Raw genomic sequence first — 57671 nt, 5'->3', positions numbered from 1 at the left:
GCCAGGCGTGCCATTAACTCGCGCACACTCCACTCGGGATTGGCTGCGAGAAGTTCTCGTTGTGCGTTCTGCTCCATTGCCCGCGTAGGCTATCGCTCGTAGACCAGATGGAGGAATCGTGAGCAAGCCTATTAAGCGTGATTTTGGTGACCGGACTATCCCTGCCTGGGCAACCGGCCCTGGTGGCGAGGCATTTACCGATATCAAATATCAAGTTGCTGATGGCATTGCAAAGATCACGATCAACCGCCCAGAAGTGCGAAATGCATTTCGCCCGCAAACAATTATTGAACTCAAGAGCGCATTTGATTTAGCACGCGATCACTCCGAAGTTGGAGTCATCATTCTTACCGGTCAAGGCGATGAAGCTTTCTGTTCTGGTGGAGATATCAGCGTTCGCGGAGATGATGGTTATCTTGGAGATGATTCACTTTCCCAACAAGGAGTAGGTCGCCTCAATGTTTTAGATTTGCAAGTACAAATTCGTAGAACTCCAAAACCAGTCGTTGCCATGATTGCCGGTTGGGCAATTGGTGGTGGCCACGTTCTCCATGTTGTCTGTGATCTCTCAATCGCTGCCGATAATGCAAAGTTCGGTCAGACCGGACCGATGGTTGGCTCCTTCGATGGCGGTTATGGTTCAGGTCTCTTGGCTGCAAGTGTGGGACAGAAGAAAGCTCGCGAAATTTGGTTTCTTACTCGTCAATACGATGCCCAAGAAGCTCTCTCCATGGGGTTGGTTAACACCGTTGTTCCACTGAAAGAATTGGAAGCTGAGACAGTTTCCTGGTGCCGCGAGATGTTGCAGAACTCTCCGATGGCGCTTCGCCTGATTAAGGCATCGATGAATGCTGCCGATGATGGACTTGCCGGAGTTCAACAACTTGCAGGAGATGCAACGCTGCTCTTTTATTTATCACAAGAGGGACAAGAAGGCCGCGATGCCTATAAGGAGAAGCGCAAGCCTGACTTTGGAAAGTTCCCTAAGCGTCCGTAAATCTATGGATCAATCCCTGCTCGAAAGTATGCGCGTAGTTGCGCTGCCTATGAAGACAAACTTTCGTGGCATCAACCTTCGGGAAGTAGCACTCTTTAAAGGTGAATTTGGTTGGGGAGAGTTCTCACCATTTCTTGAATACAGTTATGAAGAATGTGCTCCTTGGTTAGCAAGTGCAATAGAGGCAGCAACAAAGCCTCGCCCCAAGCTCTATCGCACTTCAGTAAAGGTTAACGGCACTATTCCAGCGCTGAATGATCCTAAAGATATCAAAGGCATCGTAAATTCTTTTCCTGGAGTAAAAACCTTTAAGGTAAAAGTTGGCGATAACTTAAGTGAAGATATTGCTCGCCTTGCCAAAGTCAGAGCCTTACGCCCAGAGGCGAAGCTACGTATTGATGTCAACGGTAATTGGTCGGTAGGTGCAGCAATCACCAATCTTCGTGCAATCTATGAAAACCTCGGCGCACTGGAATATGTAGAGCAACCATGTGCCACAGTTGAAGAGTTACGAGAACTGAAAGAAAAATTGCAAGTCAACATTCCTATCGCCGGCGATGAAGTTCTGCGCAAAGCCCGAGATCCGTTTGAGATTGACCTTAGCGACGCGGTTGATATCTTGATGCTTAAAGTGCAACCACTTGGTGGCATAGCGCGAGCACATAAGTTGGCCAAACATCACAATCTTCCAGTAGTTGTATCAAGTGCGCTAGAGAGCGCAGTTGGTATCAATTACGGATTGATTTTGGCAGCATCTTTTCCAGAGCTGAACTTTGACTGTGGATTAGGTACTGGCTCTTTGCTAGCTGCAAATGTGGCCGAGTTACCAATCATTGATGGTCAGATTCAGATCAAAGAATTTGAGCCAGAATTCAGCGGCAATGAAGTGGCGCCAGAACGCTATGAATGGTGGAAGAATCGGGTCATGAAGACGGCCGAGCTCTTGTGATGAATTCTTCAACTCAATTAGCTCGTGTGATTGTTCGCCAAATTCTTGAAGCTGGCGTGAAAGATGTCGTCGTTTCACCAGGTTCACGCAACGCCCCACTTTCGATAGCCTTTTATCAAGCAAGCAAGAAGGGGCTGATTAATCTTCACGTGCGTATCGATGAGCGCACCGCAGCCTTCTTCGCACTCGGTATCGCAAAAGCATCAGGGCTACCGGTGCCAATCCTGTGCACCAGTGGAACAGCGGTAGCTAATTATCACCCTGCAGTTCTGGAAGCATCACACACAAATACTCCGCTGCTAGTGCTCACAGCTGATCGACCTGCAGCACTACGTAGAACCGGTGCCAATCAAACAACGGAGCAGGCTCGCATCTTTGGCAAGGCCGTTCGCTACTTTGCCGATGTATCAGGTTCTGCCTATCCCATGGAACTTCCTTTTAATTCACTTCATTCAGGTCCTGTGCACCTGAACATCCAATTCGAAGAACCACTTATTGGCGACAGTGATGATTCTTGGCTTGATGGGTTGCAAGTTACTACGCCAAAAGTTTTTAATCGCAAAAGCGCTGGAACTTTTCACACCAAGTCCACCCGCGGAATTCTTGTTATCGGACACGATCGCGGTGGCTTAAGTGCTGAATCAGTTCTTGCCTTTTCGAAAGAACTTGGCTGGCCAGTTATCTCCGAAGACCCCCTCACCTTCGTCGGAGCGATTTCACATGCCAGCGTCTTCTTGACCTCAAATACGATCTCTGAAGATCTCGCGCCAGACACAGTTGTCGTTATTGGTCGCACCACTCTTTCCCGCTCAATTAACGCACTCATCGCGCGGGCTAGAAAAGTCATTGTGATTGATCCACGTTTAGCTACCGTTGATTCTGATCGAAGTGCCTCACAGAAATTTACCCAGTTGCCAGCTCTACAAGTGCAAACACCGGATGCCGAATATGCCGAGAAGTGGAAGAAGTACTCACTTCGCGCGATGAAGCTAGTTGCTGATATTTCAACCTGGTCAGAGCAACTTGTTGCACGCGAAATTGGTGCAGCAATTCCTGTAGGTACTGCGCTCTTTATTTCTTCATCTCGCCCCATCCGCGACATTGAGGGATTTGCAGTTGCGCGGGCTGGCGTTGAAACCTTTGCTAACCGTGGCCTTGCCGGCATTGATGGCAATATCTCAACTGCCCTCGGAATCGCATCACAGCGTAAAGCGACTATTGCGGTTCTTGGCGATCTTGGTTTCCTTCACGATCTCACTGGGTTAATTCAACAAGAGAAGATCAACCTCAAGATTTTTGTCATCAACAATAATGGCGGTGGCATCTTCTCCACGCTAAGCCAGCGCGGAGTAGATGGTTTTGAAGATGTATTTGGAACACCACATGGTCTAGCTATCCCAGCAATTGCTACTGCTATGGGAGTCACTGCAAAAGAGATCGATAGCCACGCTCAGTTGATATCAGAGATTGCCGCACCTGTGCAGGGGCTCAGTGTTGTTGTTATCAATGTTCCAGCTAGAGAAACGAACGCGGATTTCTTGCAAGGGATTTACAAGAGCATTTCATCCATGTAGTGCAGAGCGCATCGGAATCATCTTCGCCGCACTTTCTTCCAGTTCTTTTTCGGGAGTAGATGCGGCAACAATTCCGCAGCCAGCAAAGATGCGAATACTGCGATCAGTAATCTGACCTGTGCGCAGTGCAATGCCAAGTTCCCCATCACCACTGGCATCAATCCAACCCACTGGACCTGCATAGCGTCCACGGTTCATACCTTCAATCTCATCAATAATGTCGAATGCAATATTTCTTGGCGTTCCACATACCGCGGCAGATGGATGCAGTGCTTGCAGGAGTGAGAAAGCGTCGATATGTTGTTTTGATTCAATCAACGCACCCGTAACATCGGTAGCAAGGTGCATGACATTTGCCAAGTGCAGAACATAGGGAGATTCCGGCACATTTGTGGAGGAACAAAACGGATCTAGTGCATTGGCCACTGACCGCACCGCGTACTCGTGCTCTTCTAAATCTTTTGATGAGCGCGCAAGGGAAGCCGCAAGTGCCAAATCTTTCTCATCTTCACCGGTCTTTGAAATAGTTCCAGCTAACACGCGTGATGTGACCATGCCGCGCGAAAGTCGCACAAGCAGTTCAGGAGTTGCCCCCACTAAGCCATCGACGGCAAATGTCCAGGTAGTTGGATATTCGGCGGCTAGAGTTTTAAGTATTGGACGCGGATCAATAGTTGAATCAGATGTTGCAATCAGATCTCGCGCTAGCACTACCTTTTCCACAGCAGTAGTGCTTACTCGAGCAACTGCATCTGCCACCCGCTTCATCCACTCAGTCGAAGACAGACTTCCTTCGCCGAAGGTAAATGTTGAGGTGCTCAGTAGTGGTGGTGATTCTGGCAGCGCAGGTTGTGGTTGATCACCAATCCAGGTAACCCAGGAATTTGTGCCTTTCTGCCCCACAACAACTTGTGGAATAACCAATACCGATTCTTCATTTCTATCAAATGAGAACGAGGTAAAGAGAACGGGACCAGTACCACTGCCGTGTACTGAATTAGAGATTGAGAATGTCTCTAGTTGTTGGTGCCACCAGGTGCGAGCTTTTGCAAAGCGATCTTTTCCACTGACAATAGTTGTGGCATGCACACCCCAACCAACGAGACCTTCACCATTTCGCACCCATGAAATAGGCGCAGTCGCAGGCAACAAATCGAGAAGCGGAAGATGTTCACCAATTCGAGCAGTGGTGACCGGAATTAACTGCGGCATCTATTTATTAAGTGTGCGAGAGATTCTGCGCCATACAAGCGGCAACGAAGTAGCAGTAATTGCAATCTTGAGCGCTTCACCGAGAATAAAAGGGGTAAAGCCGGCTGCGATTGTCTTTGACCAAGAGAGATCAAGTGTCTGCTGTAACCAAAGTAATCCAAGGGTGAAGATGATGGCATCGCCAAGAAGTAGCGCTGGGAATGAGGTTCTGAATTTCTGATCTGCTTTACGATCAGCTAGATAACCAAGCACAAGGGATGCCACCAACATTCCAACAAGGTATCCACCGGTTGCGCCAATCAGGCGATCAATTCCGTGATTGGCAGATGTGCCAGAAGGAGCAAATATTGGTGCACCAGCAACACCGGCAAGAAGATATGTGGCAAAAGTAAGAACTCCTAAGCGAGCGCCATAGGTAGTTCCAATAAGGAGCACAGCAAGAGTTTGTCCTGTGACAGGAACAGGAGAACCGGGAACTGGGATAGCAATCTGGGCAAGGAGTGCGATGAAAGCTACGCCAGCTGCCACAAAGAGCACTTGGGTAAGTGCTGAGCTACGAGGGAAAACAGTGGCGCGTAGTGATCCTGATTGAATCGACATCGGTAGAGCCTCTCATCTGTGATCAAGTACAAGTTGTGCACGAAGCCTACCTTCGGGGAGAATATGCTCATGTCACGCGCCAATATGGATAAGAACCCTGATGAAGTGGCAGCGATGTTCGATGGGGTTGCCAAGCGCTATGACCTAGTCAATGACCTGCTCAGCTTGGGCCAGACCAAAGCCTGGCGCCGGGCAACGACCAAAATCATCGCCCCAAAAGCAGGGATGAAGATTCTTGATTTAGCCGCCGGGACAGGTTCGAGTTCTGAGCCATTAGCCGCAGCAGGCGCCGATGTGATCCCAGCTGATTTCAGTGAGGGGATGTTGGCGGCGGGCCGCAAAGCTCGCCCGCACCTAGCCTTTACCAAGGCCGATGCCCTCAACCTTCCTTTTAAAGATGGCGAATTTGATCTTGTCACTATCTCTTTCGGCCTTCGAAATACCCAGAACACCCAGCTGGCCTTAGCCGAGATGCTGCGGGTGACAAAGCCCGGCGGGCAGTTGGTCGTATGCGAGTTCTCCAGCCCAACCTTTGCCCCCTTTCGCAAGATCTATACCAACTACCTGATGCGGGCACTTCCCTGGGTGGCTAGTCGAAGCTCATCCAATCCAGATGCCTATATCTACCTGGCAGAGTCGATTCGAGCATGGCCGAATCAAGGGGCGCTCGCTGCTCAGATTAGCCAGGCCGGCTGGAGTGGGGTCACCTGGAAAAACCTGACTGGCGGAGTTGTCGCAGTTCACAAGGCGTTCAAGGGCTAGGAGTTTGTCGCCTTCGCGTTAACGCTTAGTATTTCGCTCGTGAGCGCGAACCCATATATCCCAATTATCGTGATTTTCGCGATTGGCTTTGGCTTTGCCGCCTTTTCGGTCGCAATCGCCTCGGTCACGGGCCCGGCTCGCTATAACCGCGCCAAACAAGAGGCCTATGAATGTGGAATCGAGCCTTCTCCACAAGCGCTGCAAGGTGGACGTTTTCCGGTCAAGTACTTTCTTACCGCGATGCTCTTCATCATCTTTGATATTGAAATTGTTTTCCTTTATCCGTGGGCGGTCGCATTTGATCAACTTGGATTATTCGGATTAGTTGAAATGGCAATTTTTATTGGCACAGTTTTTGTTGCATATGCATATGTGTGGCGCCGTGGCGGATTGGAATGGGATTAAATCGTGGGACTAGAAGATAAATTACCAAGCGGAGTTTTACTCTCCACGGTTGAAGGTCTTGCCGGCTACATGCGCAAGAGCTCACTCTGGCCAGCAACATTTGGTCTTGCATGCTGCGCCATTGAAATGATGGCACTTGGTTCAGCGCCAAAGCATGATATTTCTCGTTTTGGTATGGAACGCTTTTCGGCTTCTCCTCGTCAAGCAGATCTCATGATTGTTGCTGGTCGCGTTTCGCAGAAGATGGCGCCAGTGCTGCGCCAGATTTATGATCAAATGACAGCGCCAAAGTGGGTTATTTCCATGGGTGCATGCGCATCCTCTGGTGGAATGTTTAACAACTATGCAATTGTGCAAGGTGTTGATCACGTTGTGCCTGTTGATATTTATCTTCCAGGATGCCCACCGCGTCCAGAACAGTTGATGGATGCAATCATCAAGCTGCACACACTTATTAGCGACACCAAGCTCGGTCCAAACCGGGAAGCGGTTATTAAAGAGGTAGAACTTGCAGCGATGAATGCCAAGCCAACCATTCAAATGAAGGGTTTGCTCGCCTAAATGACTCAAGAACAGAACGGTATGTTCGGCGCTGCCGGAACGGGAGATACCTCGGGATACGGCGGACTTGTTCGCACCGCGGCAGCAACCGGTTCAACTGAGCGCCCATACGGTGGATATTTTGACGATGTTGCTGATGATTTAGAGCGCGCATATCCTGATTTTGCCGATGCCATCACTCGCGTAGTTGTAGATCGTGGCGAGCTCACCTTGCATATTAAGAAGTCACGTTTAGTTGAGGTCGCATTTATCTTGCGCGATAAGTTGAAATTTGAAATGTGTATGGGAGTTTCGGGCGTGCACTACCTAGATCGCACAGGTGCGGAACTAGTTGCGCTCTATCCATTGCTCTCGCTGACAAAGAATCAACGTATTCGCCTGGAAGTTGCTACCTCAGAACTTGACCCACATATCCCATCACTTGTTGAAGTATGGGCTGGCAATAATTGGCATGAGCGCGAAACCTTTGACATGTTTGGAATCATCTTCGATGATCATCCTGGGCTTACTCGTATTTTGATGCCCGATGATTGGGATGGACATCCGCAACGTAAAGATTATCCATTGGGTGGAATCGCAGTTGAGTACAAGGGCGCAACAACGCCTGCTCCATCACAACGCAGGAGCTACCAGTGACTACAACATTTGATCCATACGCATCATCACGCGAAACCACCGAAGGTACAGTCTTTTCAGTCACCGGTGGTGATTGGGATTCACTCGTTTCCGAAATTGGTGAATCTAAAGAAGAACGCATCATCGTCAACATGGGTCCACAGCACCCATCTACTCACGGAGTGCTTCGCCTCGTTCTTGAACTTGAGGGTGAAACCATTACTGAAGTGCGTACCGGTATTGGCTATTTGCATACTGGAATTGAAAAGAACATTGAATACCGTAACTGGACCCAAGGGGTCACATTTGTGACTCGCATGGATTACCTATCTCCAATTTTCAATGAAACTGCTTACTGCCTGGCCGTTGAAAAACTTCTGGGCATCACTAATGACATTCCAGAGCGCGCTTCTGTGATTCGCGTTCTGATGATGGAACTCAACCGAATCTCCTCACACATGGTCGCACTTGGCACAGGTGCACTTGAGCTCGGTGCGATGGGACCTATGTTCTTTGCTTTCCGCGATCGCGAAATTGTGCTTGATACCTTTGAAGAGATCACTGGATTACGTATGAATATGGCCTATGTGCGCCCTGGGGGAGTATCGCAAGATCTGCCAGCCGGAATGGGTGTCAAGCTTCGCGAAGTAGTGAAGACACTTCGTAAGAACTTTGAAGATAATGCCAAGTTGCTTATCGGTAACACAATCTGGATGAAGCGCACAGAAGGTATTGGTTATCTCGATCTAGCTGGCTGTACAACACTTGGAATTACTGGACCAGTACTTCGCTCTGCTGGACTTCCATGGGATCTACGAAAGACACAGCCGTACTGTGGATATGAAAATTATGACTTTGATGTCATCACAGCAGATACCGCAGATGTCTATGGCCGTTTCTTAGTTCGGATGGCAGAGCTAGAACAATCACTTCGCATTATTGAACAAGCAATCGATAAGTTAGATGCACTCGAAGGTCAACCAGTAATGGTTGCCGATAAGAAGATTGCCTGGCCGGCGCAGTTGGCACTGGGCGCCGATGGTCTAGGAAACTCACTGGAGCACATCCGTGAAATTATGGGATCTTCTATGGAATCACTGATTCACCACTTCAAACTTGTGACAGAAGGATTCCGAGTTCCAGCAGGCCAGGCATATGTGGCAATTGAATCTCCACGTGGCGAACTTGGCGCACATGTTGTCTCCGACGGTGGCACTCGCCCATACCGCGTTCATTTCCGTGAACCTTCTTTTAATAACTTGCAAGCAACTTCTGCCATGAGTGAAGGCGGAATGATTTCCGACATTATCGGCGCAGTTGCTTCTATCGATCCTGTTATGGGAGGGGTGGACCGCTAATGGCTACCGATCAGATTTTGAATCAAGAAGTAATGCAATCAATCATTAAGCGCTATCCACGTAGCCGCTCAGCAATCATGCCGCTGCTTCACTATGTGCAATCGGTAACTGGTTATGTAACAAATGAAGGTATTGAATTGATTTCTGATCTGCTTGATATTGAAACCGCAGAAGTATCTGCAGTGGCGACTTTCTATACCCAGTACAAGCGCAAGCCGGTGGGGGAATATCACGTAGGAGTCTGCACCAATACCTTGTGCGCAGTCATGGGTGGAGATGCAATCTTTTCCGCTCTCAAAGAGCACCTTGGCATTGAAAATGATGGCGTGACAGATGATGGAAAAGTTTCACTTGAACATATCGAGTGCAACGCTGCTTGTGATTACGCACCTGTTGTGATGGCTAACTGGGAGTTCTACGATAACCAAACTGTTGAGTCTGCTAAATCTCTGGTCGATGCCGCGCGCTCTGGAAATCCTCCAGCACCCACACGTGGTCCAAACAAACTTGTTACCTACAAGCAAGCATCGGCAGTCCTTGCCGGACTCGATGACGGACTTGCGCGCGAAGGTGTTCAAGCTGGTGGCCCAACGCTCCTTGGGTTGAAACTTTCAAAGGAAGGTAAGTAATGTCAAAGTTAACTCCCGTCCTTTCGGCACATTGGGATGAAGCAGATTCATTTACCATCGAGGCTTACACACGTCACGGTGGATATACCGCTTCCAAAAAAGCACTTGCCATGGATCCTGATGCAGTCATTCAAATGGTGAAAGATTCTGGTCTTCGCGGTCGCGGTGGTGCGGGTTTTCCTACTGGCATGAAGTGGGGATTTATTCCACAAGGTGACGATAAAGATCACTACCTGGTAGTTAATGCTGATGAATCCGAGCCGGGAACTTGTAAAGATACGCCGTTACTTTTGGCTAACCCACATGTATTAATCGAAGGTTGCATCATTGCTTGTCATGCTATTCGGGCAAAGCGTGCATTTATCTATATCCGCGGTGAGGTAACACATGTAGTCCGTCGTGTGAATGCTGCGATTGCAGATGCTTACAGCGCCGGACATCTTGGAAATGGAATTGATATCACCCTTCATATTGGAGCAGGTGCTTATATTTGTGGCGAGGAAACCGCACTCCTTGATTCACTAGAAGGTTTCCGTGGGCAACCACGTTTGCGTCCACCATTTCCAGCAATTGCTGGTCTCTATGCCCGCCCGACTGTGGTCAATAACGTGGAATCAATCGCATCTGTTCCGGCAATTATTAGCAATGGCGCAGAGTGGTACCAATCAATGGGCACAGAGAAGTCAAAGGGTGCAACGCTTTACTCACTTTCAGGCCATGTGAATAACCCTGGCCAATTCGAAGCACCACTGGGAATTACTTTGCGTGAAATTCTTGAAATCGCTGGTGGCGTTCGCACCGGACATAAGCTCAAGTTCTGGACTCCTGGTGGATCTTCCACTCCACTGTTTACTGATGCCCACCTTGATACGCCACTGGATTACGAAGGTGTGGCAGCAGCAGGTTCCATGCTTGGAACTAAAGCACTGCAAATCTTTGATGAAACAACATGTGTAGTGCGCGCAGTACTTCGCTGGACTGAGTTCTATAAGCATGAGTCCTGTGGAAAGTGCACACCGTGTCGCGAAGGCACCTGGTGGTTGGTTCAGATCTTGCGCGATCTGGAAAATGGAACAGGTACAGAGGCAGACCTTGAGAAGTTACTTGATCTTTGCGACAACATTATGGGCCGCTCATTTTGCGCCCTCGGTGATGGCGCAACGAGCCCAATCACATCTTCGATTAAGTATTTCCGCGATGAATACATCGCACACCTGACTAACGGTGCCTGCCCATTTGATCCCGTGAAATCAACACTCTTTGTCGGGGCGGTGAACTAATGACTACGACTCAAGATTCTGCAGTTGCCGTAGAACTGATCACTGTTGTCATTGATGGTTTCGAAGTATCTGTTCCAAAGGGAACGCTCATTATTCGCGCCGCTGAAAAACTCGGAATTCAAATTCCACGATTCTGTGATCACCCACTTCTAGATCCAGTAGGGGCATGTCGTCAGTGTCTAGTTGATGTTGAAATCAATGGTCGTGCATTTCCAAAGCCGCAAGCTTCTTGCACAATTCCGGTAGAACCAAACATGATTGTAAAGACACAGCTGACTTCACCTGTTGCAGATAAAGCGCAGAAAGGTGTGATGGAGCTGCTGCTTGGTAACCATCCACTTGATTGCCCAGTCTGCGATAAAGGTGGCGAATGTCCATTGCAGAACCAGGCAATGAGCAATGGGCGCGCAGATGCCCGCCTAGATGGATATAAGCGCACCTTCGAAAAGCCAATCAGTATTTCTTCATCCGTACTACTCGATCGTGAGCGTTGCGTTCTCTGTGCTCGCTGCACCCGATTCTCGGAACAAATTGCATCAGATGCTTTTATTACTCTTAACGAGCGTGGCGCCCTACAGCAGGTCGGCATTTATGAAAATGATCCATTTAAATCTTACTTCTCAGGTAACACAGTTCAGATTTGCCCAGTGGGTGCGCTGACCGGTACTTCCTATCGTTTCCGTGCTCGTCCCTTTGATTTAGTTTCTACGCCATCAGCTTGTGAGCATTGTGCTTCAGGTTGTGACATGCGCACCGATGTTCGACGAGGCAAGACCCTTCGCCGTCTTGCTGGAGATGATGCATCAGTTAATGAAGAATGGAATTGCGATAAGGGACGTTGGGCATTTAAGTATGTGACCGCACTCGATCGTCTTACTCATCCACTTGTGCGAAATGCAGAAGGTGTACTTGTGCAAGCATCATGGCCGGAAGCACTGGCAGCAGCTGCAGCTGGACTTAAGGGAAAGCGGGCCGCGGTAATCACTGGCGGTCGCGTTACTACCGAAGATGCTTATGGCTACTCAAAGTTCGCCCGCATCGCACTTGGCACAAACGATATTGATTTCCGCGCACGCGTGACTTCAAATGAAGAAGGTGATTTCCTGGCCGCCCACGTAGTTGGCTCAACTGCCACCTATCGCGATATCGATATGGCAGATCATGTTGCACTGATCGCCTTCGAACCAGAAGAAGAGTCTCCGATTGTTTTCTTGCGTTTAAATAAGAATTTTAAGAAGCGTGGCCTGAAAGTTTCGGCAATCGCAACGAAAAAATCTATTGCCATGGATAAACTCAAGGCAGAGTTTGTAAAAGTCGCACCAGGTGCGGAAGGTTCTGCAGTTGCAACACTTTCACTTACTGCAAAGTCTGTGATTCTTGTTGGAGAGCGTGCCTCTGAAAGTGCTGGGCTCTTCTCAGCTGTGGCAGCACTTGCGGCAAAGACTGGTGCAAAGATTGCCTATATTCCACGTAGAGCAGGAGAACGTGGGGCACTGGAAGCAGGTGCGCTTGGTTCACTTCTTCCAGGTGGACGTCCAGTAAGTGATGCTGCTGCTCGAGTAGATATTGCAGCTGCATGGGGAGTTGCCACGCTACCAACGCAACCAGGTCGCACAACAGCAGAAATAATCTCTGGCCTTGCATCTAATCAGCTTGATGCACTTGTTGTGGGTGGCGTCGATGCGCATGACTTACTGAACTCGCGCCAAGCGCTGGATGCGCTGAAGAAATCATTTGTAGTCTCACTAGAAATTGCGCCAAGTTCAATTACAGATGTTGCCGACGTTGTATTACCGGTTGCTGCAATTACTGAAAAGAGTGGAAGTTTCCTTAACTGGGAAGGTCGAGCACGCGCATTTGATGCAGCGGTGGAAGATTCCCAGAACCGTAGTGATGTTCGAATTCTGTCCATGATTGCCGATGCCATGGGTGAATCCATCATGCTCGGCACCGTCACCGCAGCAGCTCGTGAATTTAACCAGCTAGGTAAGTGGGATGGCGCCCGCGTTGCCTTCACATCGGTCGCGCCCGTAGCTGCGAAAGCAATCGGTGCCAACGAAGCACTTCTTACTTCATGGCGCCGCCTGCTTGATATGGGAACTTTGCAAAAGGGTGAAGACAATCTTGCCGGCACACGTCGTCCAACAGTTGCTGTGATTTCAGCTAAGCGTGCGACATCACTCGGTGTTACATCAGGTGATCAGGTGCGAGTAGCAAATGCTCACGGCTCCATCACTATTCCGGCACTGGTTGAAGATATTCACGATGATGCAGTGTGGTTACCACGTAACTCATTTGCATCACAGACTTTAGTTTCACTCAATGCAGTGCACGGCGATGTAGTTACGGTGGTGAAGGCATGAGTACAGCAGAGCTTTTAGGAAAAGATCCAGGTTGGATTATCGCTGTTAAAGCACTCATCGTCTTTATTATCTGTGTGGTTGCAACGCTGATGGCGGTGTGGACTGAACGTCGCGTTCTCGCCAAAATGCAGCTGCGTACTGGCCCTAACCGCGTGGGAAAGTTTGGTCTTCTTCAATCACTTTCTGATGGCGTCAAGCTAGCCTTAAAGGAAGACATCATTCCGGCAGCTGCAGATAAAGTTGTTTTCATCCTCGCACCCATTATTGCTACCTCAATGTGCTTTATGGCCTTTGCTGTTATTCCAATGACTGGAGTGGTAAATCTCTTTGGGCACCAGACCGCGCTACAACTGACCGATCTGCCAGTGGGAGTTCTTTACATTCTGGCCGTGACATCAATCGGTGTCTATGGAGTTGTACTTGCAGGGTGGTCTTCTGGATCTACTTACCCACTACTTGGCGGATTGCGTTCAAGTGCTCAGGTGATTTCTTATGAAATCGCAATGGGGCTCTCACTTGTTGCAGTCTTTATCTATGCCGGCTCGATGTCTACATCGGCGATTGTTGATTCACAGCATCAAAACATTTGGAATGCAGTGGTGCTCTTCCCGTCATTTATTATTTACGTTATTTCTATGGTGGGCGAGACCAACCGCGCGCCATTTGACTTAGCTGAAGCAGAAGGCGAACTCGTTGGCGGATTCCACACCGAGTACTCATCACTGAAATTCGCACTCTTCTTCCTGGCTGAATATGTCAACATCATTGCAGTTTCAGCTCTTGCAACAACACTCTTCCTCGGTGGCTATCACGCACCTCCAGGACTTGGTTTCACAGAGCAATGGCTTGGTGGATGGTTCACGTTTGTTTGGTTCATCACCAAAGTTAATTTGTTCTTCTTTATCTTCATGTGGTTGCGCGCAACTCTTCCGCGCCTGCGCTATGACCAGTTTATGAAATTTGGCTGGAAGGTTCTCATTCCTGCCTCACTTGTTTGGATTCTCATCGTTGCAACTATTCGCGTTTTGCAGCAAGAAGGTGCAAGCAGAGTAGTGACCATCGCATTTGCAGGGGGAGTAGCTCTGCTCTTGATGGCGATTTCATCGCTGACAGATCGCAGTAAGAAAGTCTCGGGCGAGCCACTTGCCGAGGGCGAAGATCCGCAATTCCCAGTGCCATCTCTTCCACATCTTCGCTCCATTAGCGTTACAGGAGGCCAGAAATGACAGATTTTATTGAGCCACGCAAGAGCTCAGAGCTCGGTATCAATTCAGTTCCTTTTGTAGAAGTTGAGCAACCTGGTGCTGCGCCACTGCTAGAACAAGCAAAGGGATTCTGGGTCACCTTCTCAACCATGTTTAAGAAGAACCAGACTGTGCAATACCCAGATGTGAAAGCCCCAACAGCGCCACGTTTTCATGGTCGCCACCAACTTAATCGCCATCCTGATGGTTTAGAAAAATGTATTGGGTGCGAACTCTGTGCGTGGGCATGCCCAGCAGATGCCATCTTTGTTGAAGGTGGCGATAACACTCCAGGAAATCAACTCTCTCCAGGAGAGCGTCATGGCGCGGTCTATCAAATTAATTATCTTCGCTGCATTTTCTGTGGGCTTTGTGTTGAAGCATGCCCAACGCGTGCCCTAACTATGACTAATGAATACGAGCTTGCAGATGATAAGCGGGAAAAGTTAATCTTCGAAAAGGAAGATCTCCTTGCCCCGCTTCGTCAAGGAATGCTGGCACCACCACATCCAATGTATCCGGGGATGACAGATACTAATTATTACAACGGCGAAGTTACGCAAGCACACCCATCACAACAGGAACAGAACTAATGCTAGAGATTCAAACTCCTGAAACCATCATGTTCTGGGTGCTTGCTCCACTTTCAGTTATTGCGGCGCTCGGAATGCTCCTGGTAAAGAAAGCTGTGCACTCCGCGCTCTTACTTGCCTGGGTCATGATTACTCTTGCCATTTTCTATATTGCACAAGATGCACTCTTCCTCGGCATTGTTCAGATTGTGGTTTATACAGGGGCAGTCATGATGCTCTTCCTCTTTATTTTGATGCTCGTCGGTGTCGATGCCTCTGATTCATTGACCGAAACAATTTCTGGTCTTCGCCCGATAGCAATTACCGCAGCCGTTGGCTTTGGTGGTCTTTTTGTCTCTCTGATTGGCAGAGCGTCATTGGGCCGTGATGCCGTCGGCCTTACCGCTGCAAATGCCAATGGAAATGTGGAAGGCCTTGCCGCCAAGCTCTTTTCTACCTATGTCTTCCCTTTTGAAGTCGTCTCTGCGTTGTTAATTACGGCAGCCCTTGGCGCCATGGTTCTTGCTCATCACCAACGAAGTGTTGCTCGCCCTACCCAACGCGAACAATCAATTGCACGTTTTCGAACAGGCTCACTTGCAGGTGCGGCCGGACTTCCTAGCCCAGGTGTTTATGCCCGTCACAACGCAGTAGATGTGCCAGCGCTGCTTCCTGATGGAAGCGCCGCACCTACCTCAATTTCGGCAACGCTGAAAGCACGTGGGGATATCTTGGAATCTCGATCCTTTGAACTCGGCGAAGTTGATAACACGGTTGCGGAGGAGAAGTAATGAATCCGTATAACTATCTCTACTTAGCAGCCCTTCTTTTCACAATTGGCGCAGTCGGTGTTGTTGTCCGTCGTAATGCAATTGTTGTCTTTATGTGTGTCGAGCTGATGCTCAATGCGGCAAACCTCACCCTCGTTACTTTCTCACGCATTAATGGCACCCTCGATGGTCAGGTCGTTGCCTTCTTTACGATGGTCGTGGCTGCATGTGAAGTTGTGGTTGGACTCGCAATTATCGTGACGATTTATCGCTCACGTCGTTCTGCCTCTGTCGATGACGCTAGTTTGTTGAAGCGATAATGATGACTACTTCGACATCTCTCGGATATCTCATCGCCCTGCCACTTGCAGGAGCGGTAATTCTATTACTCACTGGACGTCGGGCCGATAAGTGGGGCCACCTGCTTGCCACCGCACTTTCGGCAAGTTCATTTGGTGTGGGTATTTATCAACTCACGCAGATGCTTGCACGTGAGCCAGAAGAGCGAGCATTTTCGCAGAAGCTCTTTTCTTGGATTAGCGTTGGAACATTTAACGTAGATGCCGGGCTCTTACTTGATCAACTCTCAATCTGCTTTGTACTCCTCATTACCGGTGTGGGCACCCTGATTCATATCTATTCAATCTCTTATATGTCTCATGACCGAGACCGACGTCGCTTCTTTGCTTATCTCAACCTCTTTATCGCCGCCATGCTCTTGCTGGTTCTCGGAGATTCCTACCTCAACCTCTATGTGGGCTGGGAGGGCGTAGGTCTTGCTTCCTACCTCTTGATCGGTTTCTGGAATCAGAAGCCGGCATATGCAACTGCATCAAAGAAGGCATTTGTCATGAACCGTATTGGCGATATGGGTCTCTCCTTTGCCATCATGATCGCCTTTGCAACTCTTGGAACTGTCTCCTTTAGTGGCGTTAAAGAAGCCTCAGAGACGGCATCGACTGCCGCACTCACTGGCATTGGACTTATGTTGTTAGTGGCAGCCGCTGGTAAGTCGGCGCAATTCCCATTGCAAGCGTGGCTTGGCGATGCGATGGCTGGTCCAACACCAGTATCTGCACTCATTCACGCAGCAACGATGGTGACAGCTGGTGTCTATCTCATTACTCGATCTAACTTTATTTTTGATGCCGCACCAACAGCGCAACTTCTAGTCGTTATTGTCGGAGCAGTTACTCTGATTTTTGGTGCCCTTGTTGGTACTGCAAAAGATGACATTAAGAAGGCACTGGCAGCGTCAACTATGTCCCAGATTGGTTACATGATCTTGGCGGCTGGCCTTGGACCTGCTGGATATGCATTTGCAATCATGCACTTACTGACACACGGTTTCTTTAAAGCTGGCATGTTCTTAGGTGCTGGTTCGGTCATGCATGGCATGAACGACCAAGTGAATATGCGTCGTTATGGAGCACTCCGTAAATTTATGCCGATTACCTTTGCCACCTTTGGACTTGGTTATCTGGCAATCATTGGCGTTCCACCATTTGCTGGTTTCTACTCCAAAGATGCAATTATTGAGACCGCCTTCAATGCTGGTGGCATAAAAGGAATTCTCTTGGGATCTACCGCCCTACTTGGCGCAGCTATCACCGCCTTCTATATGACTCGTGTCATGGTGCTGACATTTACTTCACCAGAGCGTTGGGAAGAAGATCAACATCCGCACGAGTCACCATTTCTGATGTGGCTACCTATGGCTGTTTTGGCAGTGGGGTCTGTAACAACCGGGTACCTATTTACTCGTGGCGATGGGCTCGTGCATTGGTTGGAACCGGTATTCGGTGAGCATGGCGAACATGAAGAGTTCTTGCCGGCAATAGTTGTTTCAGGGATGGCAATTACTGCCGTCATTATTGGTGTTTCTATCGCACTGATAAAGTATCAATTTTCAGATGTTGATGCCGAAGCGCCAGAAAATGTCACAGAATTTACTCGCATTGCACGTAAAGATTTGTTGCAAGATTCATTTAACGAAGCGGTATTTATGCGCCCTGGACAAGTACTCACACGACTCCTCGTTAAGGGCGATGACAGTGTTGTCGATGGCACTGTGCGCCTGGTTGGACGCACGGCGTTAAGCACTGGATCTGAACTTCGAAAGACACAGACTGGTTTTGCCCGCAGCTACGCCGCCCTCATTCTTATTGGCGCCGTAGTCCTGATTGCAGCAATTTGGGTGGTCACACAATGAACGCGCTGACCACAATGATGTTGCTTCCAATCCTTGGCACGCTACTACTTGCAGTAATTCCGAGTGATCAAGTACTGCGCATTAAGCAGGCAGCACTTGCCACCACGCTATTAGTTGCAATCTCTGGCGTGCTCACCTGGTTTAACTTTAATGCAGCCGATACTTCATTCCAGTTTGTGCAATCAGTTGCTTGGATTCCTTCATTTGGAATCAATTACGCAGTCGGTGTTGATGGACTCTCACTCGTTCTTATTCTGATGTCCGTGCTCCTTGCGCCCATTGTGGTCTTGGCTGGGTGGAAAGAATCTGAAGGCGGACGCTGGTCTGCCAAAGTCTTCTACATGCTCATTCTTGTTCTAGAAACGATGATGATTGGTGTCTTTGCGGCAACAGATGTATTCCTGTTCTACGTCATCTTCGAAGCGATGTTGATTCCGGTCTACTTCCTCATTGGTGGATATGGCAGTGGCGATCGCGCAGCAGCAGCCGTGAAGTTCTTGCTTTACAGCCTCTTCGGTGGCCTCTTAATGCTCGCCTCAATCATTGGTCTCTATGTGATTTCCGGTGCTAATGGTGGACACACATTTGATATCAACAAATTATCCGAGCTTCATAATTACATGAGCCCGACTACACAGAACCTGCTCTTCCTCGGTTTCTTTATCGCCTTTGCCATCAAGGCTCCACTATGGCCGCTACATACCTGGCTTCCAGATGCCGCATCCTCTGCAACTCCAGGAACATCTGTGTTACTCCTTGGGGTTCTAGATAAAGTCGGAACATTTGGAATGATTCGTTTCTGCCTCACACTCTTTCCAGATGCGAGCAAGACCTTCACGCCAATCATTATTACTCTGGCTGTAATCTCAATTATCTACGGCGCCTTCCTAGCAATTGGGGCTACTGATATTAAGCGCCTGATTGCTTACACATCTATCTCTCACTTCGGATTTATCACTATGGGAATCTTCGCCATGACTACGCAAGGCCATAGCGGTGCAACTCTTTATATGTTCAACCACGGCTTCTCAACGGCGGCGCTATTTATTGTGGCCGGCTGGATGGCAGCTCGTCGTGGGTCATCCACAATTGCTGACTTCGGTGGCTTACAACGTGTCACACCAGTAATGGCCTGGTCCTTCTTTATCGCCGGCATGTCATCGCTGGCACTTCCTGGACTATCAAGCTTCGTCAGTGAGTTCTTAGTTTTGGTGGGAACATTTACTCGTTATCCAGTTGCGGCCGTCATTGCCACCTTCGGAATCGTGCTTGCCGCGCTCTATATTTTAATTCCGGTGCAGAAGGCGCTGCATGGTCCTACTACTCCTGGCAATGAGAACTTGCCAGATTTAAACCTGCGGGAAAAGATTGCTATTGCGCCAGTGATGGCAATCATTATTGCCCTCGGTTTCTATCCATCACCACTACTTAACGTCATTAATCCGGCATCTGCGCACGTTCTGGAAGTGCAGGGATTTACCGATCCAATACCAACAGAGGGCGCAGGTAAGTAAATGGAATTTATCTCCCCTACCCTTAATTACGCCCAACTGGCTCCCATTCTGATTGTGCTGGCTGGCGCTCTAGCTGGCGTACTCATCGAAGCCTTTGCCCCTCGTGCTTCGCGTTACTCATCGCAACTCTTTGTCTCAATCTTTTCACTCGTAGCATCCTTTGCAGCGCTCATGCGCGTGCGCACCCAAACTTCAGTCGATGCCGCAATGGGCTCGGTTGCATTCGATGGCGTGGGAGTACTGCTGCAGGGTTCCATTCTCATTATCGCTGTGCTCTCCATATTTCTGATTGCAGATCAAGAGAACTTCACAGCGCTAGCAGCATCGGTTCCAGGATCAGAGGAAGAACGTGATGCGGTGCAATCTGATCTGCGCGTCACCGAAGTTTTCCCACTCACACTTTTTGCAGTGGCCGGAATGCTGCTATTTCCGGTTGCTACTGATCTGATTACGCTTTTTGTGGCACTGGAAGTGCTCTCACTTCCTCTCTATCTCATGGCTGGACTTTCACGTCGTCGTAGATTGGCTTCGCAAGAGGCAGCACTTAAGTACTTCCTTCTTGGTGCATTCTCTTCCGCCTTCTTCCTACTAGGAATTGCTTATCTTTTCGGTTACTCAGGTTCCATTACTTTGGCCGGAATCCAAGCCAGTGTTATTGGCGGGGCCGGCAATGATGTCTTCCTACTTCTAGGAATCGCCTTTATCTCTATCGGACTTCTCTTTAAAGTGGGCGCAGTGCCATTTCATGCCTGGTCACCTGATGTGTATCAAGGCGCACCGACTGCAATCACTGGATTTATGGCAGCAGCGACAAAGGTTGCAGCATTTGGCGCAATCCTTCGCATCTTCTATGTGGCAATTGCAAATGCTGAGTGGCAGTGGCGTCCTGCGATGGTCATCATTGCAATTATCACGATGGTCTTTGGTTCAGTCGTTGCAATCACCCAACGCGATGTTAAGCGCATGCTTGCTTACTCCTCCATTGCCCATGCTGGTTTCTTGCTTGCTGGCGTTATTGCTTTAAGTAAAACAGGCCTAGAAGCTTCCATCTTCTATCTATTTGCCTATGGCGTTGCCACAATTGGTGCCTTTGGAATCGTCACACTTGTGCGCGATGCATCCGGTGAAGTCGGTGACCTCAACCGTTGGAGCGGTCTTGGAAAGCGCTCACCACTATTAGCATCTGCCTTTGCCTTCTTCTTACTTGCCTTTGCCGGCATTCCGTTGACATCAGGATTCATTGGAAAGTTCTCCATCTTCTCCGCTGCATACGAATCAGGAAGCACCTCAATTCTTATCGCCGGTGTTCTTTCATCTGCAGTCGCCGCCTTCTTCTATATTCGCGTCATTGTCTTGATGTTCTTTAAAGATCCGGTTGAAGATGGAACATCAGTAGTGATTCCATCAGCGCTGACCACAATCACAATAACTGTTGCATCTGTGCTGACTTTGATTCTTGGAATCTACCCAGCGCCGCTGATTGACTTCATCGCAACAACTGCCACCTTTATTCGCTGATGTCATCCTTTGGAATTCCGGGTTTAGCACCAGCCCTTGAGGTTGAACTCAAAGCGAGTATGAAGAAGGTGGAAGACCTGCTCTTTAGCCATATCCAAGGTGATTACCCGCTGGTGGAAGAGACCTCTCGACATTTAGTTGCCGCTGGTGGCAAGCGATTACGTCCACTACTGACCATCCTTGCATCGCACTACGGTGATAAGAATAAGTTCGGAATTATTGAATCAGCAGCTGTCTGCGAATTAACCCACGTGGCTACCCTCTATCACGATGATGTGATGGATGAAGCACCACTTCGTCGTGGTGTTGTAAGTGCTAATAACCGCTGGGGAAATACCGTTGCAATTCTGACTGGTGATTACCTCTTTGCAAAGGTTTCTGCGTTGCTGGCAGATATCGGACCAGAAGCGGTGCGACTACAAGCATCAACATTTGAACGTCTTGTTATTGGTCAGATTATGGAAACACAAGGACCACAGAACGGGCAAGCACCGTTAGAGCATTACATGCAGGTGGTAGCAGATAAGACTGGTTCACTTATTTCAGCCAGTGCTCGCTTTGGTGCGATGGTCTCAGGGGCACCCAATGAAATAAAGGAGACACTGACCGTCTTTGGTGAGAAAATTGGTATTGCCTTCCAATTAGCAGATGACATTATTGATATCGCAAGTGAGTCTCATGAATCAGGAAAGACTCCAGGAACAGATCTACGTGAAGGTATTCCCACTTTGGTCACACTCAATGTTATGAATTCAACTGATTCCAAAGATCGCGCGCTCATTAAGTTACTTAAAGCACCTATTAAAGATGAAGCTGTGGTTGCTCAAGTATTAAAGGAGCTACGCACACACGATGCAATAGCGCAGTCACGCGCGCAGTTACTCGATATTGCACGCGATGCGCGCACCGCCCTTGGTCCACTGCCAGTTAATGATGTGACTGGAGCTTTATTTTCCCTCTGTGATGCGATTATCGACCGTTCTGCTTGATCGCACGAGATCTACACCGAGTGCTATTAGTGCGCACCAGATTAGGAAGAAGCCGATCCAGCGCGCAGTAGGCATAGCTTCGTGACGTACCCAGACTCCAATAGAAAATAGAATTGTTGGAGTGATGTATTGCAAGAGCCCGATAGTGCTATATGGCAAACGAGTAGTAGATCCGTTAAACAAGAGAAGTGGAATAGCTGTGACCGCCCCGGCGCTAATCAAGAGCAGTGTGAGTCCAGGGGATTGGCCAAAGGATCCGCTGCCTTGCTGGCCGAGAAAGATTAAATATCCAGCGTAAGGAAGCAGCGAAATAAGCGTCTCAATTGTGATCCCTTCAACGGCGCCCAGGTTTAGTTTCTTCTTTACTAACCCATAGCTACCCCATGAGAGTGCAAGTGCGAGTGCTATCCAGGGGAGCCGGCCATAATCAATAGTGAGAACTAATACACCGAAGGCAGCTATTGCAACTGAAACCCATTGCAACGGTCGCATTTTTTCGCGCAGAATAATGATGCCGAATGCGATGATAACGAGTGGGCTGATGTAATAACCGAGAGCTGCCTCAACCACATGTCCATGATTAACGGCCCAGATATAGGTAATCCAGTTGATGGAGATCAGGACTGTGCTCAGCAGTAGCACCACCATAATCTTTGGATTCTTCACGAACTGCAAGGTGGAGTAAATCTGTTTGGTCAGTGCCAGAACCATTAGACAAAAAACCAGCGTCCAAACAGCGCGGTGAGCAACTATTTCTAGCGCATTCGCCGGTTGCAGCAGTGGCCAATACAAGGGCAGCAGCCCCCAGATAACGTAGGAGCTAATTCCAAAGAGTAGCCCTAGTGAATACTCGCTACGTTTACCTGCCACTTAGCGGAAGTTAACAAACTGAACAGCAAAATCAAATTTACCATTCTTAATTTGCTCGATAGCCTCTTGCAGATCATCACGGCTCTTAGATGTCACACGAAGCTCATCACCCTGAATCTGGGTCTTAATTGACTTCGGACCCTCATCACGCAGAAACTTGGCAACCTTCTTGGCATTCTCAGTTGAGATTCCCTCTTTTAAAGTACAAGCAATCTTGTAAATCTTGCCTGATAATTGAGGTTCAGGTGCCTCTAAGTGTTTAAGTGATACACCGCGCTTAATTAACTTATCTTTGACAACATCGAGTGTTGCCTTTGCGCGCTCTTCGGTATCTGCCTCAATTGCAATCTTGTCACCTGTTAATTCAATCTTTGCACCGGTGTTCTTAAAGTCAAAGCGGGTATCAATCTCGCGAATAGCCTGATTAATGGCGTTATCTAGCTCCATCCGGTCAATCTTTGAGACTACGTCAAAACTGCTATCAGCCATTGTTGTGAGGCTCCCCTGTGATTTTTAAAGTTCCAGCGCCTAAGGTATCGTTTGCCGCTCGCACTACCAAAGCGCCGTAAGACTTGTATGACCCTGGCGGGTTGCCCGAGCGGCCAATGGGAGGGGACTGTAAATCCCCCGGCTCTGCCTTCGAAGGTTCAAATCCTTCACCCGCCACCAGTAACGCCCTTCATAATGAGGGGCGTTTTTGCTTTCATGGGCTTCCTGCGGTTGATTTGCGGGTCGACATTCATGGACTCGGTTAATACTGTTATCCAGTATCCATCACGCCTCGACCTTAAGGAGTTAACGTGCAAAAACGTTTCGGAATTTTCTCTGCAGTTGTTATCGCAGCTGCTCTCACACTCACAGGATGCGGATCTGAAGATTCATCATCATCACAAGTAGCATCATGTGAAAAGGCAGATTTAGCAACAATTACTGAAGGCAAGCTCACTATCGCAACCGGCGAGCCTGCTTACTACCCATGGGTTATCGATGACAAGCCAGAATCTGGCGAAGGCTTCGAAGGCGCAGTTGCTTATGCAGTTGCTAAGCAGCTTGGTTTTGATGCAGCAGATGTCACCTGGGTCCGCACCACATTCGATTCAGCTGTAACACCAGGAGAGAAGAAGTTTGACTTCAACTTGCAGCAATTCTCAATCACTGATGATCGCAAGAAGGCCGTTGATTTCTCTTCACCTTATTACACCGCCCCACAAGCAATCGTTTCATTTAAGGGAAGCAAGATTGAAGGAAAGACTTCACTAGCAGACCTTAAGGACGCCAAGCTTGGCGCAGCTGTCGGAACAACCTCACTAGATGCAGTTGAGAATCAGATTGGCGTCAAGCCACAGGTATTTAACGACAATGCAGCTGGTGTGTCAGCACTGAAGAACAAGCAGATTGATGGTCTCGTCGTAGATCTTCCAACTGCCTTCTATCTTTCAGGTGTTGAAGTTCCAAATGGACTCATCGTTGGGCAACTTCCATCAACTGGTGCAGGCGATCAGTTCGGTCTCTTGCTTTCAAAGGGCAGCAAGCTCACATCTTGCGTTACTGGCGCAGTTGATGCCATTACCGCTGATGGAACGCTGGCCGCAATTACAGATCAGTGGCTAGCAACTGATGCTGGCGCTCCTGTATTAAAGCCTTAATAGAAACTCAGCAGTAAACACGGTAGTTTGGCGACCATGTCAGAGAAGCAAAACTCTGCTTGGTCGCCAAGCTCACGTGAATTAGAGCGTCGTAAATCTCGCCGATCAATAAGCCGCAGGCAAGCAGGTATTGCTGCGGCTTCCTCTATTTTTGTGCTTGGCACACTCGCCACAATTCTTGTGACATCACCAGGCTGGGAAACTGTTAAGGCAACTTTTTTTGATATTGATTATGGCCGGGAAGTCTTTCCCACTGTCCTTCGCGGGCTGTGGATCAACTTACAGCTGACTTTTATTGGTGGGGCGGCAATCGGTGTCATCGCACTCGGTCTGGCGCTGCTGCGAACCACTAAGTCACCAGCGCTTACTCCCTTTAGATTCTTAGCTACCGCATACGTTGATATCTTCCGAGGTGCACCGCTAATCTTGATTATCTTGCTGGTGGGTTTTGGTGTTCCAGCCTTAGGCCTTACTGGAGTATCAAGTAATGTAATTTTCTTAGGAACTGTGGCTGTTGTGCTTACCTATTCCGCCTATGTTGCCGAAGTTATTCGAAGTGGGATTTTATCTATTCACCCAAGCCAGCGGGCAGCAGCTCGTTCCCTCGGATTAACTTCCGGGCAGACGATGCGCTTTGTTGTCTTGCCTCAGGCAATACGTCGGGTTGTGCCACCGCTACTCAATGATTTCGTCTCACTGCTCAAAGACACCGGTTTAGTCTCGATTCTGGGTGTGACTGACGCTGTGCGCGCTGCGCAAATTAACGCTAGCCGCACCTTTAACTACACGCCATATGTTGTTGCCGCCATCTTGTTCTTGCTCATCACTATCCCGATGACTCGTTATACAGACCGAGCTATCAGACAACGCACCAGTGCCCAGAACTCTGAAGGTGCAATTTAATGAGCAACGTATTAGAGCTGGTCAATGTTCGAAAGTCATTTGGCGCAGAAGTTGTGCTCCAGGATCTATCACTTTCGGTCCCAGAGCACACCGCCACCGTGCTTATTGGCGCCTCTGGGTCCGGTAAATCAACGCTCTTGCGCTGCATCAATCTGCTGGAATCAATCGATGATGGTCAGATTTTCCTTGATGGGCAAGAGATTTCAGACCCACTGATGAATGTGGATGAAGTTCGCCGCCGCTTAGGAATGGTTTTTCAATCCTTTAACTTGTTTCCACACAAAACAGTCTTAGAGAACATCACACTTTCGCCGATCAAAGTCCATGGCAAGAGTAAGGATGAGGCAAATACTCATGCCACACAGCTGCTGAAAAGATTTGATTTAGCCGATAAAGCAGATCAATATCCAGATCGCTTGAGTGGGGGACAGCAACAGCGAGTAGCAATCATTCGCTCACTTGCCGTAAACCCACGGTTACTTCTTCTAGATGAAGTGACATCAGCACTTGATCCAGTCTTAGTAAATGAAGTTCTCTCTGCTGTGCGTGACCTAAAAAGTGATGGCATGACGATGGTCCTTGCCACACATGAAATGGGTTTTGCAACGCAGGTAGCTGATGAAGTCTGCTTCCTTGAATCAGGTAACGTCATTGAACGTGGAAGTGCGCAGCAAGTCCTGCATAACCCGCAGAACCCAAAGACGCAAGAATTCCTCAAGCGAGTGCACCAGGCTGGTCGGTTATAGAGAGATGTCTGAATCCACTTCAATTCCACAAGAGATTAATTGGAAAACACTTTTTAGTGGCAATCCCAAAGATGGTTGGATGCATTCAGGCATTGGAATCTTGAGCGATGGCCACATAGTTTTTGAATCCCCTGGTGGACGGGCATTTATTGTCTTAAATCCAGAAGATGCAAGCTTTACAAGAGTTGATGTTGATGCAGCAATCCTGCATGGAATTACAGTGGTTTCGAACTCCAGTGATGATTCTTTCTGGATCTGTGATCCGGGTGGCACGGAGGCTGCGCAAGTGCTTCTAGTTAATCGCAAAGGCGAAGTAACACGCACAATCACAAGGCCCAACACCAAAGCTGGCGATGCCATCACATGGAAACCGACAACGCTTGCCATTGTCGAAGAAGCGGGCCCTTACCAGGGAGATATCTGGATTGGTGATGGATATGGCGAAAGTTTAGTTCACCGCATTAGACCCGATGGCAGTTCTCAAAGCTTCGATGGTTCTTCAACTTCGCTGGTGTTTAACTGTCCACACGGCATTCTGATTGATACTCGTGGACCACAATCATTCGTGGTCATTGCAGACCGACGAAATAAAAGAATTGTCTTTTTCACACTCGATGGCGAGTACGTTAAATCAGTAAGTTCTGAAGCCATGATTGGTCCTTCATCCTTTGCCATACGTAATGATCTTCTTATTGTGACCGATCTTTATGGGGCGATGCTTTCGGTGGATCTTGCGGGCCATGTGGAAATTCTTATTCCCAGTATCAAGCCTGAGCGCGGTGAAGGTTGGCCGAATCAGATAAAGGATGGCGAAAGTGTTGCCCCTGATGTAATAGAGGGCGCGGTAAATAGCCCCCATGGCGTTGCAGTTAATTCAAGTGGAACAGTCTTCTTTACTGAGTGGTATTTCGGAGGCCGAGTAGTTCGGATTTACTGAGCAACTTGTTTTCTTAACGGCTCTTATCTGGCTTTCGTGCAGCCCTTGCTAGGAATAGGCCAAAGACAAGAGCTAGAACAATTCCCGTGTTAACTCCCATTTCAATGAGCGCACGATTGAAGTATTGATCTGTTTTTTCTTCTTGCATCGTAAGAGATGCACCCACAGTAAGGATGTGTCGCACAGCTGCGATAACGCCGATAATGAGGAAGTTTTCAAGTTGGAAAATACCGTCTGTAAATCGCACAATGACGGTGCGCATGATCTCAAGAATGATGACAACAAATAAAATGTCATTAATTCCCTGAATCATTCCAAGCGGGAAGAATGGTCTGGTTTCGATGAGGCGCAGCAAGGTGTATCCAGCAGCCAAGATAGAGATGCCGAACAAGACAATGCCAAGAAAACCATGTAAGAGATCTTCGAGCTTATCGATGAAATTTGTTGGAATCAGAGACTCATCGTTGGTGAGCAATCCCTTAACAGACTTATATTTCACAATTACCACCCTTGTTAGCCATGTCTAAGGGTAGGTGCAGGTATAGATGCCCGCAACATATTTGTCATCCGTGTCCTTTTTCAGTTCAATGGATAAATCTTTCTGATTACCCAATTCCGAAGGGCTCGGGTATTTTTCTCTCCTCAACACTGGTGGAGGAGCTCTGAGATGAAACCAATTAACGAGGATGAACTCAAGGCTCGCCTTGATCCGCTGTCTTATGCTGTACTTCGTGAAGGTGCCACAGAGCGAGCATTTACCGGTAAATACACCGATACCGACACAATCGGTAGTTATCTCTGCAAAGCCTGCGACAACGTTCTCTTTACCTCTGACACTAAATTTCATTCCGGATGCGGCTGGCCATCCTTTTATGCACCGACTACAGATGATGCAGTGACTCTGATTGAAGACCGTTCACTAGCACCACGCATTCGCACTGAGGTGCGTTGTGCCAAGTGTGATTCACACCTTGGACATGTATTTTCCGGTGAAGGCTATGACGTTCCAACTGATGAGCGTTGGTGTATCAACTCGGTATCACTCGTGCTCCAAGAGAAAACTAACTAGTCCTATTGCCCGGGACTATAAGAAATTACTGTAATCAACCTTCAGGCACCGATCCATCACCACATTCATTCCAGCTGCAGTTCCTGCCTCTAAAACTTCTGGGCTAGTAATTCCGAGCTGCAGCCAGATTGCATCTGCGCCAACTGCGATTGCATCTGCAAGAACTTCCATGCAGTCACTAGGTTTTCTAAAGACATCAACTAAGTCGATATGTTCTGGGATTTCACTCAGTGAGTGATAAACCTTTTCTCCAAGTGCTGTCTCTAGCATCGGATTTACAAGAAAGACTGTGTAATGCGAGTGTTCAAGTAAGTATTTGGCCACACCATAACTTGGCCGCTCAGGCTTATCGGAAACTCCCACAATCGCAATCGTTCTTGATTCTTTGATTAGGTTGCGAATCTGGGTGTTATCAGTCACGTGGCCGGGCATGGATTAATCATAAAGGGGTTGGTTGGGCGTAAACTCCTCCTTAATGTTTAGAAAAATAGTTAACCTCTTTAAGAACCGGAAGAACTGGGTTCGCCAGATTCTTGTTGCCGGTTTAGCAGGTGGCGTTTCTTGGTTTGTGGGAGATCTACTCATCGAAGATGGTGGGGTAGTCGCTGCCATCGTCTGCACCTTGAGTATCCGCATCTCACTACATAAATCTATGCGTGAGGGTTTTGGTCAAATTGTCGGAACAGCTGTCGGTGCAGGTATCGCACTCTTTACCGTCAGTGTCTTTAACTTTGGCTTTATCGCAGTTGCCACAACAATTATTTTCTGCGCCGTCATTGCAAGAGCGCTGCATCTTGGTGAAGTTGCTTCGGTGAACGTGCCGGTAACAGCACTGATTGTTATTGGTCCAGGAATTTCGCAGAGCACTGCGGTTCACAGACTGGGATCAACTCTCATCGGTGCCGCAATCGCAATCCTCTTCTCCTACTTTTCACATCCCAATACTCCGGTGGGACGTGCCCAAATCCAGATCAGAAATGTGAGCACTAAAGCAGCAGCTCTTCTTGCTGAAATGTCAGAAGGTGTTGCCGCCGGATATACCCAGAAGGATGCCGGCAGCTGGTTGGCACGTGCGCGACTTTTAGTGGAAGAAGTTCCGGCCATCCGCGCGCAATCAGTGGAAGCTCGAAGTCATGCGAGATGGTTTCCTACTGCTGAAAAAGATGAAGCCGAAGATATCTACATTGAAGGAATTGCCGCCGAGCACACCTTGGTTCAGGTGCGCATGATTGCCCGAACTCTCTTTGATTCCGCGGTAGAGGGAGGGATTGCAGATTCAACGCAGAAGCAAATTGCAGTGGCACTATCGGCGGCAAGCTATGCAATCTCTGCCCACGTCGAGATACCGGATGACATCAATGATGACTCCTCTTCACCGACAGATGATGCACGTGAGGCAGGCTCAGTCCTGGCCGGAACACTGATTGAAGATGGAGATGATGTTGACCAAGATCAGATTGTCCGCGGGCTCTCTATTGTTGCCAATATCGGCAGAATTGCGGATTCACTTGATCAGAACTCTCCTGCCATCACAGATGTCATCACACCTGATGAGCCAGCCAAAGACCGAGTGCTCAAGCTTTCGCCCATGCAGCAAACTTCTACGATTCGGAATAAGATTAGGAAGTTTTTCAGAAAGTATTTCTAGGAGGAAATATGTGTAGCAAAGTTCAATGCACCAAGTGCGCAAAACCAACATGGCAAGGCTGCGGGGAGCATATAGAAGAGGCCTTAATGGGAGTCGCGGAAGCCGATCGCTGCTCCTGTAATTAACTCATTTGCCACGGCAATTTTTCACTTTAGGCCTTAAGCCCTAGACTTCACTCTCTACCATTGCCCCCCTAGCTCAGTCGGTAGAGTGTTTCCATGGTAAGGAAAAGGTCACCGGTTCGATTCCGGTGGGGGGCTCGAACAACAATTTAATATGCACGCCCTTGGCGGGGTAGCTCAGCTTGGTAGAGCAAGCGGCTCATAATCGCTGTGTCGTGGGTTCAAATCCCGCCTCCGCTACTAATAATCAAGTGCGAAATACGCACGGATTTCACCAATGAAGGTTGCTCGGGTAATCTGAGCCCCGCTTAGTGCAACATCTACGAAGGAGTTAAGACCATGGCAAGTAAGAGCGCGGACGTACGTCCAAAAATCACCATGGCATGCGTGGATTGCAAAGAGCGTAACTACATCACCAAGAAGAACCGCCGCAACGATCCAGACCGCATGGAACTCAAGAAGTTCTGTCCACGTTGCAAGTCTTCAACTCTTCACCGCGAAACCCGCTAATGCTCAACCCCGATTCGGTCGGGCGCACCTTCGCCGGTACAGATGTCCTAAAAATTGCTCAATCTGAAATCGATGCCTTCTGTGCTGTTATTGGCGAAACAGATACATCGATTGCTCCCCCTACATTTTCTATCCGCATCACACTGACTCAATTTGAAGAAATCCTCACCCAACCAGAGATTGGCCTTGATTGGTCACGCCTAGTTCATGGTGATCAGAAGTTTGAGATATTTTCACCGGTAAAAGCCGGCGATGGACTTACCTGCGCTGCAACTATTGAAAGTTACCGAGTCGCTGCTGGAAATGAAATTGTCACTGTTCGCTCTGATCTACATCGTGAAGGCGCCCTTGTGATATCTGCCTGGTCCACATTGGTGGTGCGCGCATGATTGAGGTGGGCACAGTGTTGCCAGAACAAGTCTTTTATATAAATCGCGCGATGCTCAAAAGCTATGCCGATGCCTCAGGTGATCAGAACCCAATTCATCAAAATGAAGAGTTTGCAGTATCTGTGGGCCTTCCTAACGTTATTGCCCACGGCATGCTCACCATGGCACTGGTGGGTAAATACATCTCTGACTTTGCCGGGGGCGCCGCCAACGTTCTTGAATTTGGTGCTCGCTTTACCAAGCCAGTAATCATTCCTGCAAGTGAAAACGTTGACCTGACTGTGAGTGCAACTGTGAGTGAAATAGTCGATGGAAAGATTTCACTGACCGTAAGTGCAACCTCTGCTGGCGTGAAAGTACTTGGAATGGCAAAAGCGGTGGTGCGAAAGTGAGTGCACCCGATTTGGTACACGAGTTAGCCAAGGCTCGATTAGCTGCTCGCGCTGAGAAAAACTTTGCCCTCTCTGATCAACTGCGCGATGAGATTGCAGCTGCCGGTTTTGAAGTTGTTGATAGCGCTGGGGGATATGAACTGCGTCCTAAGAAGCGTTTTCCAGTCTATGAATCCACTCGCGATATCCGCCCGATTAATTCAGGCAAATTCGAGATTACAGTGGCAATCATTGTGGAGGGATTCCACGAGGATGCAGTGACATGTATTGAATCGATTAAGGCCCATAGCCAATGCGCCATCGCCATCCTGGTAATTGGCGATCCTGGAATTCTTGTTGATCAACTAGATTCACGCACATCACTAGTTCAAGTCAATGAAAACTTTGGCTGGGGCGAGAATGCCAATGCGCTCCTGCGCAATGTGACAAGTGAATTTATTATCATCATGGATCCATCGACGACCTTCACTGGTGATGCAATTACGCCAGTGCTTGCTGAACTACAAAAAAGAGAATTTGTTGCTGTCGGCTGGCGCGGGGGACTAGTAAATCTGGAAGATGATTGGCGCAGTACTGAAGATAAAGGTGCCGGCGAAGTAGATGTTCTCTTTAGTTACTTCATGGCGATGCATCGTGAGGATGCTCTGGCCGTGCGTGGATTTAGCAATCGCGCACTTTTCTATCGCAATGCAGATATTGAATTCTCGCTCACTCTTCGTCATGGAAATGGCCGCTTGCTGCAGATGGAGCTACCCCTTGAACAAGGTCGCCATCATGGATATCACGACAGCGAGCCTGAATATCGCGAAGTGCAATCGAAGAAGAATTACGACCGCATTCTTGAGCGCTTCAGAGGCAAGACTGCGATATTGAGTCCGCGCAGGTAGCCTAAGCACATGGCCGATTTACGCGATTACACATCACTACGCGTAGGCGGGCCTGCCAAAAAGTTTGTCGAAGTAGGCACCGAAGCAGAGATCATCGCTGCCATTGAAACCGCTGGCGATTCCCCAATACTTATTATTGGTAGTGGAACAAATATTTTAGTTTCAGATACTGGCTTTGAGGGCACCGTTATCCGAATTGTGAATCATTCGCTGCAATCTGAAATTGATGCATGTAGCGGTGCAACACTGACCATTGGTGCTGGTGAAAATTGGGATGATTTTGTTAAGACCACACTTGAACGTGGCTTTGCCGGCCTGGAAACCTTGAGTGGAATTCCAGGCAGTGTGGGAGCGGCGCCTATTCAAAATATTGGTGCCTATGGACATGAGGTTTCAGAGTTCATCACTCGGGTGCGCACCTATGATCGCCAGAAGAAAGAGATCAAAACATTTACCAACCTTGAGTGCGAATTTGAATATCGTAACTCTCACTTCAAATCTCATCCCGGGCGTTATGTCATTCTTGATGTGCAATTCAATCTGCGCCAAGGTGAAATCACCACACCGATTACCTATTCCGAACTTGCCACAAAATTAGGAATTGAAGTGGGCGAGAAAGCACCAGTAGCGGCCACTCGTAAAGCGGTATTAGAGCTGCGTGCTATGAAGGGAATGCTGCTTAACAAAACAGATCGTGATTCCTGGTCTGCCGGTTCATTTTTTACCAACCCTATTGTTTCGCCAGAAGTGGCAGCGAAGCTTCCAGCAGAAGCGCCCCAGTGGCCAACACCTGATGGTCGTGTGAAAACAAGCGCTGCCTGGCTGATTGAAAACTCAGGGATACATAAAGGTGATGCACACGGTGGCGCAAGAGTTTCGACAAAACATGTTCTAGCGCTGACTAATGCCGGTAATGCAACTGCCAACGATATTCTCGAGCTGGCACACGTTGCCAAAGAGAAGGTCTATGAGAAGTTTGGTATTACCTTAGAGACGGAAGTTAATTTAGTTGGAGTTACTCTGTAAACAAGTCGTGATTGAGCGTGTAGGTGCTTCTACTGCCCCTCTAGATTAATTCCCTAAAGCGCGTACGCTAGCTGTACGTATTGCATTCCAAGCAAGGTCAATGAGACTCGATATGTGGGAATAAGGTGAAAGTCATGTCCGATGATTTCTACCATGATGATCCCATCGAGAAAAATTCCAGAAGTATTTTCAACAACAAGTTTTTGACCTCATTTGTGGTCGTCATTGCCGCTGCCTTCTTTTTTCAAAGCACTCTTGCTGCAAATCTGAGCATTAATTCAGGTCAGTCTGTTGAGTTTGGGCAAGGAATTGCAGTTTCCACAGTTTGTGACAGCACAGTTACTTTGACCCCCTACTCAAGTTTTGTAAATGGAAGTAGTAGCGGAACATTCTATTTTTCAGCTTTCCAGCTAAGCAATATTGATGCAGCAGCTTGTAGCGGAGTGACTTTCACTATTAAGGCATACGACAATTCAAGCTCATCGCCTCTTACATTGTTTAGTACTAATACAAGTGCATCAATAACAGATAACAATTCTTCATTTGAGGTAGCGGCAAATCAGTCCGGGCTTTCACTTGCAGATTCACAAACAGCAGGATCGTTCACGGCAAGTTTCGCTTCACCCGCCGCTCTTTCCTCGAATGTCTATAAAATTACAGTTGAGACTTCAGGGAATCCACCTCCACCAAATGACAATGGCTCTGCATCTTTGAGCTTGAATACAACTTTCACCAAAGTTGGCTCGTCAGATCTTTACCCAAGTATTGCTTCTGCTAGCGCGGGTTCAAGACTCTATGCAGTATCTGGAAATAGTGTCCATATTTCCACCGATACCGGAACTACTTGGTCAACAACCTCATTGCCATATCCTTCGATGAGTATTGTCACATCTGCAAACGGAATGACCGTTGCCGCCGCCGGTGCTTATGGAAGACTATATTTATCTACAGATGGCGGAGTTTCTTGGAATTTGAAATATGCATATGACGGCTACTCTAGTTTTGAGTACATGACTATGTCACAAAACGGATCTTCGATATTTACGAGCGATGGCTACGATGCAATTTTTCCAAGCACAAACAATGGGCGAGTCTATAAATTCTCAGCTGATTCTGGGACCACTTGGCAAAATATTCAACGAGCAAGTATTGAAAGCGCATACGCGGTTGCTATGAAAAGTGATGCCTCCACTTTATACGTGGCACATTACAACGGCCAGATTTGGAAATCTAACAATAGTGGATCAACCTGGAATGTTCTAAGCGGTGCGGGTAGTAGATATTGGAAGGGTTTCGCGGTCTCAGGTAATGGATCCTACATTCTTGGTGCTGCACATAATGATTTTGTTTATTTGTCATCCGATGGGGGAACTAATTGGAATAAACTGAGCACTCCTATATCAAGCTATTGGCAAACTGCTTCTATGACTAGTGATGGGCGAGTGATGGCTGTTGCTTCCGCTAATGGTGATATCTATGCATCTGTAGACTATGGATCAACTTGGAATGAAATAACTGGTGTTGGTACGGGCTCAAATTATTGGTATTCATCCGCTATTTCTAGTGACGGGAAGTACCTTTTCTTAGGTAAGTATTCATATGGCTCCGGAGATTCAATTTATAAGATTTTAATTCCAGGAGCCTAAAATTAATTGGAATTCGTTATCACAAACTTCCGTGTGAGTGCTTATCCCTATTCTGTAAGTAACTTCTTGATCCGCCCGATACCTTCAACGATATCTTCATCGCTGGTGGCATAGGAGAATCGCAAGTATCCCGAAGGCCCGAAGGCTTCTCCTGGAACGGCAGCAACTTCAACTTCTTCTAAGATGATTGTGGCTAGCTCTGCCGAAGTATTAGCAACTTTGCCACGAATAGTTTTACCTAGTGCGCCCTTCACAGATGGATACACATAGAAAGCACCCTGTGGTGTGGGGCAATCAAAGCCAGGAATCTCATTGAGAAGGCCAACAATTAATTTGCGGCGACGGTTAAATGCTTCACCCATCTTGTGTACTTCATCAAGGTTTCCAGAAACTGCGGCAATCGCTGCGCGCTGTGAAACATTGGAAACATTTGATGTCAGGTGAGACTGAAGATTTGTTGCCGCTTTGATGGCATCTTTTGGCCCAATCATCCAACCCACACGCCAACCAGTCATTGCATAAGTCTTGGCAACACCGTTGATGATGATGCAGGTATCAGCAAGTGCGGGAACCAATACTGGAAGTGATGGAGCTTTTGCACCGTCATAGAGCAGGTGCTCATAGATCTCATCTGAGATGACCCACACATTGTTCTTCACAGCCCATTCGCCAATTGCTTTTGCTTGCTCAGGTGAATAGACCGAACCTGTTGGATTTGAAGGAGAGCAAAACAGTAAAGCCTTCGTCTTTGGTGTTCGGGCTGCTTCTAACTGTTCAACTGTCACCAAATAGTTTTGTGACTCATCTGCAAATACTTCAACGCTCTTTCCACCAGCAAGCTTGATTGCTTCTGGATAGGTTGTCCAAAATGGTGAAGGTAAAATGACTTCATCACCTGGATTAATAATTGTGGCAAATGCTTGATAGACCGCTTGCTTGCCACCGTTGGTGACAAGAACTTGATCGACGGTAATTTCATAATGTGAGTCACGCTTTGTCTTTGCCACAATTGCTTCACGTAGTTCGGCAAGGCCAGGTGTGGGTGTGTAGCGATGATTTGCGCCGACTCTGGTTGCAGCAGCAGCTGCTTCGATAATGTAATCAGCGGTGGGAAAATCTGGTTCACCAGCTCCGAATCCAATAACTGGTCGACCTGCTGCTTTGAGTGCTTTCGCTTTTGCATCTACTGCCAATGTGGCTGACTCTGCGATAGCTGAAATTCGTGCGGAGATTCTGCTCATACGCGAAGTCTGCACCATGGCCTGCATCTCTGGCACGCTCAGAAATGGTGGTACTGGCCACCTCAGAATTAGCCAGTTTTACTCCAGCCGCCCCCTGCCCTTACACTTCGACGCTCACGATGATTTTCTTCCTCGCCTTGGCGCGCCTGAAAATTCGTCGCGAAGGGCAGTAGCTCAATTGGCTAGAGTTGCCGTCTCCAAAGCGGCCGGTTGGGGGTTCGAGTCCCTCCTGCCCTGCAAGATGTTTTACACCGGATGTACCGAATGAACGATGAAAGAGAAGGAAGATCATGACTGGTGCAGTTGAAGTTACCGAGGAGAAGCTCGGGATTTTTGCGCGCGTTGGACTTTTCTACCGCCAAGTTCTTTCCGAGCTAAAGAAGGTTGTTTGGCCAACCCGAAATATGTTGACCACCTACACCGCCGTCGTGCTCGTCTTTGTAACTTTTATTATTGCTGTCGTTTCAGTTATCGACTTTGTTCTTACCAAAGTTGTCTTCTGGGTATTCGGATAAGGAATTGAGCGAGATGACTGAAGAGATTACTTCTAATACTCCGGCGCCAGATGCCTTTGAGGCAGCCCTTGCTGCCAACGCTGATGATCTTGCAACCCCTGTTGCTGAATTTGTAGCCGAGCCAATTTCTGAAGCTATCGATGACCAGTCAACTTCTGACCAGTCAACCTCAGACTTGGCGCTCGCAAGTGATGAAGATGGCGATATTGAATCTGATGAGAATGATCCCAACGCTGAGTTCCGCCGCACACTTCGTGCCGCAATCGGTGATTGGTATGTCATCCACTCTTATGCTGGATATGAGAAGAAGGTAAAGGGCAACCTGGCCAACCGTATTCACACCCTGAACATGGAGGAGTACATCTTCCAGATCGAAGTTCCAGAAGAAGAGGTAATGGAAGTTAAGAACGGTGCGCGCAAGATGGTTAAGCGCAATATCTATCCTGGCTACGTCCTTGTTCGCATGGATCTCACTGATGAATCTTGGTCAGTTGTTCGTAATACTCCTGGAGTCACAGGCTTCGTTGGTAACGCGCACAACCCAAGTCCACTGAGCATGGGTGAGGTCGAGAAGATTCTTGCACCACGTCCAAAGAAAGCTGCCGATAAAGCAGACATTAAATTTATTGATTTCGAAGTAGGAGAATCAGTCACCGTAATGGATGGCCCATTTGCCACACTTCCAGCATCAATTTCTGAGATCATGCCAGAGCAGGCAAAGCTCAAGGTATTGGTCTCTATCTTCGGTCGCGAGACCCCAGTAGAACTTTCATTTACCCAGGTACAGAAGCTCTAACGAACTTTACGAAAATACGAATAGGAAAAGAGAAGCGAAATGGCACCAAAGAAGAAGGTCACCGGATTCATCAAGTTGCAGATCCAAGCTGGCGCAGCAACACCTGCACCACCTGTAGGTCCGGCACTTGGTCAGCATGGTGTCAACATCATGGAGTTCGTCAAGGCATATAACGCTGCGACTGAATCACAAAAGGGCCAGATCATTCCGGTTGAAATCACCGTCTATGAGGATCGCTCATTCGACTTCATCACCAAGACACCTCCAGCATCACGCTTGATCCTTAAGGCAGCTGGCGTTGAAAAGGGATCTGCTATTCCGCACAAGACTAAGGTTGCAAATATCACCATGGCTCAGGTCAAGGAGATCGCAACTACAAAGATGGCTGACCTCAATGCCAACGATATCGATGCAGCAGCAAAGATCATCGCCGGTACTGCCCGTTCAATGGGAATCACAGTCTCATAAGTAAATTTCTTCTTGCCACAGTGGCGAGAAGATGTGGGAGAACCGCGCTGGTTCGCTAACCACAACCGAAAACTTGTAGCGATACAAGAAAGAAGGAAGATATGAAGCGCTCAAAGAAGTACACCGAAGTAGCAGCGAAGGTCATCAAAGACCACCTCTACACACCTCTTCAAGCAGTCACGCTTGCGAAAGAGACAACTACAACTAAGTACGACTCAACTATTGAGGTAGCACTCGTACTAGGTGTGGATCCAAAGAAGGCTGACCAAGCAATTCGCTCAACTGTTAACTTGCCTCACGGCACAGGAAAGACAGCACGCGTTTTGGTATTTGCTAACGGAGAGCGTGCCGAAGAAGCACGTGCTGCTGGTGCAGATATCGTCGGAGGCGATGAACTCATTGATGAAGTATCAAAGGGTCGCCTAGATTTCGATGCAGTTGTTGCAACACCAGATTTGATGGCCAAGGTTGGTCGTCTCGGTAAAGTTCTTGGAACTCGTGGCCTCATGCCAAACCCAAAGACAGGAACAGTGACAACAGATGTCACTAAGGCTGTCAATGACATCAAGGGCGGCAAGATTGAATTCCGCGTTGATAAGAACTCAAACCTTCACTTCATCATTGGTAAGGCATCATTTACTGCAGATCAACTCGCAGATAACTATGCGGCTGCCCTGGAAGAAGTTCTTCGCGTGAAGCCAAACTCATCAAAGGGTCGCTACATCGCCAAGGCTGTTGTCTCATCATCGATGGGACCTGGAATCGCGGTAGATCCAAACCTCACACGCGAGCCATCAGCTAACTAGCTCTATTAGGCAGGGGATTTGACCAGTTCCAATCCCCTGCTTAAGATTTACCCATAACCAAAGACCGCAGGTCTTAAGCTCGCAAGAGCTCAAGATAATTGAGGAATCTCAGCCCGCGTAGGTGTTCACATTAATCCGTGCGCATTTACGCGTCACGGATTTTTTTATTGCCTGTAGTCACCTTGAACAACTAACGAAAGGTGAACCGAATGGCTCGCCCAGATAAAGCAGCAGCAGTTGCTGAAATGACTGAAGATTTCAAGTCAGCTACAGCGACTTACCTCACCGAATATCGCGGTCTGACCGTGACTTCGATGAAGGCGCTACGCCGCAGCCTTGGTTCAGATACCAAGTACAGCGTCGTAAAGAACACTCTTACCAAGATTGCAGCAAAGAATGCTGGCGTTGAGATCTCTGATGATCTCCTTGCTGGCCCATCAGCTGTTGCATTCATTAAGGGCGATGCAATCGATGCAGCTCGTAACCTGAAGAACTTCCAGAAAGAGAACCCACTCCTAATCATTAAGGGTGGAATCTACGAAGGAAAGTTTGTTACAACAGCAGAGATCATGAAGCTCGCAGACCTCGAGTCTCGCGAAGTACTTCTTGCAAAGCTTGCTGGTGCTATGAAGGGATCGCTTGCTAAGGCAGCGCGTACTTTCGATGCACTTCGCATCAAGATGGAAGCAGGAGCACCAGCTGCAGCACCAGTTGCAGCAGCAGCTCCAGTAGCAGAAGCGGCACCAGCTGCAGAAGCTCCAGCCGAGGCACCAGTTGCTGAAGCAGTTGTAACAGAAGAAGTTGTCGCTGAAGTTGCTGCAGAAGCAACAGATGCAGCAGAAACTCCAGCGGAATAAAGAAAAGGACAATAAAAAATGGCAAAGCTCTCACAAGCAGATTTAATGACTCAGTTCAAGGAAATGTCACTTGTTGAACTCTCAGAGTTCGTCAAGGCATTTGAAACAGAGTTCGATGTAACAGCAGCAGCACCAGTTGCAGCTGCAGGTGGTGGCGCAGCAGCAGGCGGCGGCGCAGCAGAAGCACAAGATGAATTCACAGTCATCCTTGAAGCAGCAGGCGGACAGAAGATTGCCGTTATCAAGGAAGTACGTAACCTGAACTCAGCACTTGGTCTTAAGGAAGCAAAAGATCTAGTTGATGCAACTCCAGCAACCCTTCTTGAGAAGGTAAATAAGGAGACAGCAGATAAGGCAAAGGCAGCCCTCGAGGCAGCTGGCGCAACGGTCACTGTTAAGTAAATTCTTAACTAAAAAGCCCGGTTCCCTCGTGGAGCCGGGTTTTTTTATCCCCAAAGGGCAGACAAGCGGGGGGATTTGGGGGTATAAGCACTCGGTTTGCCCCAACGGGGGGTGAGGAGTTACTCTTCCCCTTCGCATATTTTTCTAGAGGTCTTTGCATATAGCGGCGGCGACCTTCTAATTGTGCGTGTCCACATAAAAGTGAATTTTGTCTGGAAGGACATCTCTTGGCCGCGAAAAAGAGTTCAACTGCCCCCCGTCGTATTTCGTTCGCAAAGATCCGTGAACCGCTAGAAGTTCCTAATCTGCTCGCGCTGCAAGTTGAAAGCGTTGACTGGTTACTAGGAAACGATCTATGGCGAGCACGTCTTGCACAATCAACTAACACAAATCGAGGAGAACTTCCTTCGAAGTCCGGTTTGGAAGAAATCTTTGAAGAGATTTCACCAATCGAAGATTTCCAAGGAACGATGTCACTTTCATTCCGTGACCATCGCTTCGAGCCACCTAAGCATTCAATTGCTGATTGCAAAGAGCGCGACATGACATATGCGCAGCCACTCTTTGTGACTGCAGAATTTACAAATAACGAGACCGGCGAAATTAAGTCTCAGACAGTCTTCATGGGCGACTTCCCGGTCATGACACCACGCGGAACATTCGTTATTAACGGAACCGAGCGTGTAGTTGTTTCACAGATTGTTCGCTCACCTGGCGTGTACTTTGAACGTCAGATTGAAAAGACTTCAGATAAAGATGTATTTACTTCAAAGATTATTCCTAGCCGCGGTGCTTGGCTTGAATTTGAAGTTGATAAGAAGGATCTCGTTGGCGTTCGTATCGACCGCAAGCGTAAGCAATCTGTCACAGTATTCCTTAAGGCCCTTGGTTGGACCGATGAACAAATTCGTGAAGAATTTGGTGACTTCGCTTCCATGATGGCAACTCTTGATAAGGACACTGTTAAGACTCAAGATGAAGCACTTCTTGATATCTATCGCAAGATGCGTCCAGGTGAGCCTCCAACTAAGGAAGCTGCACAGAACCTTATTGAAAACCTCTACTTCAACCCTAAGCGTTATGACTTGGCTAAGGTCGGTCGCTTTAAGGTTAATAAGAAGCTCGGTCTTGACCTTGAGCTTTCCCAGAGCATGCTCACCATTTCAGATATCGTGGCAACACTTCGCTACCTCGTAGCGCTGCACCGCGGAGATCTGACAATGGATTACGGCCGCGAAGTTCGCGTGGAGAAGGACGATATCGATCACTTCGGTAACCGTCGTCTTCGCACAGTAGGCGAGCTCATTCAGAACCAAGTACGTATCGGACTCTCACGTATGGAACGTGTTGTTCGCGAACGTATGACGACCCAAGATGTGGAAGCAATTACTCCTCAGACTTTGATCAACATCCGTCCGGTTGTTGCATCAATCAAGGAGTTCTTCGGAACATCTCAGTTGTCACAGTTCATGGATCAGACAAACCCACTTTCAGGTCTTACTCACAAGCGTCGTCTTTCAGCCCTCGGGCCCGGTGGTCTCTCACGTGATCGTGCCGGCTTTGAAGTGCGTGACGTTCACCCATCTCACTACGGACGTATGTGTCCAATCGAAACTCCAGAAGGACCAAACATCGGTCTTATCGGTTCGCTTGCAACATATGGTCGCGTTACCGCGTTCGGTTTTATCGAAACTCCTTATCGCAAAGTTGTAAAGGGCAAGGTCACCGATCAGGTTGACTACCTCACAGCTGATGAAGAAGACGAGCACATCATCGCCCAGGCAAATGCGCCATTGACAGATGACAATCACTTCGCAGAAGCACGCGTACTTGTACGTCGTCGCGGTGGCGAAGTTGAATACATCATCGCTGATGAAGTGGATTACATGGACGTTTCACCACGTCAGATGGTTTCTGTTGCAACAGCAATGATTCCGTTCCTCGAGCACGATGATGCAAACCGCGCACTCATGGGTTCTAACATGATGCGTCAGTCAGTTCCTTTGATGCGTGCAGAAGCACCATTTATCGGTACTGGTATGGAATTTCGCGCAGCTGTCGATGCCGGTGACGTTGTCATGGCAACAAAGGCTGGTGTTGTAACTGAAGTTGCTGCTGATGAAGTTAAGGTCATGGGCGATGACGGCACCTACCAAACGTATTCACTTGCTAAGTTCACCCGCTCTAACCAAGGAACTTCTTACAACCAGAAGGTTGTAGTTACTGAAGGTCAGAAGTTGGAAGTTGGTTCAGTAATCGCCGATGGTCCATGTACCGAAAACGGCGAAATGGCTCTTGGTAAGAACCTACTCGTGGCATTTATGTCATGGGAAGGTCACAACTACGAAGATGCGATCATTCTTTCGCAGCGTCTAGTGCAAGACGATGTACTGACCTCAATTCACATTGAAGAGTATGAAGTCGATGCCCGCGATACCAAGCTTGGTGCTGAAGAAATCACACGCGATATCCCTAACGTCTCTGAAGAAGTTCTGGCAGATCTCGATGAGCGCGGAATCATCCGCGTTGGCGCCGATGTTGTGCCAGGAGATATCTTGGTTGGAAAGGTAACTCCTAAGGGAGAAACTGAACTCACACCAGAAGAGCGTCTACTTCGTGCAATCTTTGGTGAGAAGGCTCGCGAAGTTCGCGATACATCTCTTAAGGTTCCACACGGTGAATCAGGAAAAGTTATCGGCGTAAAGATCTTTGAATCAGAAGAAGGCTTCGAGCTTGCAGCTGGCGTTAACCAATTGGTTCGCGTTTATGTTGCGCAGAAGCGCAAGATTCAAGATGGTGACAAGCTTGCTGGTCGCCACGGTAACAAGGGTGTTATCTCAAAGATTCTTCCAGTTGAAGATATGCCATTCCTTGAAGATGGAACTCCGGTCGATGTTGTCTTGAACCCACTTGGTGTTCCAGGACGTATGAACGTCGGACAGGTTCTTGAAATGCACCTCGGTTGGGTTGCAAAGACAGGTTGGGATGTTTCCGGAGTCTCTGAAGCATGGGCAGATCACCTTAAGGAGATTGGCGCAGAAAAGGGAGCACCAGGAACAAACCTGGCAACACCGGTATTCGATGGTGCACTTGAAGATGAAATCTCAGGTCTGCTTTCATCAACACTTGCAAACCGCGATGGCAACCAACTTATTGGTCGTTCCGGCAAAGCCCGTCTCTTTGACGGTCGTTCTGGCGAGCCATACCCAACTCCAATTTCAGTTGGATATATGTATATCTTGAAGCTGCACCACTTGGTCGATGACAAGATTCACGCACGTTCAACTGGTCCATACTCAATGATCACTCAGCAACCACTTGGTGGTAAGGCTCAATTCGGTGGTCAGCGATTTGGTGAAATGGAAGTGTGGGCACTTGAAGCTTACGGCGCCGCATACACACTCCAAGAGTTGCTCACTATTAAATCTGACGATGTTCTCGGACGCGTCAAGGTTTATGAAGCCATTGTGAAGGGCGAGAACATTCCAGAACCAGGCATCCCAGAATCATTTAAGGTGCTTATCAAGGAAATGCAATCACTCTGCCTCAATGTTGAAGTCCTCTCTTCTGAAGGTGTCGCAATTGAAATGCGCGATAACGATGAAGAGATTTTCCGTGCCGCCGAAGAACTAGGTATCAACTTGTCACGAGTTGAGCCAAGCTCAGTAGAAGAAATTTAAGGAGCGAATCAAACATGTTAGATGTCAACTTCTTTGATGAACTACGAATCGGTCTTGCATCGGCTCAAAATATTCGTGATTGGTCTTTTGGCGAAGTAAAGAAGCCAGAGACAATCAACTACCGCACACTTAAGCCAGAGAAGGACGGACTCTTCGACGAGAAGATCTTCGGACCAACTCGTGACTGGGAATGTTATTGCGGTAAGTACAAGCGCGTTCGATTCAAGGGAATCATCTGCGAGCGTTGCGGTGTTGAAGTAACACGCGCAAAGGTTCGCCGCGAACGTATGGGTCACATCGAGCTTGCCGCTCCTGTTACTCACATCTGGTACTTCAAGGGTGTTCCATCACGCCTTGGCTACCTACTTGACCTTGCACCTAAGGATCTCGAGAAGGTTATCTATTTCGCTGCTTACATGATCACAGAAGTTGATGCTGAAGCTCGCGAAGAAGATATGCCACAGCTTGAGAAGAAGTTGGCCAATGATCGCAAGAAGATCGAAACAAAGCGCGATGTTGATGTCGATACTCGTACCAAGAAGCTTGAGGCAGATATTGCTGAACTCGAAGCCGAAGATGCGAAGTCAGATGTGAAGCGCAAGGTTCGTGAATCTGCAGAGCGCGAGCTCAAGGCAATCCGTGAACGTGCAGAGCGCGAACTCACCCGCCTAGAAGATGTCTGGTCACGCTTTAAGAACCTTAAGGTTCAAGATCTCGAAGGTGATGAGAATCTTTACCGCGAAATGCGTGATCGCTATGGCATGTATTTCAAGGGAGATATGGGAGCTGCTGCAATTAAGAAGCGCCTTGAAACTTTCGACCTTGAAACAGAGCATGCAATGCTCACTGACCTTTCCGAGAACGGCAAGGGCGCGAAGAAGACTCGTGCTATCAAGCGTCTGAAGGTTGTTAACGCATTTATGACAACGAGCAACCACCCAGCATCAATGGTTCTCGATGCCGTACCGGTCATCCCACCTGATCTGCGCCCAATGGTTCAGCTAGATGGTGGACGCTTTGCGACTTCAGATCTAAACGATCTCTATCGCCGCGTTATTAACCGTAACAATCGTTTGAAGCGCCTTGCTGATCTTGGTGCTCCAGAAATTATTGTGAACAACGAAAAGCGTATGTTGCAGGAAGCTGTAGATGCGTTGTTCGATAACGGTCGTCGTGGTCGTCCAGTTACTGGCCCAGGAAACCGCGCACTGAAGTCACTGTCAGACATGCTTAAGGGTAAGCAAGGACGTTTCCGTCAGAACTTGCTCGGAAAGCGCGTTGACTACTCAGGTCGTTCGGTAATCGTTGTTGGTCCACAGTTGAAGCTGCACCAGTGCGGTCTGCCAAAGCAGATGGCGCTAGAACTCTTCAAACCATTCGTAATGAAGCGTCTAGTAGACCTTAACCACGCGCAGAACATTAAATCTGCAAAGCGCATGGTTGAACGTGCTCGTCCAGTTGTATGGGATGTTCTTGAAGAAGTTATTGCAGAACATCCAGTGCTTCTCAACCGCGCTCCTACACTTCACCGTTTAGGTATCCAAGCATTTGAACCACAGCTGGTTGAAGGTAAGGCAATTCAGATTCACCCACTCGTATGTACAGCATTTAACGCTGACTTCGACGGTGACCAGATGGCTGTCCACCTTCCATTATCTGCTGAAGCTCAGGCTGAAGCACGTATCTTGATGTTGTCATCAAATAACATCTTGTCACCAGCAAATGGTCGCCCAATTACATCTCCTACCCAGGACATGGTTCTTGGTCTCTACTACTTAACAATGGATCGCGAAGGCGTACTTGGCGAAGGCCGTGCATTCGGCTCTATCGCTGAAGCGATCATGGCTCATGATCAGCACTCAGTTTCATTGCAAGCAAAGGTAAAGATTCGCGTTAAGGGAGAAACTCTCGAGACAACAATCGGCCGCGCTCTCTTTAATGAGGCGCTACCTGAGCAATTCCCATTCGTTGATCATGATGTAACTAAGAAGGCACTCGGCGCAATCGTCGACAAGCTTGCTGAGTTCTATCCAAAGGTCACCGTGGCACAGACACTCGATGCGCTTAAGTCACTCGGTTTCCACTGGGCAACTCGCGCTGGTGTAACAATCGGTATCGAAGATGTTGTCACACCTCCTCGTAAGCGTGAAATCCTAGAAAGCTATGAAACACAAGCCGACAAGGTTCAATCACAGTACGAAAAGGGACTCATCACAGATGACGAGCGTCGCCAGGAACTCATTGAGATCTGGACCAAGGCAACAGCTGAAGTTGGTAAAGAGATGGAAGAGAACTTCCCTCGTCTAAACCCAGTTTGGATGATGGTCTTCTCAGGTGCTCGTGGAAATATGATGCAGATTCGTCAGATCGCAGGTATGCGCGGACTCGTTGCAAACCCAAAGGGTGAAATTATTCCTCGCCCAATTAAGTCCAACTTCCGTGAAGGCCTCTCTGTTCTCGAGTACTTCATCTCAACTCACGGTGCACGTAAGGGTCTTGCAGATACAGCGCTTCGTACCGCTGACTCTGGTTACCTCACACGTCGTCTTTGCGATGTTGCTCAAGATGTCATCATTCGCGAAGAAGATTGCGGAACCGATCGTGGTCTCGTACTTCCAATCGCTACTCGCATTGAAGCTGGCAGCCTGGTTAAGCATGATCACGTTGAAACTTCTGTCTATGGCCGCACATTGGCTGAAGACATTACTGTCAACGGTGAGGTCATTGCCCAAGCCGGCGCCGACCTTGGCGATCGCAACATTGACGCACTCGTTGCTGCAGGAGTAGATGAAGTAAAGATTCGCTCAGTTCTTACTTGCGATAGCAAGGTCGGACAGTGCGCAGCTTGCTATGGTCGCTCCCTTGCTGCCGGTCAACTCGTTGCAGTCGGTGAAGCAGTCGGAATCATCGCAGCACAGTCAATCGGTGAACCAGGAACGCAGCTCACAATGCGTACCTTCCACACCGGTGGTGTTGCCGGTGATGACATCACTCACGGTCTCCCACGTATCGTCGAGCTCTTCGAAGCACGTACACCTAAGGGTGTTGCGCCAATCGCAGAAGCTGCTGGCGTTGTCTCATTCCGTGAAGATGCAAAGGGTAAGAAGATCATCGTGACACCAGATGATGGTGGCGAAGAAGTTGCTTACCCAATCACACGCCGTCAGAAGCTACTTGTAGAAGAAGGAACACGCGTTGAAGTTGGCCAGAAGATGGTCGTCGGCGCAATTGATCCTAAGCAGGTACTTCGTATCCTCGGACCACGTGCAACTCAAGTTCACTTGGTGAACGAGATCCAATCTGTTTATCGCTCACAGGGCGTAGGCATTCACGATAAGCACATCGAAGTTATTGTTCGCCAAATGCTCAAGCGCATTACTGTGCTTGAAGCGGGCGATACTGAAATGCTTCCAGGTGAACTCGTTGAACGCGGTCGCTTTGAAGCTGAAAACCGTCGCGTTGTGACAACTGGTGCTAAGGCTGCATCTGGTCGCCCAGAACTTATGGGTATCACCAAGGCATCCCTTGCAACTGAGTCATGGTTATCTGCGGCTTCATTCCAGGAAACAACTCGCGTACTAACAGATGCCGCGCTCTCTGAGAAGTCTGATCCACTCTTGGGTCTGAAGGAGAACGTCATCATCGGTAAGTTGATCCCTGCTGGAACAGGCCTTGCCCGTTACCGCAACATCCGCGTTGAACCTACTGAAGAAGCGAAGGCAGCGGTCTATGCCGCCTACGACGAGTACGACTTCACTCCATTTGATCAGCAAGGATCAGGAGAAGCAGTACGTCTTGATGAGGTAGAAATTCCTCGCTAAGTAATTAGCTAGAAAGGGCCGTCGCATAATTTGCGGCGGCCCTTTCTCTTTCTCGGTAATATTCTTTTATGGCCAGAGTGATGAGAGAAGGAAATGAGTTAATTCTTCAACTTTCATTCTGGGAAAAAATGGGTGCTCTGCACTCAAATCCGCGCACATCACTTGATGCCATAGAAAAAGTTGAATTCGTTGATCAACTTTGGGGCTCTTCCACTCTTCGCGGAGTGCGTGCTCCTGGCACTGCTATTCCCTATGTAGTTCTGTTGGGCACGCTGCGGGGCTTGAAATTCAAGGATTTTGTGGCAATGAGGGGCAGGGGAGAAGGGGTGATTATCACCTTGAAAAGTGGTCCTTTTGCTCGCTGGATCTTCACCTTAAAGCAATCGAAAGAAGATATTCATTTATTGCAATCTCTGAAGTAAAGTAGAAGACATGAATCCAAGAAAATTGATATCAGTAGTTTGTGCTTCACTGCTGTTAATTCTAGGAATTCAATTGCTCAATCCAACGGCGGCCTCTGCTGGGTGTAGAGATTATCCAGAGTCTGTGACTGAAGCGTGCATTGCTCAGAACCTAGCCGAAGAGCAAGCCAGACAGATTGCTTCTGCCGCAGAAATGGCCGCAGGTCAAGCCGCTGCAGCACAGGCGGCAATTGATAGCGCTAATCGTGAGGCGGCAAATCAAGCTGCAAGACAAGCGGCAGATGCACAACTTGCTCCAGATGATTGCAGCAGATCAACAAATAGAAATGCCCAGAACTGCATTGATGCCGAGACGGAAAGAGCCAGAGTTGCAAGTGAAGCCGCAATCGCGGCTGAAAAGGCAGCTACACAAGCGGCAGATTCACTTCTAGCCCCAGATGATTGTCGTCGTACAACAAATAGAGCTGTTAAGAGCTGTGCAGAGGCAGAAGCAGCCAAAGCAGTAGCTGAAAACGCTGCAAAAAATGCAGCTGAAGTAGCGGCAACGAAAGCAGCAGATTCACTTCTGGCCCCAGATGATTGCAGTCGATCAACAAATAGATTCGTACAAAGCTGTATTGATGCTGCGACAGAGAAGGCTCGAGCAGAAAATGCCGCCATACAGGCTGAGGCGCAGGCAGAGGAGATTGCAAGAAGCGTAGAGTTTGCAAAAGAGTTTTGTTCACAACCGGCCAATAAACTCGATCCGCAATGTGTGAAATTATCTGCGGCAGAAGCTACAGCGCAGAAACTGGCACCAATAGCCAAGCCATCACCTTCACCGACTGCCAAAAAGGGCTCCAAAGCAAAGCCATCGCCTTCACCAACGGCCAAAAAGGGCTCAAAAGCCAAGGCTTCTCCTTCGCCAAGCCCAAAGTCGAGCTCGAAGGCAAAGCCCACTCCAACGGCTAAGCCTTCGCCTTCAAAAAAGTAGGCATTTAAGGCCCTCTCCCTCATCGATCGGCGACACGCCCGAGCCCCAAAAACCTCGAAAATAGGGGTGTGTTGGGACCTTGCGGAGTAAAAGGGCCGTTTTGACCTTTCATGCGCCCTGCCGATACCTTTCTCCTCTGCGCTTTTTAGCGCGCTTGTTGCTTCCTCCTGTTAAGAAATTAATCGGGCGAAATGCGAATCGGGTGCAACACACCCGACCGCGTGGGTCGGAAGTATGAGCGTGAAATTAAAAAGTTCAGTAAACGAAATGGAGAAAAGTAGTGCCAACAATTCAGCAGCTAGTGCGTCGTGGTCGTGCAGAAAAGACTACGAAGACATCAACACCTGCGCTTAAGGGTTCCCCTCAGCGACGTGGTGTGTGCACACGTGTTTACACAACAACACCTAAGAAGCCTAACTCTGCGCTTCGTAAGGTTGCACGTGTTCGTCTTACTAGCGGAATGGAAATCACTGCATACATTCCAGGTGAAGGTCACAACCTACAAGAGCACTCCATTGTTCTTGTTCGCGGAGGCCGCGTAAAAGATCTTCCTGGTGTTCGTTACAAAATTATTCGTGGATCACTAGATACACAAGGTGTTAAGAACCGTAAGCAATCTCGTTCACGTTACGGTGCTAAGAGAGAGAAGAAGGCTAGCTAATGCCACGTAAAGGTCCCGTAGTAAAGACTCCTGTAGTTGCTGATCCTGTTTACAACTCACCAGTTGTGACTGCACTTATCAACCGTGTACTTCTTCACGGCAAGCGCTCAACAGCTGAAGCAATTGTTTACAACGCACTAGAAGGCACACGCAAGAAGACTGAAGTTGACCCACTGATCACTCTTAAGCGCGCACTTGAGAACATCAAGCCTGCTGTTGAAGTTCGCTCACGCCGTGTTGGTGGAGCTACCTACCAGGTGCCAATTGAAGTAAAAGCTTCACGCTCTTCAACTCTTGCACTTCGCTGGTTAGTTGACTACTCACGCGATCGTCGCGAGAAGTCAATGTCAGAGCGTCTTCAGAATGAACTTATCGATGCCGCAAATGGTCTTGGAGCAGCTGTAAAGCGCCGCGAAGATACCCACAAAATGGCGGAAGCAAACAAGGCGTTTGCTCACTACCGCTGGTAATAGTTAAAGAATCTAAGACTTAAAGAATCCGACGAGAAGAGGAATATACGTGTCAACGTCTACAGTAGAGAAGATCGATTTAGCTACGGTTCGCAACATTGGAATCATGGCTCACATCGACGCGGGCAAAACCACTACTACTGAGCGCATCCTTTTTTACACAGGTATTTCTTACAAGATTGGTGAAGTGCACGAAGGTGCAGCAACCATGGACTGGATGGAGCAGGAACAAGAGCGCGGTATCACTATCACCTCTGCTGCAACAACTTGTATGTGGAAAGACCATCTCATTAACATCATTGATACACCAGGTCACGTTGACTTCACAGTTGAGGTAGAGCGTTCACTTCGTGTACTAGATGGAGCAGTTGCAGTATTCGATGGCGTTGCTGGCGTTGAGCCACAATCTGAAACAGTATGGCGCCAGGCAGATCGTTATTCAGTTCCACGTATTTGTTTCATTAACAAGCTAGACCGCACAGGTGCTTCATTTGATAAGTGCGTAAGCATGATCAAGGATCGCCTGAATGCAGTAGCACTTGTTCTACAGCTTCCTATCGGTAACGAATCAGATTTCATTGGTGTCGTTGACCTCATTGCTATGAAGGCACTTGTATGGCGCGGAGAAACTAAAAAGGGCGAAGATTACGCAATCGAAGAGATTCCAGCTGACATGCTCGATAAGTGCAAGCAAGCTCGCGCAGAGATGCTCGAAACTCTTGCCGAAAATGATGATGTTCTCATGGAGAAGTTCCTTGAAGGAATCGAAGTTTCTGAAGAAGAAATCATCGCCGGCATCCGCCGCGCAACCATCGCTGCCAAGCTTTCACCAGTTCTTACCGGTTCTGCATTTAAGAACAAGGGTGTTCAGCCAATGCTTGACGCTGTAAATCGCTACCTCCCATCACCACTTGATATCGATGCAATCGTCGGTACAGATATGAACGATGTGACAGTTGAGATGAAGCGCCAGCCTAAGAATGAAGAACCATTCTCAGCCCTAGCTTTTAAAATCATGACAGATCCACACCTTGGAAAACTTACCTTTATCCGTGTTTACTCAGGCGTTCTTGAGACAGGATCAACAATCCTTAACTCAACAAAGAACCGCAAAGAGCGCATCGGAAAGATCTACCAGATGCACGCCAACAAGCGCGAAGAGCGTGACAATGTTGGCGCCGGAATGATCGTTGCTGTGATGGGTCTTAAGGACACCACAACAGGTGAAACTCTCTGTGATCCAGCAAAGCCAGTAATTCTGGAATCTATGGACTTCCCAGCACCAGTGATCTCAGTTGCCATTGAGCCAAAGACAAAGGGTGACCAAGAGAAACTTGGCGTTGCTATTCAGCGTCTATCTGAAGAAGATCCAACATTCCACGTTAATACTGACGAAGAGACCGGCCAGACAATCATCGCTGGTATGGGTGAACTTCACCTTGAAATCTTGGTCGATCGTATGCGTCGTGAATTTAAGGTTGAAGCAAACGTTGGTAAGCCACAGGTTGCATACCGCGAAACACTTCGTAAGCCAGTTGCACGCCATGACTACACACACAAGAAGCAGACCGGTGGTTCTGGACAGTTTGCAAAGATTCAGATTGCTATCGAGCCACTTCCAACAGGTCAGGTTGAAGGCGGATATGAATTCGTTAATAAGGTCACTGGAGGCCGCGTTCCACGCGAGTACATCCCTTCAGTTGATGCAGGATGTAAGGAAGCGATGACAGCAGGACCACTTGCTGGATATCCACTTACAGATGTACGAGTAACTCTTCTTGACGGCGCGTATCACGATGTTGACTCATCGGAGCTCGCATTCAAGGTGGCTGGTATCGCAGCATTTAAGGAAGCAGCAAAACTTGCTGACCCTGCAATTCTCGAGCCAGTGATGAAAGTCGAAGTTGTTACCCCTGAAGACTTCATGGGTGATGTCATCGGCGATCTCAATAGTCGTCGTGGCCAAATCCAGGCCATGGATGAGCGGTCAGGTGCCCGCGTTGTTAGGGCGCTAGTTCCGTTGTCGGAGATGTTCGGTTATGTCGGAGATCTCCGCTCCAGAACACAAGGTCGCGCGAGCTACAGCATGGAATTCGACAGTTATGCCGAAGTTCCAGGAAACGTCGCAAAGGAAATCATTGCGAAAGTTCGCGGCGAATAACCCTAATAAGAACAGCACAACCCCTAATAACTAAGCACTAGGAAACGAAAGAGGAACCAAAATGGCAAAAGCCAAGTTCGAGCGTAATAAGCCGCACGTTAACATCGGAACCATCGGCCATATTGACCACGGTAAAACAACACTTACTGCAGCAATCTCTAAGGTTTTGCATGACAAGTACCCAACTCTTAACGCAGCTACTGCGTTCTCAGATATCGATAAGGCGCCAGAAGAGCGTCTTCGCGGTATCACAATCTCTATCGCTCACATCGAGTACCAGACAGAGAAGCGTCACTACGCACACGTTGACTGCCCAGGCCACGCTGACTACATCAAGAACATGATCACTGGTGCTGCGCAGATGGACGGAGCAATCCTCGTCGTTGCAGCAACAGACGGACCAATGCCACAGACTAAGGAGCACGTTCTCCTTGCTCGTCAGGTTGGCGTTCCATCAATCGTTGTGGCTCTTAACAAGTCAGATATGGTCGATGACGAAGAAATTCTTGAACTCGTAGAAATGGAAGTTCGCGAACTTCTATCTAAGTACGAATTCCCAGGCGATGACACACCAATCGTTCGCATTTCAGCACTTAAGGCTCTCGAAGGAGATGCAAAGTGGGCTGAGAAGATCATCGAGCTCATGGATGCAGTGGATGCATTTATCCCACAGCCAGAGCGCGAAATCGATAAGCCATTCCTTATGCCAGTTGAAGACGTTTTCACAATCACAGGTCGTGGAACTGTTATCACAGGTCGTATCGAGCGCGGAATCGTTAAGGTTAACGAAGAAGTTGAAATCGTTGGTATTCGTGAGCTAGCTCAGAAGACAACTGTTACAGGCGTTGAAATGTTCCGTAAGTTGCTCGATGAAGGACAGGCTGGCGAGAACGTCGGACTTCTTCTTCGTGGAACAAAGCGTGAAGATGTAGAGCGCGGTCAGGTTGTCTGCAAGCCTGGTTCAATCACACCACACACAGAGTTCGATGCATCTGCATACATCCTTTCAAAGGATGAAGGCGGACGTCACACTCCATTCTTTAACAACTACCGTCCACAGTTCTACTTCCGTACAACTGACGTGACTGGCGTTGTAACACTTCCAGAAGGCACAGAAATGGTTATGCCTGGCGATAACACTGAGATGGCTGTAACGCTCATCCAACCAATCGCAATGGAAGATGGTCTTCGCTTCGCAATCCGCGAAGGTGGCCGCACAGTAGGTGCAGGTCGCGTAACAAAGATCAAGAAGTAATTGTGAAAGCGCCGGCGGCGTAAAAACCGCCGGCGCAAACACAACCGTAGTAAACAAAAGTTTGAACTAACGAAAGTAAAGAGGAGAACGACATGGCGGGACAAAAGATCCGCATTCGACTCAAGGCGTATGACCATGAGGTGATTGACTCTTCAGCGAAGAAAATCGTTGAGACAGTCGAGCGCACAGGTGCAACCGTCGCGGGTCCAGTGCCGCTACCAACAGAGAAGAACACCTATTGCGTGATTCGCTCTCCTCATAAGTACAAGGACAGCCGCGAACATTTCGAGATGCGCACACATAAGCGCCTCATCGACATCATCGACCCAACACCTAAGACTGTTGATTCATTGATGCGTCTCGACTTGCCAGCAGGCGTCGACATCGAGATTAAGCTCTAAGGAAAGGACGAAAACTAATGACACGTGAAGTTGTAACTCAGTCTTACGGTTCGTCCATCAAGGGCGTTCTCGGTAAGAAGCTTGGCATGACCCAAGTATTCGATGCAGAAAACAAGATGATTCCTGTGACAGTTGTTTCAGTTGAGTCATGCGTTGTTACATCGATTCGCACACCTGAGAAGGATGGCTATTCAGCTGTTCAACTTGGATACGGCGCAATTGATCCAAAGAAAGTTTCTAAGCCACTTGCTGGACATTACGCAAAGGCAGGCGTCACTCCTCGTCGCTCCGTTGCCGAACTCCGCACACTCTCAGCTGCTGAATACACAGTGGGACAAGAGATTGGCGCATCAACATTTGCAGCTGGCGATATCGTCGATGCAACTGGAACATCAACTGGTAAAGGAACTGCTGGTGTTATGAAGCGCCACGGTTTCGGTGGGCTTAGCTCATCTCACGGTGTAGATCGTAAGCACCGTATGCCAGGTTCAATCGGTGCATGTTCAACACCAGGTCGCGTTTTCAAGGGAATGCGCATGATGGGTCGTATGGGTAATGAGAAGGTCACAACACAGAACCTCACAGTTCAAGCTGTAGACCTAGAAAATAACCTACTTCTTATCAAGGGTTCCGTTCCTGGTACCGATGGTGGTCTCGTCTTTATCCGTTCAGCTGCTAAAAAAGCACTTGTTGAGACTGTAAAGGCAGGGATGTAACCATGGCACTTACCGTTGAAGTAAAGAACGCAGAAGGTAAGAAGGTTGGCTCAGTTGATTTGCCAGCAGATATCTTCGATGCGCAGACAAACATTCCTCTTATTCACCAAGTCGTAACAGCTCAACTTGCAGCTGCTCGTCAAGGTACCCAGAAGGCAAAGAACCGCGGAGAAACTTCTGGTTCAGGTAAGAAGCCTTTCAAGCAGAAGGGAACAGGTCGTGCTCGTCAGGGTTCGATTCGTGCTCCGCTTCAGCGTGGTGGCGGTGCTGCACACGCAGTTCGTCCACGTTCATATTTCCAACGCACACCGAAGAAGATGATCGCAGCAGCGCTACGCGGTGTTCTCTCTGACCGTCAGCGTAACGAGCGAATTCACGTGCTGGATTCAGTAACAGCTGCTCCTTCAACGAAGGCAGCACTTGCTGCAGTGCGTCAATTCTCAACTCGCAAGAACCTCCTGGTTGTTGTCTCGCGTAAGGAAGACGCTGCATGGCGTTCACTTCGTAACGCTGATGACCTACACCTTCTTGTTCCAGATCAGCTCAACGCTTATGACATCTTGAAAAGCGATGACGTTGTCTTCTCTGAAGCAGCGATCAACGACTTCCTCAAGTTCAAGGCTTCAGCTAAGACTTCAGGAAAATCTGTGAAGTCAGTAGCACGCGAAAGTGAGGTATCCGCATAATGAAGGATTACCGTGAAGTTTTGCTAGCACCAGTTGTCTCTGAAAAGAGCTACGGGTTGCTCGATGAAAACAAGTACACATTCCTTGTTGCAACAGATGCTAATAAGACAGAGATCAAGATCGCTGTTGAGAAGGTATTTGGTGTGAAGGTGGTCAGTGTTAACACTATGAACCGCCAGGGAAAGAATAAGCGCACACGTTTTGGTGATGGAAAGCGCAAAGACACAAAGCGAGCAATCGTTCATGTGGCCGCTGGCGACCGTATCGACATCTTCGGAGGCCCTGTTTCGTAATTGAAACAGGACCTTAAAGAGAGGAAACCTCATGGCACTTCGCAAACTAAAGCCAACGACCCCAGGTCAGCGTGGAGCAACTGTTCCAGATTTCGCAGAAATCACTCGCTCAACACCTGAGAAGTCACTCGTTCGCCCAATTCACTCAAAGGGTGGTCGTAATAATCAAGGTCGCATCACTGTTCGTCACCAAGGTGGCGGGCACAAGCGTGCATACCGTCTTATCGATTTCACACGTAACGATAAAGATGGTGTACCAGCAAAGGTTGCACACATTGAATACGATCCAAACCGCACAGCGCGTATCGCACTTCTTCACTATGCAGATGGAGAAAAGCGTTACATCATCGCTCCAAATAAGCTTGAGCAAGGTGCAACAGTTGAGAACGGTCCTAAGGCCGATATCAAGCCTGGTAACAACTTGCCACTTCGCAACATCCCAGTAGGAACAACTGTTCACGCGATTGAACTTCGCCCAGGTGGCGGAGCAAAGATTGCTCGTTCAGCTGGCGCATCAGTTCAGCTCGTTGCAAAAGAAGGAGCATATGCACAACTGCGTATGCCATCTGGAGAAATCCGTAACGTAGATGTTCGTTGCCGCGCAACTGTTGGTGAAGTTGGAAACGCAGAACAAGGAAACATTAACTACGGAAAAGCTGGACGTAAGCGCTGGTTAGGCGTTCGTCCATCTGTTCGTGGTGTTGTTATGAACCCAGTCGACCACCCACACGGTGGTGGTGAAGGTAAAACTTCTGGTGGTCGCCACCCAGTTTCACCTTGGGGTAAGCCTGAAGCACGTACTCGTAAGAAGAAGACTTCAGATTCAATGATCGTCCGTCGTCGTAAGTCGAACAAGAAGCGCTAAGGAGCCCTCATGCCACGTAGTCTCAAGAAGGGTCCATTCATTGATGGACATCTCACCAAAAAGGTGGATGCCCAAAATGAAGCCAATACAAAGAATGTCATTAAGACATGGTCACGACGTTCGATGATCTCGCCTTCAATGATCGGACACACCATTGCGGTACACGACGGCCGCAAGCATGTCCCTGTATTTATTACCGACGCAATGATCGGTCACAAGCTTGGTGAGTTCGCACCAACACGTACATTCCGCGGACACGTTAAAGATGATCGGAGAGCTACTCGTGCCTAATACACAAGACGCACTCATCGCTCGCGCAGTACTGCGCGACATCCGCCACACACCACAGAAGGCTCGTCGCGTTGTCGACTTGGTCCGTGGAATGCGTGCAGATGAAGCACTTAACGTTCTTAAGTTTGCTCCGCAAGCAGCTGGTTCAGATGTGTACACACTTCTTAACTCAGCAATTGCTAATGCTAAGCAGCAGAATCCAGCAATCCGCGATGCTTCAGAGCTCTGGGTTGTTGAAGCACTTGTTGACGAGGGACGCACAATGAAGCGTTTTCGCCCACGTGCACAAGGACGAGGTTTCCGTATCTTGAAGCGCTCAAGCCACATCTCTGTGACTGTCAGCGATTCAAAGGTGACTTCAAAGTCACTTTCACGTACTTCAACAAAGGCGCAGACAAGAAATCCAAAGCGTTCTGAGAAGTCACCACTTGCTGCTCCAGTAGCAGCAGTTCCAACACCAGCAGCGAAGGGAGCGTCCAACTAATGGGTCAAAAAGTAAACCCACACGGCTTCCGTCTCGGCATCACAACTGAATTTAAGTCACGTTGGTATGCAGATAAGTTGTACAAGGATTACGTCAAAGAAGACGTCGAAATCCGCCGACTTATGCAGAAGGGCATGGAACGCGCAGGCGTTTCACGTATCGAAATCGAGCGCACACGTGATCGTGTACGTATTGACCTTCACACTGCACGCCCAGGAATTGTTATCGGTCGTCGCGGACAAGAAGCAGACGTTCTACGTCTAAAGCTTGAAAAGCTCACTGGCAAGCAAGTTCAGCTCAATATTCTTGAAGTAAAGAACCCTGAAATTGATGCGCAACTCGTTGCACAGGGAATTGCCGAGCAGCTTGCTGCACGTGTTTCTTTCCGTCGCGCAATGAAGAAGTCAATGCAATCAGCGATGAAGGCAGGAGCTCAGGGCATTCGTGTTCAGTGCGGTGGTCGTCTCGGTGGCGCAGAAATGTCACGTTCTG

Annotated in this window: 61 protein-coding genes and 4 tRNA genes (2 of these 65 running past the window's edge); 57 read left to right on the top strand and 8 right to left on the bottom strand. The window is 48.4% G+C overall.

Going from position 1 to position 57671, the window contains the following annotated elements; all coding sequences use genetic code 11:
• Positions 1-77: the 5' portion of an AMP-binding protein gene (locus A1sIA79_RS05925; RefSeq protein ID WP_095675271.1), read on the bottom strand. The gene continues 1018 nt to the left of window position 1, outside the view; only the first 77 of its 1095 coding nucleotides appear in the window; it begins with the start codon at positions 75-77; its stop codon lies beyond the left edge, outside the window.
• 80 nt (positions 78-157) lie between these two features.
• Between A1sIA79_RS05925 and menB the strand changes: the two genes are divergently transcribed.
• From menB to menD, 3 genes are read left to right on the top strand one after another with little or no spacing between them, the layout of a single operon-like run.
• Entirely contained in the window at positions 158-997 is an 840-nt protein-coding gene (menB, locus tag A1sIA79_RS05920) for a 1,4-dihydroxy-2-naphthoyl-CoA synthase (protein WP_095675520.1), read from the top strand.
• Positions 942-1946, top strand: a complete 1005-nt coding sequence (locus A1sIA79_RS05915) for an o-succinylbenzoate synthase (protein WP_420022515.1) — start codon at positions 942-944, stop codon at positions 1944-1946. The genes menB and A1sIA79_RS05915 overlap by 56 nt, the downstream gene beginning before the upstream one ends.
• The gene (gene menD / locus A1sIA79_RS05910) at positions 1904-3520 is read left to right on the top strand and encodes a 2-succinyl-5-enolpyruvyl-6-hydroxy-3-cyclohexene-1-carboxylic-acid synthase (protein ID WP_223298342.1); all 1617 of its coding nucleotides are present in this window, start codon (positions 1904-1906) and stop codon (positions 3518-3520) included. Before A1sIA79_RS05915 ends, menD begins: the two co-directional genes overlap by 43 nt.
• On the opposite strand, the gene A1sIA79_RS05905 is transcribed toward menD, so the two are convergent.
• Positions 3509-4732 (bottom strand): isochorismate synthase, encoded by a 1224-nt coding sequence (locus A1sIA79_RS05905; protein ID WP_095675268.1) that lies wholly within the window; start codon positions 4730-4732, stop codon positions 3509-3511. The genes menD and A1sIA79_RS05905 overlap by 12 nt on opposite strands.
• Positions 4733-5332, bottom strand: coding sequence for a biotin transporter BioY (locus tag A1sIA79_RS05900; protein WP_095675267.1), 600 nt, complete (start codon positions 5330-5332; stop codon positions 4733-4735).
• A gap of 69 nt (positions 5333-5401) precedes the next feature.
• Between A1sIA79_RS05900 and A1sIA79_RS05895 the strand changes: the two genes are divergently transcribed.
• The 16 genes from A1sIA79_RS05895 to A1sIA79_RS05820 are packed head-to-tail and all read left to right on the top strand — an operon-like array spanning position 5402 to position 22124.
• Positions 5402-6094 carry a demethylmenaquinone methyltransferase gene (locus A1sIA79_RS05895; RefSeq protein ID WP_095675266.1) on the top strand — a complete coding sequence of 231 codons (693 nt, stop codon included), beginning with the start codon at positions 5402-5404 and terminating at the stop codon, positions 6092-6094.
• A gap of 39 nt (positions 6095-6133) precedes the next feature.
• Positions 6134-6499, top strand: a complete 366-nt coding sequence (locus tag A1sIA79_RS05890) for an NADH-quinone oxidoreductase subunit A (protein WP_095675265.1) — start codon at positions 6134-6136, stop codon at positions 6497-6499.
• Between the two features lie 3 nt (positions 6500-6502).
• On the top strand, positions 6503-7060 hold the full coding sequence (locus A1sIA79_RS05885) for a NuoB/complex I 20 kDa subunit family protein (RefSeq protein WP_095675264.1): 558 nt from the start codon (positions 6503-6505) through the stop codon (positions 7058-7060).
• Positions 7061-7696 carry an NADH-quinone oxidoreductase subunit C gene (locus tag A1sIA79_RS05880; protein ID WP_095675263.1) on the top strand — a complete coding sequence of 212 codons (636 nt, stop codon included), beginning with the start codon at positions 7061-7063 and terminating at the stop codon, positions 7694-7696. It abuts the gene before it with no gap.
• Positions 7693-9033: an NADH-quinone oxidoreductase subunit D gene (locus tag A1sIA79_RS05875; protein ID WP_095675262.1), complete on the top strand. Its 1341-nt coding sequence runs from the start codon at positions 7693-7695 to the stop codon at positions 9031-9033. Before A1sIA79_RS05880 ends, A1sIA79_RS05875 begins: the two co-directional genes overlap by 4 nt.
• Entirely contained in the window at positions 9033-9662 is a 630-nt protein-coding gene (nuoE, locus tag A1sIA79_RS05870; protein ID WP_095675261.1) for an NADH-quinone oxidoreductase subunit NuoE, read from the top strand. The genes A1sIA79_RS05875 and nuoE overlap by 1 nt, the downstream gene beginning before the upstream one ends.
• A complete protein-coding gene (gene nuoF, locus A1sIA79_RS05865) occupies positions 9662-10942 on the top strand; it encodes an NADH-quinone oxidoreductase subunit NuoF (protein WP_095675260.1) in 1281 nt (426 codons plus the stop codon). Before nuoE ends, nuoF begins: the two co-directional genes overlap by 1 nt.
• On the top strand, positions 10942-13305 hold the full coding sequence (locus A1sIA79_RS05860; protein WP_095675259.1) for an NADH-quinone oxidoreductase subunit G: 2364 nt from the start codon (positions 10942-10944) through the stop codon (positions 13303-13305). The genes nuoF and A1sIA79_RS05860 overlap by 1 nt, the downstream gene beginning before the upstream one ends.
• Complete coding sequence (gene nuoH, locus A1sIA79_RS05855; RefSeq protein WP_095675258.1) at positions 13302-14531, top strand: NADH-quinone oxidoreductase subunit NuoH; 1230 nt, start codon at positions 13302-13304, stop codon at positions 14529-14531. The genes A1sIA79_RS05860 and nuoH overlap by 4 nt, the downstream gene beginning before the upstream one ends.
• A complete protein-coding gene (gene nuoI / locus A1sIA79_RS05850; RefSeq protein WP_223298341.1) occupies positions 14528-15142 on the top strand; it encodes an NADH-quinone oxidoreductase subunit NuoI in 615 nt (204 codons plus the stop codon). The genes nuoH and nuoI overlap by 4 nt, the downstream gene beginning before the upstream one ends.
• Positions 15142-15912, top strand: coding sequence for an NADH-quinone oxidoreductase subunit J (locus A1sIA79_RS05845; protein ID WP_095675257.1), 771 nt, complete (start codon positions 15142-15144; stop codon positions 15910-15912). Before nuoI ends, A1sIA79_RS05845 begins: the two co-directional genes overlap by 1 nt.
• Positions 15912-16211: an NADH-quinone oxidoreductase subunit NuoK gene (gene nuoK / locus A1sIA79_RS05840; RefSeq protein ID WP_095675256.1), complete on the top strand. Its 300-nt coding sequence runs from the start codon at positions 15912-15914 to the stop codon at positions 16209-16211. The genes A1sIA79_RS05845 and nuoK overlap by 1 nt, the downstream gene beginning before the upstream one ends.
• A 2-nt stretch (positions 16212-16213) precedes the next feature.
• A complete protein-coding gene (gene nuoL / locus A1sIA79_RS05835) occupies positions 16214-18103 on the top strand; it encodes an NADH-quinone oxidoreductase subunit L (RefSeq protein ID WP_095675255.1) in 1890 nt (629 codons plus the stop codon).
• On the top strand, positions 18100-19617 hold the full coding sequence (locus A1sIA79_RS05830; RefSeq protein ID WP_095675254.1) for an NADH-quinone oxidoreductase subunit M: 1518 nt from the start codon (positions 18100-18102) through the stop codon (positions 19615-19617). The genes nuoL and A1sIA79_RS05830 overlap by 4 nt, the downstream gene beginning before the upstream one ends.
• Positions 19618-21135 (top strand): NADH-quinone oxidoreductase subunit NuoN, encoded by a 1518-nt coding sequence (nuoN, locus tag A1sIA79_RS05825; RefSeq protein WP_095675253.1) that lies wholly within the window; start codon positions 19618-19620, stop codon positions 21133-21135. It begins immediately after the preceding gene.
• Positions 21135-22124 (top strand): polyprenyl synthetase family protein, encoded by a 990-nt coding sequence (locus A1sIA79_RS05820; protein WP_095675252.1) that lies wholly within the window; start codon positions 21135-21137, stop codon positions 22122-22124. The genes nuoN and A1sIA79_RS05820 overlap by 1 nt, the downstream gene beginning before the upstream one ends.
• Here the strand turns inward: A1sIA79_RS05820 and rarD are convergent.
• Both rarD and A1sIA79_RS05810 read right to left on the bottom strand, forming a co-directional pair.
• Entirely contained in the window at positions 22083-22994 is a 912-nt protein-coding gene (gene rarD / locus A1sIA79_RS05815; protein ID WP_095675251.1) for an EamA family transporter RarD, read from the bottom strand. The genes A1sIA79_RS05820 and rarD overlap by 42 nt on opposite strands.
• Positions 22995-23483, bottom strand: coding sequence for a YajQ family cyclic di-GMP-binding protein (locus tag A1sIA79_RS05810; protein WP_095675250.1), 489 nt, complete (start codon positions 23481-23483; stop codon positions 22995-22997). It abuts the gene before it with no gap.
• A gap of 95 nt (positions 23484-23578) precedes the next feature.
• Here A1sIA79_RS05810 and A1sIA79_RS05805 point away from each other — a divergent pair.
• The 5 genes from A1sIA79_RS05805 (at position 23579) to A1sIA79_RS05785 (ending at position 27226) form a co-directional block, all read left to right on the top strand.
• Positions 23579-23663 (top strand) — tRNA-Tyr (locus A1sIA79_RS05805).
• A gap of 131 nt (positions 23664-23794) precedes the next feature.
• Positions 23795-24640 carry an ABC transporter substrate-binding protein gene (locus A1sIA79_RS05800; protein WP_095675249.1) on the top strand — a complete coding sequence of 282 codons (846 nt, stop codon included), beginning with the start codon at positions 23795-23797 and terminating at the stop codon, positions 24638-24640.
• Between the two features lie 36 nt (positions 24641-24676).
• The gene (locus A1sIA79_RS05795) at positions 24677-25543 is read left to right on the top strand and encodes an amino acid ABC transporter permease (RefSeq protein WP_095675248.1); all 867 of its coding nucleotides are present in this window, start codon (positions 24677-24679) and stop codon (positions 25541-25543) included.
• A complete protein-coding gene (locus A1sIA79_RS05790; RefSeq protein WP_095675247.1) occupies positions 25543-26289 on the top strand; it encodes an amino acid ABC transporter ATP-binding protein in 747 nt (248 codons plus the stop codon). The genes A1sIA79_RS05795 and A1sIA79_RS05790 overlap by 1 nt, the downstream gene beginning before the upstream one ends.
• A gap of 4 nt (positions 26290-26293) precedes the next feature.
• The gene (locus tag A1sIA79_RS05785) at positions 26294-27226 is read left to right on the top strand and encodes an NHL repeat-containing protein (RefSeq protein ID WP_095675246.1); all 933 of its coding nucleotides are present in this window, start codon (positions 26294-26296) and stop codon (positions 27224-27226) included.
• A gap of 13 nt (positions 27227-27239) precedes the next feature.
• Here A1sIA79_RS05785 and A1sIA79_RS05780 read toward each other — a convergent pair whose 3' ends face one another.
• Positions 27240-27725, bottom strand: coding sequence for a phosphate-starvation-inducible PsiE family protein (locus A1sIA79_RS05780; protein WP_095675245.1), 486 nt, complete (start codon positions 27723-27725; stop codon positions 27240-27242).
• Between the two features lie 168 nt (positions 27726-27893).
• On the opposite strand from A1sIA79_RS05780, the gene msrB reads away from it, so the two are divergent.
• Entirely contained in the window at positions 27894-28295 is a 402-nt protein-coding gene (gene msrB, locus A1sIA79_RS05775) for a peptide-methionine (R)-S-oxide reductase MsrB (protein WP_095675244.1), read from the top strand.
• A 15-nt stretch (positions 28296-28310) separates the two neighbouring features.
• Here msrB and A1sIA79_RS05770 read toward each other — a convergent pair whose 3' ends face one another.
• Positions 28311-28727 carry a CoA-binding protein gene (locus A1sIA79_RS05770; RefSeq protein WP_095675243.1) on the bottom strand — a complete coding sequence of 139 codons (417 nt, stop codon included), beginning with the start codon at positions 28725-28727 and terminating at the stop codon, positions 28311-28313.
• Positions 28728-28770: 43 nt separating this feature from the next.
• Here A1sIA79_RS05770 and A1sIA79_RS05765 point away from each other — a divergent pair, with 43 nt between their 5' ends.
• The 9 genes from A1sIA79_RS05765 to A1sIA79_RS05725 all read left to right on the top strand — a co-directional run bounded on the left by A1sIA79_RS05765 (position 28771) and on the right by A1sIA79_RS05725 (position 34915).
• Entirely contained in the window at positions 28771-29943 is a 1173-nt protein-coding gene (locus tag A1sIA79_RS05765) for an FUSC family protein (protein ID WP_095675242.1), read from the top strand.
• A gap of 187 nt (positions 29944-30130) precedes the next feature.
• Positions 30131-30203 (top strand) — tRNA-Thr (locus tag A1sIA79_RS05760).
• A 28-nt stretch (positions 30204-30231) separates the two neighbouring features.
• Positions 30232-30305: transfer RNA gene (locus tag A1sIA79_RS05755), tRNA-Met, on the top strand.
• Between the two features lie 99 nt (positions 30306-30404).
• Positions 30405-30575, top strand: coding sequence for a 50S ribosomal protein L33 (rpmG, locus tag A1sIA79_RS05750; protein WP_017955317.1), 171 nt, complete (start codon positions 30405-30407; stop codon positions 30573-30575).
• The gene (locus A1sIA79_RS05745) at positions 30575-30964 is read left to right on the top strand and encodes an FAS1-like dehydratase domain-containing protein (RefSeq protein WP_095675241.1); all 390 of its coding nucleotides are present in this window, start codon (positions 30575-30577) and stop codon (positions 30962-30964) included. The genes rpmG and A1sIA79_RS05745 overlap by 1 nt, the downstream gene beginning before the upstream one ends.
• Positions 30961-31356, top strand: coding sequence for a MaoC/PaaZ C-terminal domain-containing protein (locus A1sIA79_RS05740; protein WP_095675240.1), 396 nt, complete (start codon positions 30961-30963; stop codon positions 31354-31356). Before A1sIA79_RS05745 ends, A1sIA79_RS05740 begins: the two co-directional genes overlap by 4 nt.
• Entirely contained in the window at positions 31353-32243 is an 891-nt protein-coding gene (locus tag A1sIA79_RS05735) for a glycosyltransferase family 2 protein (RefSeq protein WP_190277048.1), read from the top strand. Before A1sIA79_RS05740 ends, A1sIA79_RS05735 begins: the two co-directional genes overlap by 4 nt.
• 9 nt (positions 32244-32252) lie before the next feature.
• Entirely contained in the window at positions 32253-33269 is a 1017-nt protein-coding gene (locus A1sIA79_RS05730) for a UDP-N-acetylmuramate dehydrogenase (RefSeq protein WP_095675239.1), read from the top strand.
• Positions 33270-33403: 134 nt separating this feature from the next.
• On the top strand, positions 33404-34915 hold the full coding sequence (locus A1sIA79_RS05725) for a WD40/YVTN/BNR-like repeat-containing protein (RefSeq protein WP_095675238.1): 1512 nt from the start codon (positions 33404-33406) through the stop codon (positions 34913-34915).
• A 47-nt stretch (positions 34916-34962) separates the two neighbouring features.
• Here the strand turns inward: A1sIA79_RS05725 and A1sIA79_RS05720 are convergent, their stop codons facing one another.
• A complete protein-coding gene (locus A1sIA79_RS05720) occupies positions 34963-36156 on the bottom strand; it encodes a pyridoxal phosphate-dependent aminotransferase (RefSeq protein ID WP_095675517.1) in 1194 nt (397 codons plus the stop codon).
• A gap of 163 nt (positions 36157-36319) precedes the next feature.
• Between A1sIA79_RS05720 and A1sIA79_RS05715 the strand changes: the two genes are divergently transcribed.
• From A1sIA79_RS05715 to rpsC, 23 genes are all read left to right on the top strand, one after another.
• Positions 36320-36393 (top strand) — tRNA-Trp (locus tag A1sIA79_RS05715).
• Between the two features lie 53 nt (positions 36394-36446).
• On the top strand, positions 36447-36671 hold the full coding sequence (gene secE, locus A1sIA79_RS05710) for a preprotein translocase subunit SecE (RefSeq protein WP_095675237.1): 225 nt from the start codon (positions 36447-36449) through the stop codon (positions 36669-36671).
• A 13-nt stretch (positions 36672-36684) separates the two neighbouring features.
• Positions 36685-37467 carry a transcription termination/antitermination protein NusG gene (nusG, locus tag A1sIA79_RS05705; protein ID WP_095675236.1) on the top strand — a complete coding sequence of 261 codons (783 nt, stop codon included), beginning with the start codon at positions 36685-36687 and terminating at the stop codon, positions 37465-37467.
• A 39-nt stretch (positions 37468-37506) separates the two neighbouring features.
• Positions 37507-37935, top strand: a complete 429-nt coding sequence (rplK, locus tag A1sIA79_RS05700) for a 50S ribosomal protein L11 (RefSeq protein WP_095675235.1) — start codon at positions 37507-37509, stop codon at positions 37933-37935.
• Positions 37936-38036: 101 nt separating this feature from the next.
• Complete coding sequence (rplA, locus tag A1sIA79_RS05695; RefSeq protein ID WP_095675234.1) at positions 38037-38741, top strand: 50S ribosomal protein L1; 705 nt, start codon at positions 38037-38039, stop codon at positions 38739-38741.
• A 209-nt stretch (positions 38742-38950) separates the two neighbouring features.
• Positions 38951-39598, top strand: coding sequence for a 50S ribosomal protein L10 (gene rplJ / locus A1sIA79_RS05690; protein WP_095675233.1), 648 nt, complete (start codon positions 38951-38953; stop codon positions 39596-39598).
• A gap of 18 nt (positions 39599-39616) precedes the next feature.
• Positions 39617-40000, top strand: coding sequence for a 50S ribosomal protein L7/L12 (gene rplL / locus A1sIA79_RS05685; protein WP_095675232.1), 384 nt, complete (start codon positions 39617-39619; stop codon positions 39998-40000).
• A 227-nt stretch (positions 40001-40227) separates the two neighbouring features.
• Positions 40228-43680: a DNA-directed RNA polymerase subunit beta gene (gene rpoB, locus A1sIA79_RS05680; RefSeq protein WP_223298143.1), complete on the top strand. Its 3453-nt coding sequence runs from the start codon at positions 40228-40230 to the stop codon at positions 43678-43680.
• A gap of 14 nt (positions 43681-43694) precedes the next feature.
• Positions 43695-47501: a DNA-directed RNA polymerase subunit beta' gene (locus A1sIA79_RS05675; protein WP_095675230.1), complete on the top strand. Its 3807-nt coding sequence runs from the start codon at positions 43695-43697 to the stop codon at positions 47499-47501.
• 68 nt (positions 47502-47569) lie between these two features.
• A complete protein-coding gene (locus tag A1sIA79_RS05670) occupies positions 47570-47923 on the top strand; it encodes a hypothetical protein (RefSeq protein WP_095675229.1) in 354 nt (117 codons plus the stop codon).
• 10 nt (positions 47924-47933) lie between these two features.
• Complete coding sequence (locus tag A1sIA79_RS05665; RefSeq protein ID WP_095675228.1) at positions 47934-48896, top strand: hypothetical protein; 963 nt, start codon at positions 47934-47936, stop codon at positions 48894-48896.
• 280 nt (positions 48897-49176) lie between these two features.
• Positions 49177-49557, top strand: a complete 381-nt coding sequence (rpsL, locus tag A1sIA79_RS05660) for a 30S ribosomal protein S12 (protein ID WP_095675227.1) — start codon at positions 49177-49179, stop codon at positions 49555-49557.
• On the top strand, positions 49557-50027 hold the full coding sequence (gene rpsG / locus A1sIA79_RS05655) for a 30S ribosomal protein S7 (RefSeq protein ID WP_095675226.1): 471 nt from the start codon (positions 49557-49559) through the stop codon (positions 50025-50027). Before rpsL ends, rpsG begins: the two co-directional genes overlap by 1 nt.
• A gap of 49 nt (positions 50028-50076) precedes the next feature.
• Positions 50077-52188: an elongation factor G gene (fusA, locus tag A1sIA79_RS05650; RefSeq protein ID WP_095675225.1), complete on the top strand. Its 2112-nt coding sequence runs from the start codon at positions 50077-50079 to the stop codon at positions 52186-52188.
• Between the two features lie 61 nt (positions 52189-52249).
• Complete coding sequence (gene tuf, locus A1sIA79_RS05645) at positions 52250-53443, top strand: elongation factor Tu (protein WP_095675224.1); 1194 nt, start codon at positions 52250-52252, stop codon at positions 53441-53443.
• Positions 53444-53535: 92 nt separating this feature from the next.
• A complete protein-coding gene (rpsJ, locus tag A1sIA79_RS05640) occupies positions 53536-53844 on the top strand; it encodes a 30S ribosomal protein S10 (RefSeq protein ID WP_017955300.1) in 309 nt (102 codons plus the stop codon).
• 17 nt (positions 53845-53861) lie between these two features.
• The gene (rplC, locus tag A1sIA79_RS05635) at positions 53862-54560 is read left to right on the top strand and encodes a 50S ribosomal protein L3 (protein ID WP_095675223.1); all 699 of its coding nucleotides are present in this window, start codon (positions 53862-53864) and stop codon (positions 54558-54560) included.
• 2 nt (positions 54561-54562) lie between these two features.
• The gene (gene rplD / locus A1sIA79_RS05630) at positions 54563-55246 is read left to right on the top strand and encodes a 50S ribosomal protein L4 (protein WP_095675222.1); all 684 of its coding nucleotides are present in this window, start codon (positions 54563-54565) and stop codon (positions 55244-55246) included.
• Positions 55246-55539, top strand: a complete 294-nt coding sequence (gene rplW / locus A1sIA79_RS05625; protein ID WP_095675221.1) for a 50S ribosomal protein L23 — start codon at positions 55246-55248, stop codon at positions 55537-55539. Before rplD ends, rplW begins: the two co-directional genes overlap by 1 nt.
• A 31-nt stretch (positions 55540-55570) precedes the next feature.
• Positions 55571-56404, top strand: a complete 834-nt coding sequence (gene rplB, locus A1sIA79_RS05620) for a 50S ribosomal protein L2 (protein WP_095675220.1) — start codon at positions 55571-55573, stop codon at positions 56402-56404.
• A 9-nt stretch (positions 56405-56413) separates the two neighbouring features.
• Positions 56414-56695: a 30S ribosomal protein S19 gene (rpsS, locus tag A1sIA79_RS05615; protein ID WP_095675219.1), complete on the top strand. Its 282-nt coding sequence runs from the start codon at positions 56414-56416 to the stop codon at positions 56693-56695.
• A complete protein-coding gene (rplV, locus tag A1sIA79_RS05610; protein WP_095675218.1) occupies positions 56688-57179 on the top strand; it encodes a 50S ribosomal protein L22 in 492 nt (163 codons plus the stop codon). Before rpsS ends, rplV begins: the two co-directional genes overlap by 8 nt.
• A protein-coding gene (gene rpsC, locus A1sIA79_RS05605) for a 30S ribosomal protein S3 (RefSeq protein WP_095675217.1) crosses the window boundary here: on the top strand, positions 57179-57671 show its 5' portion. It continues 308 nt past the right edge of the window; 493 of the gene's 801 nt are visible here — the first part of the coding sequence; the start codon lies at positions 57179-57181; its stop codon lies beyond the right edge, outside the window. The genes rplV and rpsC overlap by 1 nt, the downstream gene beginning before the upstream one ends.

Source organism: Candidatus Planktophila versatilis (assembly GCF_002288105.1).
Classification (GTDB): domain Bacteria; phylum Actinomycetota; class Actinomycetes; order Nanopelagicales; family Nanopelagicaceae; genus Planktophila; species Planktophila versatilis.
Note: the sequence above shows the minus strand (reverse complement) of the source record. Positions and strands in the feature narration are given on the sequence as shown.

Coding starts and splice junctions, on each gene's coding strand:
- nuoK (WP_095675256.1), top strand. CDS start 15,912: ATGAATCCGTATAACTATCTCTACTTAGCAGCCCTTCTTTTCACAATT.
- rplC (WP_095675223.1), top strand. CDS start 53,862: ATGACACGTGAAGTTGTAACTCAGTCTTACGGTTCGTCCATCAAGGGC.
- A1sIA79_RS05740 (WP_095675240.1), top strand. CDS start 30,961: ATGATTGAGGTGGGCACAGTGTTGCCAGAACAAGTCTTTTATATAAAT.
- nuoF (WP_095675260.1), top strand. CDS start 9,662: ATGTCAAAGTTAACTCCCGTCCTTTCGGCACATTGGGATGAAGCAGAT.
- nuoL (WP_095675255.1), top strand. CDS start 16,214: ATGACTACTTCGACATCTCTCGGATATCTCATCGCCCTGCCACTTGCA.
- rpmG (WP_017955317.1), top strand. CDS start 30,405: ATGGCAAGTAAGAGCGCGGACGTACGTCCAAAAATCACCATGGCATGC.
- A1sIA79_RS05795 (WP_095675248.1), top strand. CDS start 24,677: ATGTCAGAGAAGCAAAACTCTGCTTGGTCGCCAAGCTCACGTGAATTA.
- menD (WP_223298342.1), top strand. CDS start 1,904: ATGGTGGAAGAATCGGGTCATGAAGACGGCCGAGCTCTTGTGATGAAT.
- rpsS (WP_095675219.1), top strand. CDS start 56,414: ATGCCACGTAGTCTCAAGAAGGGTCCATTCATTGATGGACATCTCACC.
- msrB (WP_095675244.1), top strand. CDS start 27,894: ATGAAACCAATTAACGAGGATGAACTCAAGGCTCGCCTTGATCCGCTG.
- A1sIA79_RS05905 (WP_095675268.1), bottom strand. CDS start 4,732: ATGCCGCAGTTAATTCCGGTCACCACTGCTCGAATTGGTGAACATCTT.
- rplB (WP_095675220.1), top strand. CDS start 55,571: ATGGCACTTCGCAAACTAAAGCCAACGACCCCAGGTCAGCGTGGAGCA.
- A1sIA79_RS05820 (WP_095675252.1), top strand. CDS start 21,135: ATGTCATCCTTTGGAATTCCGGGTTTAGCACCAGCCCTTGAGGTTGAA.
- nuoN (WP_095675253.1), top strand. CDS start 19,618: ATGGAATTTATCTCCCCTACCCTTAATTACGCCCAACTGGCTCCCATT.
- rplL (WP_095675232.1), top strand. CDS start 39,617: ATGGCAAAGCTCTCACAAGCAGATTTAATGACTCAGTTCAAGGAAATG.
- tuf (WP_095675224.1), top strand. CDS start 52,250: ATGGCAAAAGCCAAGTTCGAGCGTAATAAGCCGCACGTTAACATCGGA.
- A1sIA79_RS05725 (WP_095675238.1), top strand. CDS start 33,404: ATGTCCGATGATTTCTACCATGATGATCCCATCGAGAAAAATTCCAGA.
- A1sIA79_RS05895 (WP_095675266.1), top strand. CDS start 5,402: ATGTCACGCGCCAATATGGATAAGAACCCTGATGAAGTGGCAGCGATG.
- A1sIA79_RS05745 (WP_095675241.1), top strand. CDS start 30,575: ATGCTCAACCCCGATTCGGTCGGGCGCACCTTCGCCGGTACAGATGTC.
- A1sIA79_RS05765 (WP_095675242.1), top strand. CDS start 28,771: ATGTTTAGAAAAATAGTTAACCTCTTTAAGAACCGGAAGAACTGGGTT.
- nuoI (WP_223298341.1), top strand. CDS start 14,528: ATGACAGATTTTATTGAGCCACGCAAGAGCTCAGAGCTCGGTATCAAT.
- rplW (WP_095675221.1), top strand. CDS start 55,246: ATGAAGGATTACCGTGAAGTTTTGCTAGCACCAGTTGTCTCTGAAAAG.
- A1sIA79_RS05860 (WP_095675259.1), top strand. CDS start 10,942: ATGACTACGACTCAAGATTCTGCAGTTGCCGTAGAACTGATCACTGTT.
- A1sIA79_RS05845 (WP_095675257.1), top strand. CDS start 15,142: ATGCTAGAGATTCAAACTCCTGAAACCATCATGTTCTGGGTGCTTGCT.
- rplK (WP_095675235.1), top strand. CDS start 37,507: ATGGCACCAAAGAAGAAGGTCACCGGATTCATCAAGTTGCAGATCCAA.
- A1sIA79_RS05665 (WP_095675228.1), top strand. CDS start 47,934: ATGAATCCAAGAAAATTGATATCAGTAGTTTGTGCTTCACTGCTGTTA.
- nuoH (WP_095675258.1), top strand. CDS start 13,302: ATGAGTACAGCAGAGCTTTTAGGAAAAGATCCAGGTTGGATTATCGCT.
- A1sIA79_RS05770 (WP_095675243.1), bottom strand. CDS start 28,727: ATGCCCGGCCACGTGACTGATAACACCCAGATTCGCAACCTAATCAAA.
- rplD (WP_095675222.1), top strand. CDS start 54,563: ATGGCACTTACCGTTGAAGTAAAGAACGCAGAAGGTAAGAAGGTTGGC.
- A1sIA79_RS05785 (WP_095675246.1), top strand. CDS start 26,294: ATGTCTGAATCCACTTCAATTCCACAAGAGATTAATTGGAAAACACTT.
- A1sIA79_RS05670 (WP_095675229.1), top strand. CDS start 47,570: ATGGCCAGAGTGATGAGAGAAGGAAATGAGTTAATTCTTCAACTTTCA.
- A1sIA79_RS05790 (WP_095675247.1), top strand. CDS start 25,543: ATGAGCAACGTATTAGAGCTGGTCAATGTTCGAAAGTCATTTGGCGCA.
- rplA (WP_095675234.1), top strand. CDS start 38,037: ATGAAGCGCTCAAAGAAGTACACCGAAGTAGCAGCGAAGGTCATCAAA.
- A1sIA79_RS05900 (WP_095675267.1), bottom strand. CDS start 5,332: ATGTCGATTCAATCAGGATCACTACGCGCCACTGTTTTCCCTCGTAGC.
- rpsG (WP_095675226.1), top strand. CDS start 49,557: ATGCCACGTAAAGGTCCCGTAGTAAAGACTCCTGTAGTTGCTGATCCT.
- A1sIA79_RS05675 (WP_095675230.1), top strand. CDS start 43,695: ATGTTAGATGTCAACTTCTTTGATGAACTACGAATCGGTCTTGCATCG.
- nusG (WP_095675236.1), top strand. CDS start 36,685: ATGACTGAAGAGATTACTTCTAATACTCCGGCGCCAGATGCCTTTGAG.
- A1sIA79_RS05880 (WP_095675263.1), top strand. CDS start 7,061: ATGACTCAAGAACAGAACGGTATGTTCGGCGCTGCCGGAACGGGAGAT.
- A1sIA79_RS05830 (WP_095675254.1), top strand. CDS start 18,100: ATGAACGCGCTGACCACAATGATGTTGCTTCCAATCCTTGGCACGCTA.
- nuoE (WP_095675261.1), top strand. CDS start 9,033: ATGGCTACCGATCAGATTTTGAATCAAGAAGTAATGCAATCAATCATT.
- rplJ (WP_095675233.1), top strand. CDS start 38,951: ATGGCTCGCCCAGATAAAGCAGCAGCAGTTGCTGAAATGACTGAAGAT.
- A1sIA79_RS05730 (WP_095675239.1), top strand. CDS start 32,253: ATGGCCGATTTACGCGATTACACATCACTACGCGTAGGCGGGCCTGCC.
- rpsJ (WP_017955300.1), top strand. CDS start 53,536: ATGGCGGGACAAAAGATCCGCATTCGACTCAAGGCGTATGACCATGAG.
- A1sIA79_RS05720 (WP_095675517.1), bottom strand. CDS start 36,156: ATGAGCAGAATCTCCGCACGAATTTCAGCTATCGCAGAGTCAGCCACA.
- secE (WP_095675237.1), top strand. CDS start 36,447: ATGACTGGTGCAGTTGAAGTTACCGAGGAGAAGCTCGGGATTTTTGCG.
- A1sIA79_RS05915 (WP_420022515.1), top strand. CDS start 942: ATGCCTATAAGGAGAAGCGCAAGCCTGACTTTGGAAAGTTCCCTAAGC.
- A1sIA79_RS05810 (WP_095675250.1), bottom strand. CDS start 23,483: ATGGCTGATAGCAGTTTTGACGTAGTCTCAAAGATTGACCGGATGGAG.